Here is a 57,671-nt window from a genome sequence, read left to right as displayed (position 1 = left end):
CCGGTTGCGTGTCGCCACGCTGATAAAGCGCACAGGGATCGAGGCACTGTATCGCAAGCCAAACATCTCGAAACCGGCACCGGGGAACACGATCTACCCCTACCTGCTTAGGAACCTGCCTGTGACCCGGCCCAACCAGGTCCGGGCGATGGACATCACATAAATACCCAAGGCGCGGGGCGTTCGGCATGGCCTCGAACCGATGGCGGCGCATGCCTCACTCTATCTCGCCGCCGTTCTGGACTGGCTCACCCGCCGCGTGCTGTCCTGGCGGGTGTCGATCACGCTGGAGGCAGACTTCTGCATTGAGGCCGTAGAGGAAGCGCTGGCCCGATACGGCAAGCCCGAGATATTCAACATGGAGCATGGTCGCGCCATCAGTTCGAGCGGCCATGCGACGTCAGGGCAGCCAATTTACCTCAACCGAACTTATCAAAGCTCTGGCGAGCCGGGAGATCAGGATCAGCATGGATGGCAAAGGGGCGTGGCGCGACACCGTCTTCGTCGAGCGCCTGTGGCGGACCATCAAATACGAAGAGGTTTACCTGCATGCCTACGACAGCGTCCCGCAAGCCCGCGCCTCCATCGGGCGCTATCTTGGCTTTTACAACAGCAGACGACCTCACTCATCGCTTGACGGCAAAACGCCCGATCAGGCCTACTTCAATCAGCAACTGCCAGACGTGGTGGCGGCGGAACCAAGGCGGAAAACCACTTAAGAAACGCCCGGAACCTGTTTAGACAAACCGAACCACCTCTCTATAAGAAGCCTCTGGACTTACGAAAAAAATAGGCCAAATATCAAATTCGTTACCGCGCCCAGACATGAGAGCCTTTAACAGGTTTTTGTAAATAAATGAAAAAGGATTTTAACACTGCTAAATTCTTCATATGCAATCATAATTAATTAAGATGTAATTTTTTTATATTTATAAATAAATAATTCCACCTAAATTTCCAAAGGAATATTGTTATGCTTATAGCTTCTACTATAAAATTCACGGCACTCTCGGCAGTTGTCGGAACCGCAGCTAGTTTTGTTTCACACGTGTACGCCCAACCTGTCGGCATTCCTGCTGATAAATTCGATCTAAGTCAGTGGAACATTACAGTACCACTGGACATGGATGGGGATGAGAAAGTCGATACGATTTCTGTTGCCGATCTACAAACCTACTCCCACCCTGATTTCTTCTATCTAAACGATAATGGTGAGATGGTGTTCACCACCCCGAACAAGGCAATAACGACACCGAACTCTTCCAATTCGCGAAGCGAATTAAGACAGATGCCCCGCGGTACAAATACAGAGCTTGGCACACATTCCCCGGGAAATAATTTTGCCCTACAGGCCAATCCCGCGGGTGAGATTTTTGGCGGAAGACTTAACGCGACACTAAAAGTCAATCACGTTGCAAAACGCGCAGGTTATCCGGATAAGTTTCCCGCCTATTCCATGGTTGTCGGTCAAATCCACGCTGATAAGAACGATGACCAGATCGCGGAAGGCAGAGGGTTTGGTTATGGTAACGAGCCGCTGAAGATCTACTACAAGAAATGGCCAGGCCATGAAAAAGGTTCGGTATTCTGGAATTACGAACGCAATTTATCGAAAGATAATCCCGATCGCGAAGATGTCTCATACCTTGTGTGGGGCAACAGCTGGGACAATCCGGCAGAGCCAGGCGACAGTGGAATTTCTCTAGGTGAAGAGTTCAGCTACGAAGTCAATGTTCACGGTGATATCATGTCGCTGACGTTCGAGGCTGCAGGCAAGGAAACAATGTATTTCCAGATCAATTTGGCGGACAATATTGGTCCCGACGGAAATCCCGATCCTAAAGACAATCCGAACGGATACGCCGAGGATCTTATGTATTTTAAAGCAGGTGCTTACGACCAGTGCAGTACCCAGGACTCTGAGGGAATGTGGTATCCCGCCTGCCCTGGTACTGGAGATTGGAACATAGATAAGACAAACGGGGATTACGCCAGCGTGTCTTTTTCAAAATTAGTGCTTGGGGAGGCGGTTCAGAAGTGAATAATTCCATTTACTAGGATCTGTTGACAAAAGGGATTCACGGCGGGGAATTGATGTGTTTCAAGCGGCTATCTGCAAAGGAAACCAGCTTGGCACGAAATCTTGTGTTGGACGAGGAGTGGATGTTTTTTGAACATTGCATTCGCACTATCCGGGCTCCGAACGGATGCAAACCAACCAATCACCACTTTGTTCTTGATGGGGTTTTCTGGATTATCAGAACTGGCTCCCCATGGCGCGATCTACCGGAGGAATTTGGCAAGTGGTCCAGCGTTTACCGGCAGTTCCGGCGCTGGACAGCGGCAGGACTCCGGGAGCAGATCATGGATGCCTTGCAAATGGTTGATAGCATCGTGATCCGCGCGCACCATCAGGCATCGGGGGCTAAAGGGGGACTTCGTGCCAGAGTTTCGGGCGCTCAAGACCGTCCGGTGGGAAAACGATCCGAAGGATCGTTTTCTGGACCACCTCCCACTTTACGACCAAAATTCATCTTCGCGTCAATGGCGAGGGATTGATCCGCCAGTGGTTCAACGACAATCCCGAGCGGCCTGCCGATGAGAACCGAGATCACGCCAAGCCAGTCATCCGATTACAAAGGTTTCGATCCGGTCATGACAGACAATCTTCCCGTGCCAAGCGTGATGCTCGCGGACAGAGGTTATGATGCTGACAGCATTCGTAAAAAGATAGAGGCGCGGGATGGGCTGACCCAGATCTCCATGCGCAAATCCCGCAAAATGAGCGTCGGTATAGACCACGCGCTCTATGCTCTGCGCAACCTTGTCGAAAGATGATTCCACAAGCTGAAAAACGCCCGGCGTGTTGCCACCCTTTACGATAAGACCGCCGAGAGCTTTCTTGGCTTCGCAGACATCACATCCATCCGGCTCTGGATCCGCCATTTGTCAACATGACCTAGGCCTCAGCCCTATGGCAAACGAGCATTCTTGTGTCAGTAGGAACCGTGCAGACGTTTATAATACCATCCACAGGGTGTTTGGGCACATAACAAGGAAGTGCGCGAATGTATCAGGATATCATTTAACCTGCACCGCAAGCATGATAGAGCCGAACGGCTGTCATCCAATGGGTTCTAACCATGGCAAATCGACGAACGAAAAACTCGCTAAAAAGAACGAGAGCCGATTGTTGGATAAAGTTGTGTTGCATCAACGTATGACTGAAAAAATCCGTGCAACATTGCGCGTACTTCGATGTATCGTCGTTGCGGTTTGCACATTGCTTCCCGTTGCGGCAGTGGCTCATCCTCATGTCTTTGTCGATGTATCACTAACGCTTCGCTATGATACGCAGGGTCGACTGGCGACTGTTGATGAAGTCTGGACCTATGACGAGCTGTATTCGCTGTTGATATTTACCGAAATTGCAGACCACAAATCAGACAGCTTCGGACCGGCTGAATTGGCGGCACTACGGCGGATCGATACGAATTTCGACCCTCTGAACGGTGGACGTATGGCAATAGAGTCAGCAGGTGGCGAAATAACGACCGGTCAACCCGTTCATCTGTCGACCGAACTGCAAGGCGATAGGGTGGTGATCCGCCGTCGTCATATACTGAGCCGACCAGTTGCCGGTGACCGACAAACCTCGATCAGGGTCTATGACCCAAGCTTTTATGTAGATTTCAGCATGCCGTCCGAAGTGACAATTCAGGGTCGGGCAGGGTGTCGGGTGTCCTTGCAGTCCGGTAATTCCGCGGCTCAGGCCGACGCCTATGACACTGCTTTGCGTGATACGTTGGCAAAAGAGTTGGGGCGCACGGGTTCGCAGGATATCAAGGTCGACATCGGTCCCATAGGGACCGATTTTATTGCGGTCAAATGTCAGCCTTGAACGGCAGTTCAGGACCACTGTCGACCACGTAATTAATGCGGCTTGGGTCGGGGCGCAAGCGCAGCATTTCCAGATGCGCAGTCAGTTGCTCGACCGAACTGTCACGGGCAATAAGAACCACACGGCTGGTAAAGTCTCCGGCGGGCCATGTTTTCAATGGCACCGGTTGTTCCAGAATATGTTGAACACCATGCAGAACAAAGGGGCATTGGGCGTCTTCGATGTGGATGATCGCCTTTAACCGCAGGATGGTATTCCCCTGAATTCCGATCAGCATATCTAGCCAGAAATCGAAAACCGGCGCGGGAATGGGCGTATCTATGAAAATCGAGGCTGTACAAATGCTGCCGCCCTGCGCGTGATGTGGCGCGGTCGATGGAAAGCCCGGCAAAGCCGTCGCTTTTGAAGCGGTGCCGAAACCTGACAGGCCCGCCAGCGGATCGGGCGATGCCACCATTCCCAACCATTCGACAGCTGCAGCACTGTCGCCCGACCGGCCCTGATCCAGATCGAACAGGCAGCCAGAGGCAACACGCCCCATGCTTGCACGAATACGCAGGGCACGCGGATTGATCTGGTCCAATCGGCGCTGCAAGATATCAGCCTGCCCGTCGGAAGCCAGATCGGTTTTGGTCAGGACAATCCGGTCTGCCATCGCGACCTGCGCCTGCGCTTCGGCGTGACGGTCCAGCGTTACCGTCCCCAGAACCATGTCAACAACGGTTACAATGCCGTCCAGCCTGAAATTGCGTGACACCTCGGGTTCAAGCATCAGCGTGTGATGGACCGGACCGGGATCGGCCAGCCCTGTTGTTTCAATGACGACACGATCAAAGGCCAATTCGCCGCGCGACCGCCTGTCGTATAAATCACCGAGGGTGCGGGCCAGATCGCTGCGAATTGTGCAGCAGATGCAACCGGATGCCATCAGGATAACGTCTTCCGCCGTGGATTCGATCAGGTCGTGGTCAAGACCGGCTTCTCCGAACTCATTAACAATCACGGCGATACGCCCACCCAAGGGATCGCTTAACAAATTGTTAAGCAGTGTTGTTTTGCCAGCGCCAAGAAAGCCGGTCAATAAGGTCACAGCTGTGCGGTCGGACATGGTTGCAGGCCCTTTCGGAGCGTGTTTGATGAACAAAGGAGGTAACCGGAATGAATCTTGCGGCTCAGATGAAAGAAAGAGCAGCGACCCTTTGGCATTTCCAGCGCATCAGACGCTTGGTCCGCCAGCAAGAAGGCAGCGGATCGCAGGCGATGGTATCAGTGACGCAAATTTTTTGTCAGGACCCCGCCTGCCCCGGCCCCGCCACGCAGATTACTGTGATGGGGTTGGACCTGCTCCGTCGGGTGGTGGTTATCCACCGCCCCCTGGATCAGGTAGAGCTGGCGGATATCCGGACCGCATTCCCGAATTGATCAGTGGATGACTCCGCTGCCCCCTGCAACAGTGATATTGTAGGGCGTGCCATCAACAGGGATCGTTCCGGTCTCCGAAAAATCCTTGGTTGAAATGCGTCGTATCAGACCTGCATCCGGATCCGTCATGAAGATTTCATCGCCAGCCAAAGCAATACGCGGACGTGGATCATTCCAGTGGCCCTCCATCGAATATGGCGCAATCACTTTCACCGATGCATCGATTTTTGCCGTCAGCATATCAATCCGGTGCAGGCTTCCGTCTTCGGTCAGGACATAGGCCATACCAGGATTGACCGGATCCAGCGCAAAATCTATCCGCCGGAAGGGTAAGGCGATGCGCTTGAAATGCGGCTCTTCAGCAGGATCGATCACCACTACTCCGTCAGCGCCGTGGTTACCAAGAAACATCTGGATACCAGTCGAGCCGAGAATGGTTCCGGTTGTCGCATCCTTTGGCAGGTCATCAGGGTATTCCAGCATCCCAAATTCAGGCCCTGCGCCGCCATCGGTAACGGTCAGCACACCCTCTTCGCAACCGGCGACCAGAAAAACGCCCGAAAATGCTTCTCCGTGAATACCGGTGCAGGTCGCGATATCAGTGATGGCATTGCCCTTTGCGTCAAACCCTTGCAGACCTATCCGAGGAACCGAGACGTCGCCCGTCACCTCTTGGTCCGATGCTACGCTGGACAGCCAAGCATCCCCCATCGGGGCGACAAATCCGTGATGTGCGCGGGCCTGTTTGAAACGCCAAGGCGTAATCTGCCCATCTATCGTCGCGCCATTGTCCAGCACTTCGGCATAACCGCCTTTGTCATAGTTGATCACGGACTGACCACCGTGTTCCACAAGATGGAAAGGGCGTGGGCCGGTCAATGTAGTCGTGGTGGCAGCTGGTTCTTTGACCTCGATATCAGAATGATCGCCATGGTCTGTGGTCAAAATGCCGCTTGTGAAAAAATCGACGGCGTCACTGTCGGACTGCACCGCAGCCACCAATGCACCACCGGCCAACGAGTATAGCTTGGCCTGCCCCGTCGTCTTGAACACCCAATGATGGTCGGGGTCCGAGGTATCGATGACCGTCACCCGACCTGTGACATGATCGCCCACGAAAAGCCGGTAATGCGTATCACCGCCTTCAACGTCGGACTGCGCAAGCGCGCCGCCAGCAAGGGACATGGCCAAGACACCGGCACCTGTAAACATCTGAATCATTCTTGTCTTCCGTATTTATACCATACACCTAATATTGTAATGTTATGACATAACAATATTAGAAGACGCAACCGCAGGCTACCCAGTTTCCAAGAGTGACGGAAAAAATAACAGAAAGGTGGATCAGGAGCGATCTCTGCTTCCCCGATGCAAACCACGAACCTTTCGACGACTTCGTGTGGTATCTATTCACGCTGAGTATCAAAGATAAGCAGTTTTGCGGGCTCGCATTTCGTGCATCCGCGATCCCGAAGTACATATCGCGAATGCACATTGTCGCAAGCATTAGGGGTCCATCCGTGTGACGCGCCAGATCGTATTGGATACGTCATCTGCCACAATAATTGCCCCTTCCGGTTCGACCGTTACCCCGACCGGCCGACCACGGGTATTGTCGTTGTCGACCAGAAACCCTGTCACGAAATCAACCGGTTCGCCCGATGGTTTTCCGTTTTCGAAAGGCACAAAAACGACTTTATATCCGACCGGTTCACTGCGGTTCCAACTGCCGTGCATCCCGACAAAAGCGCCGTCCGAAAAACCGGCTCCAACTGCGTTATTCGAAAAATCAACGCCCAGTGCAGCGACATGTGCCCCCAGTGCATAGTCTGGCGTAATAGCCGCGGCGACTTTTTCCGGATCTTGCGGTTTGACGCGCGTGTCTACATTCTGCCCCCAGTAGCTGTACGGCCAGCCGTAGAATCCGCCGTCTTGCACGGTCGTAAGGTAGTCAGGCACAAGGTCCGGGCCGATCTCATCTCGCTCGTTTGCGACGGCCCAAAGCGCGTTGGTCTCGGGTTGGATTGTCAGGGCGGTCGGGTTACGGATGCCTGTCGCATAAGGTCGATGCGCACCGGTTTCCACGTCGATCTGCCAAACCACCGCGCGGTCTTCTTCGGCCTCGATACCGCGTTCGGTAATATTGCTGTTGGACCCGATCCCGACATAAAGGAACTGTCCATCTGCGCTGGCAGTCATGGCTTTCGTCCAATGATGGTTTATAGCCGAAGGCAGTCGGGTCAGCAATTCAGGTGGTCCCGAAGCCTCGGTCTGATCTTCGGTATAATCGAACCGTACAAGTGAATCCTGATTGGCGACATATATCGACCCGTCCACAAAAGCCAACCCGTAAGGAGAGTTCAGATTATCTGCAAAGACGGTTCGCAATTCGTATTCGCCATTTCCGTCAGCATCACGCAACAGCGTCAGCCGGTCGCCCCCAGGTTCCGGGCTTTTACCCCAGCTTTTTATCACACCGGCAATCAGATCCTTGGGGCGCAATGCCGGCGCGCCGCTGCCTTTCCCCTCGGCAACCAGAATATCACCATTTGGCAGCAATAAAGTCTGGCGCGGGATTTTCAATCCCGTCGCAATGGCCGAAATCTGGTATCCATCGGGCACCGAGGGCTTTTCACTGCCCCAAAGCGCAGGACGTGGAATTTTCATGTCCGGCAAAAAGCCGGATTGAGGCTCTGGTAGATCAGGGTTCTGGCCAACCGATTGTGCTTGCGCCAGCGCAGGAACCGTTAGTGCCAAAGCGCAAATATATATGATAGATCGCATTAGAAATACTCCTTTGCGTGAAATCCGGCATAGCCCAGCCATGATGCAACGGAGACGAGCGCGGTTGCGATGCTTGACCACCATAAAACCGCTGGCATGATCGCCCATGCATCTTGTGAATGGGCAAATGCATTGACCAGGCCGATGATCCACCCGACAAGTAGAAAGACAACATACGCTATGGGACGGTAATTCGGAGAATGGCGATTGATAGTCAAACTAATCAACGCTGCTAGAATAGCGAAACCACCGACAAATAATCCACCAGCGTTCATCCACTGTGCAAAGTTACTCCACTGGATCTCGGCGGTTCGCCAATAAGCAATATCGGCGACAAGCGTGCCAAGAAACAGGGGAAACAGGAATGCCAGTAATATAGCATGAACGGGATGAATTGGCCTGACAGGCCCATAATACATTGAGTTAGCCAATGCGCTTCCTTTCCTTAGGTCTGGTTCGTGGGCAAGCCGAGGACACAGTATAATTTTACCGGTTTATCCAAAAGTTGCGCAACTCACAGTGCTAACTCTTAAACAATCCGGAAATGGTCATAGTTCCAGAAACGGTGAGCTTGATATTATTCAATCTGCAAAGTGGCTATGATCACCCGAGATCAAAACGAAAAATGGCTAATTGATTAGATGTTTGCTCATAGACTTTGATGGTGAACTCTTTTCCTTCGAACGAATGACGCATTATGGGCAAAATTCGTCTCGGCAGCGCCGAGACGACTGATGCAATCCCTCGAGTAATAAAAAATAGTAAAGAAATCCCGTGCGCACTCCCGTGCTAGCTGGCTGATCCCGCCTGTCCTCACCGCCTTGAAAAATTAACGAAGGACCGTTCGTAGGACCGCGAAGCATTGGGAAGTGAGAGTGACATGATACCCGCAAGCAATGATGTGTCACGCGACTGACTGGACGAAATTCGTCTTCCTAGCCTGCAGAGGTCTCTGCTTGGCCAATTTACTAGAAAGGCATGAAGAACTGAGTTTGGTGATCCTTCAGATGTCAGAACTCGTTCGGATCGGTTTTGAGGCAACCGGCGAACAGGAATAGGCATTGTGGGCTGCGCTCGTCGAGGCGGGGGTCGAGGCAATTTCGTCCGGCTTGGATCAAGGCTTTTGCCATGTCGCAGGGTAAATGGGCCACGACCGGCCAGATCGTTGTAGAACTCATCGCCCGTTTTGAGATGTTCCGGCCCGAGGCTAGCCGGACTTTGCCGGGTGATAACCTGCGTGTTCTTAAGCCTTGACGACGCGACGCGCTCAGATCGCCGAAATGCGCAATAAAGCTGACGGCGCAGATCTCGGCCCGGAATAAACAAGGCATTTTCACAGAAATTGAGCATCTCGATGCCGAATTGAAAGCCATGCCGGATGCACAAAGCAGTGACTTCGAACAGTCCATCAACTGCGCCAGTTCAAGCGATGAAACATCCCGATCAGGCCATCCAATTACGTCTATGTCTACGAGCGATCGAGCAAATGAAGTACCGACTGCTACTGTTTTGTTATCCTCCGCGGGCGGCGGGGTTACCAAAAACATATGTTACGGTCGTCCCTGCGGCGGTTTATTCCATGAAACGCGCCTGAAACTCACGTATGCGAGCAGCGTTGACGCCCTTATCACCGCGACCTATCCGCGAAACGCTGCGCATGTCGACGCGGCTGCCGTTATCCTGCTGCGTCACCTCTATCACGATATCATCGGCAAAGTGAAACACGGGCGTATGTGTCGTTGCTTCGAACCGCAGACGCTCGGGCACGGTTGCGACTATTTCCCAATCCATATCAGCGGCAATCGTCAATGCGCGTTGGAACGCCTTATCGCTGTTCATATCTGTGTCCAGCGGTTGGATGTCGGGATATGCCCGCATTTGTGTAGCAGCCAGTTCCGGCCCACCATATTCTAGCGTATTAGCGGCCCCTTCACGGGCGTCATCCAGCGCCTCGAACATCGGCGGGTTCACAGTATCGGTCGAAATGTCATGGATCGGTGCAGCACGCTGTGGCGGGTTCAGTTTGCCCGCCACAAGCGGGATAAGACAGGCCAAACCAACCATCACACCAATCACTGCAGCGAAAGCCCCGCGTTTTTCATCCCTTGCCAGATGCACAACAAGCGCTAACAGGCCGATCACAGTCACGACCGCGCCCAAAGGGTTCATATAGTTGCGATAGAGTCCGAAGCCCACGATCGGCTGCCAAAGTCCAAGTTTTGCGCCGAACAGCATCAAGACAACCGCAACGATGCCTAGAAGTGCGGCCAGCACGGCGAACTTACCTGCATGTTTCATTCGTTCATTCTTTCTTATGGCGTTGCCAGTCGATCAGCTTTATTGGCTTTCATGTCTTGGATGCCGCCTGATATTCCTTGATTAACGACCTATGGGGATAAGTTGCTAGACACCATCGTTCCCTTGCATCAAAACGATCCGGCGACAGCAATGCAATTCCCCGCGATCTCTTACAGTTGCGAACGGTACAGCTTGCGTTGATCGACCACGCGACATAGGTAAATCAAGGCAATTACCCTCTCTATGTGAATAGAGCCCGCATGTAATTAGCGCGGTTCCATTTGCCCACGCTGTTACTACGGGCCGGCTCCTAATCTAACGGCAAAGTTGTCGTCGCGACCATGAACGCTAAGAAACCAGCAGAGCAATGATCAATACATTGCCAGAACGCGCGCGGGACCCCCTGTACCACCGCGATGCTTGGGTGCTCCGATAAAGATGGTGGCCCCCTTCGCGGGTAGGTTATGCAGATTTGCAAGCCCCTCAATTCCGAAGCGCCCCGAGGGTAGCCACGAATAATGCACCGCAAAATCAGGCGAATTTCCAGGGTCCAGTGAGAGCGTATCAACACCGATAGAGGCGGCCCCCGTCTGCGCCAGAAGGTCCGTTGCCGCCTTGCCAAAGCCCGGGAACGCAAGAGTTCCATCGGGCAGGTTGCGCCATGACGGATCCCCCATACGGGCTGCCCAACCGGAATTCATCGCGACACAAGCGCCATCCGGAATGTCCCCGTTGGCGGAAATCCACGCCTCGATGTCCTCCGTCTCGACCACCGCGTTAGGGTCCTCTTTCGCCTTGCCGGTGATATCCAGCACACACAGTGGCGCGATCAGGTTCTGGACTGGAAGCGCATCCACGGATTGTCCGTCGGGCGAAAAATGCAATGGCGCGTCGATATGCGTGCCGGTGTGTTCAAAGATCGTCAGCTTGTACAGGTGATAGCCGTCATCCTCGAACTTCTTGTCGCTTTCAAAGGTGATGCCCGGTTTTCCGTCAAATGTCGGGAAATCGCTGTCATAGGCATGGGTCAGATCAATCACCTGACCGTTAGCTTGCGCCAGTGCGGGTCGGGCCGATAGCGCACCCGCCGTAGCCCCCATCGCCGCAGTGGCCATCGCGCCCGTGAACAGGCGGCGGCGCGATAGCATGCTTCGTTTCACGTCCTCGATAAGGCAGGCATTGCACATGGTTAGGTCCCCCGTTGCACATATCCTATTTACCCGCCCGCCTTTCGAAGCTGTCAAGCACGCTGCCGCTGCAAAAGGGACTTGCAGCGGTTGCAAGTGCGATGCTTTGGGCAACTGCCCCACAATCGCGCTTGGACTTCACATCCAACGGAACGCGGGGCTAGGGTGTCCGCGATTTTGATGAACGCAAGACAGGACAAAACACATGGTCAATCTTAACGGGAAGGTGGTTCTGGTCACAGGCGCAAGCCGCGGTATCGGGGCCGCGACGGCGCGCTTGTTTGCACAAGTAGGCGCGCATGTCGGAGTGATGGCCCGCAGCACGGAGGCCGTTACAACATTGGCCACCGAAATCGGTGGCGTCGCAATTGCCGGTGATGTGGCGGACCCCGCAGCTATGGTCGATGCTGTAAAAACGCTACATGACCGGTTCGGTCGCCTTGACGTTCTGATCAACAATGCCGGGCTGATTGGCCCCATCGCTGGGATAGAGGCGTCGGACCCCGACGATTGGGGCAAAGCCATCGACGTCAACATCAAGGGTGTGTTCAACGGCATACGCGCCGTGCTACCCGTCATGCGTCAGGCGGGTGGCGGTACGATCCTGACTATCGGCTCAGGGGCAGCGCACGGCCCCCAATTAGGGTGGAGCGCATATTGCACCAGCAAGGCGGGCGCGCTGATGCTGACCAAGGCAGTTGATCTGGAAGCACGTGCCGAAGGTATTCGCGCCATCAGCCTGTCGCCGGGCACCGTCGCCACCAATATGCAAGCCGCCATCCGCGAAAGTGGCGTCAATCCCGTCAGTCAGTTGGATTGGTCAGTGCATATTCCGCCCGAATGGCCGGCCCGCGCCTTGCTGTGGATGTGCGGTCCCGAGGCGGACGATTATCTGGGGGCCGAAATCTCGCTTCGGGATGGAGGCATTCGCCGACGCGTTGGCTTGATCGACTAGAACAGTCGCCGCCCTGAATCAACGGGGCGGCGGATTTTCAAGGATCGAAAGGCACGCCCAAAGAGGCCACCCCATTCCTTTTCAAAAGCTTCTTGTTTGAAGAAATCAGTCCCAGCACCACGATCGTCACAATATAAGGCAAGCTGGCCAAAAGCTGGGAATTCAGGTTCACGCCATTCGCCTGTGCCGCAAGCTGGGCCAGCGACACTGCCCCGAACAAGATTGCGCCGAAAAAGAGCCGCCCCACCATCCACGTGCCGAAAACCACCAGCGCCAGCGCGATCCAGCCGCGACCCGCGATCATCCCGTCTGCCCAAAGCGGCGTATAGACTGTTGCGGCGTAAGCACCTGCCAGCCCCGCCATCAATCCGCCGAACATCACCGCACAATAGCGGACTGCAATCACCGGATACCCCAAAGCGCGCGCGGCCGTTGGGTTTTCACCTACGGCGCGGATAATCAGCCCCAGTTTGGTCATACGCAACACCGCCCAAATGGCCAGCGTTGCGGCAATCCCCAACCAGACAACGATATCCTGCGTGAACATCCCGCCGACGACAGGCAGATCGGCCAGAAGCGGCAGTTGCAGCTTGGGAAGCCCAGCAACGGTCATGCTTTCATAGCTTTTGCCGAATAAGGCCGAAAGCCCCTGCCCAAAAATCCCGATGGCAAGACCCGCCGCCACTTGATTGGCCCGCAACGACAGTGCAAGCCACGCGAAGAGCAATGATAAAGCCGCACCTGCCAGCCCTGCCCCCAAAAAACCCGTCGCATGGCCGAACCCGTGAAAAATTATGACAAAACCGGTCACGGCACCAAGCGCCATCATCCCCTCGATCCCGAGGTTCAGGACACCTGCGCGTTCAGCAACCAGTTCACCCAATGCGGCCAATAGAAAGGGCATTGCAGCGGCAAGCATACCTGAGAGGACAAAGGACAAGCCGATCATGCCCGTATCCCTTTCGGTTCGCGGATGACGCGATAGCGGACCAGAGTGATCGCCGCCAGATAGCAGACCAGAAGCGAGCCTTGAAACACACGCACAGCAGCGACGGGCAGCCCCGCCGACACCATTGCATTGTCGCCACCGATATAAAGGATCGCGATCAGCAACGATGAAAATACAATGCCCACCGGATGCAGCCCGCCCAGATAGGCAACGATGATTGCGGAATAGCCATAGCCCGATGCAATGGATCGTTGCAGCTGCCCGACCGGCCCCGCAACCTCGGAGGCACCGGCAAGCCCGGCTGCCAGACCGCCGATCAACAGCGACATCCAGACCGCGCGCGATTGCGAATACCCGGCATAGCCCGCGGCCTGCGGCGCAAGCCCACCGACCATCAGCTGGTACCCTTGAAAGCTGCGCTGCAGATAGACCCAGCAGGCGACCGACCAGATCAACGCAATGGCCAGCGCAACGTTGACCCGTGTGCCGGGAAGAATCAGCGGCAGGGTCGCGTCCAGCGGGAAAATTACCGATTGCGGAAAGTTAAAGCCCATCGGATCCTTCCACGGCCCGACTAGCAGGAAGTTCAGTAATTGCGCGGCGATCAGGCTCATCATCAGTGTGACGAGGATTTCAGAGGCGTTCAGCCGGACGCGCCAGATGGCCGGAACCACAGCCCACAGCATCCCGCCAATGCCCCCCAGAACGATCATCAGCGGCCAGACCCACAAGCCCGATATTTGCGGGAACCAGACAGGGACCGCCGATGCGAAAATCGCGCCCAGAATAAACTGACCCTCGGCGCCGATGTTAATGACCTTGGCACGGAATCCCGCCGCCAGCCCCTGCGCAATCAGCAACAGCGGCGTCATCTTCAGTAATACCTCGGAAAATGCCGGCCATGATATCACCGGCTCTATTAGCATGGCTTGGAACACCGCCACGGGGTTCTTGCCCATCGCCATATAGAGCGCGAAGTTCAGCGCGATGGACAGCAGCAGAGCCACGACCGGTGCCACGACTGCCAGCTTGCGGGACGCCTTGTCGCGCCGCGCAAGGCGATATCCGGCAAGGTTCATCATGCCGCGCCGCCTTCCGCCGCGCCGATCATGTGGCGGCCGACATCTTCGACCCGGATGTCGCGAACTTTCATGCTTGGCGACAGACGTCCCGCGTTCAGGACCTGAACGCGGTCGCAGATTTCAAACAATTCCTCGATCTCCTCGGATATGATCAACACGGCGGCGCCCGCGTCGCGCATTGCGACAAGGCGACGACGAATGGCGGTCGCGGCGCCGATATCGACGCCCCATGTCGGCTGGGACACGAACAACAGGCGCGGGGCCAGCATGATTTCGCGCCCGACGATGAATTTTTGCAGATTGCCACCCGACAGCGCCCCCGCCTCGGTCCGTGGGCCGGGAGTTCGCACATCAAAATCACGAATGCAGGTGGCGGTAAATTGGGCTTCGCGCGCGCGGTCGATCATGCCGCGGCGAACAAGCCCTGCACGATGCGCGGTCAGCAGAGTGTTGTCGGCCAGCGACATTTCCGGCACCGCGCCGCGACCCAGTCGTTCTTCAGGGACAAAGGCGAAGCCCAAGGCACGGCGGGCGGCCGCCCCCAGATCACCGGCGGCCTGCCCCAGCATCAGCACCTCGGCCGCACGGTGATCGGGCAGCGTCACTTCGCCAGAGATCAGGCGCGCCAGTTCCGCCTGCCCGTTGCCGGACACACCGGCGATGCCCAGCACCTCGCCCTGATGCAAACGCAGCGCAACCTTGGACAGCGGCTGGCCGAAAGGATCGTCAGGGGTATGGTCCAGCCCCGCCAGTTCCAGCGCGACCTTGCCCGGCTTATGCGCCGTGGCGGGTGGCAGCGCGGGCATGTCGCGCCCGATCATCATGGTAGCAAGGTCTGTCGCATCGTGGTCGCGCGGATCCACCGTGCCTGTCACTGCCCCGTCACGCAGAATCGTCGCATGGTCGCAAATGGCACGAATTTCTTCCAGCTTGTGCGAGATGAACAGGATCGACACACCCCGATCGCGCAACCGGCGCAGCGTATCGAACAGACGTGCGACCGATTGCTGCGGCAGGACCGAAGTAGGTTCATCCAGGATCAGCAGATCAGGGTCGGTCATCAGGCAGCGGATGATCTCAACCCGCTGGCGTTCGCCCACAGACAACGAATGGACGTGGGCGCGGGGATCGACCTCCAGCCCGTATTCGCGGCCCAGATCACGGATGCGCGTTACTAGTGCGGCTGTACGGCCCGGTACGATCAACGAAATATTTTCCACGACCGTCAAAGTCTCGAACAGCGAAAAGTGCTGGAACACCATGCCGATACCGAGCTTTCGGGCCTCGGCCGGGGATGTGGGGCGAACCGGTTTGCCCTGCCATGACACCTGACCCGCATCGGGCGACTCGACGCCATAGATTAGCTTCATCAGGGTGGATTTGCCTGCACCGTTTTCCCCAAGTATCGCATGGATGGACCCTTTCTCTACCGTCAGGTCGATCCCGCGATTGGCATGAACGGCCCCGTAGGATTTCGACAATCCGCGAATGGACAAAAGCGGCACAGGCATCGGATCAGCTTGGCAACGGCGTCGTCACACCCGCGACATGCCAATCCATCGAAACGATATCCTCATCGCCCAAGATTACGCCTTCCGCTGCGGCTTCGCCGCCGTCCTGTCGGGCGATAGGACCGGTGAAGACATGCATGCTGCCATCGGTCAGTTGCGCCTGAGTTTCGGTGATCCGCGTCATCACCTCGGACGGGATGTCAGCATTCCAGTCCATCGGCTGAATAACGCCTTCGGCCAGACCAAGATAGGCGGTATGGCCTTCGAAATCACCCTCCAGATGCGCTTTCACGGATTGAAGAAAGAAGGGTGCCCAATCGGTTGCGACGCACCCCAGATATTTCGTTGGCGCGTATTTCAGCATAGACGAATTGAGGTTGAAGACATAGGCCCCCGTTTCTTCGCAGATCGAGACCACCGACGGTGTGTCTTGACCGTTGGAATAGATCACGTCGCAGCCCTGGGCCAACAGCGCACGCGCGGCCTCTTGTTCCTTGGCAGGATCGAACCATGTGTTGACCCAGACAACCGCGACCTGAATATCAGGGTTTATGGCCTGGGCGCCTAAGGTAAATGCGTTAATAGAACTGACGAGCTCCGGAATTGCAAAGGCCGAGACGGAACCGAGCTTTCCCGTTTTCGACACGGCAGCTGCGGCCATCCCCATCAGATAGGTGCCTTGATAATTCCGCGCTGCGAAAGGTGTAAAATTCGGTGCGACCATAAAGCCCGATGCATGCAAAACACTGAGGTCAGGATTGCGCCGCGCCACTTGCATGGCACCGTTCTGATACCCGAACGATCCCGCGATCAGCATTTTGTTTCCATCTGCCACGACCTTGTTCATGATGCGATCGGCGTCCGGGCCTTCGGGAATATTTTCAAGCTTGGTGATTTTCACGCGGTCGCCATATTCGGCCACGACCTGATCCAGCCCCATCGCCAGTGCATGCGACCAGCCGACATCCCCGAAAGGCGAAGGAACGACCAGCGCGATGCCAAGCGGTTCGCCCTGCGCCCGCGCAAGGGCGGGCATCAGACCCGCGCCAAGCGCCGCTGCGGCAGTGGTTTGCAGAAAGCCGCGCCGGTTCAACGTGCTGGTCATGATGTTCTCCTTGCTGGATATGGTGGTCATATCGTTATCGTGGCCAATGCTGCCTCGGCCTCGGCGGCCATCTGTGTTTCGTCCAGACCGGGGAAGCCTTCGCCGTCCCAGACGATGCGACCGTTCACCATGGTCAGATCCGTCGCCGTTCCGATGCCCACGCGGGCGATCAGGCTTTCGGGGTCATGGCGGGTGCCAACGTAATCCATGCGGCGCGTGTCGATTGCGAACAGATCCGCCGCCATGCCGGGGGCCAGCGTGCCGATATCGGCGCGACCCAACAAGGACGCCCCGCCCGAGGTGCCATAGCGCAGGAAGTCTGCCGGTTCCGGCACCGGATGGCTGCGCATTGGTGCGACCAGACATTGCAGCATATAAGCTGAATGCAGGCAGTGCATCAGGTTGGAATTGTCGTTCGACGCGGCCCCGTCGCAGCCCAGACCAACACGAATGCCCAAGGCATGCATCGCCGGTATGGGGGTCACTTCGGCGCCCACCAGATATACGGGTTCGGGGCAATGCGACACGCCGGTGCCGGTTGCGGCCATCTGCGCCAGTTCGCCTTCCGTCAGTTCCCAGCAGTGGGCATAGAAAGTGTCCGGCCCGCAGAAACCCAGCTTTTCAAGATAATCCACCGTGCGAAGACCGTGGCGCTGACGGATCACCTCGGATTCCCCCTCACCCACGTGGGAATGCAGCATCAGCCCGTGCTGGCGGGCCAGCGCGATGGATTGGGTAAAGGTCTCGGCATAGCAGTTGACCGGCTGGCAAGGCGCCAGCGCCACCTGCCGCATCGAGAACTGCGCGCCGTCGTGATAAACCCCGATCAGCCTTTCGCAATCGGCCAGATATTCATCCGTCGTTTCCAGCATCTCGTCCGGAATGGTCGAGCCTTCGGATTTCGGCAGGGTGTTGGTCCCCCGCCCCGCATGAAAACGCAGACCGATTTTGTCCGCAGCCTCGAACTGGCGGTCGATGATGCGCTTGCCTGCCTTGCGCGGAAAGCAATACTGGTGGTCGAAGGCCGTGGTGCAGCCGTGTTTGGCCAGTTCCGCAAGCGCCGTGACTGAAGCATGATAAAAACAATCCTCGGTCAGGCGGGCGAAGATCGGATAGATCCGGTCCAGCCATTCAATGACGCTTAGTTTAGTCCAGTCCAGTCCCACGCGGTTGCGCACAAAGCACTGGAAGAAATGGTGATGAGTGTTCACCAGCCCCGGATACAGGAACCAACCCGTCGCATCGATCAACTCGGTCCCTTCAGGGGCAGTCAGGGCGGGACCTATAGCGCGGATGGCTGGCCCTTCGGTCAGCAGATCGGCATCGCGGATGACGCCAGTACCGGTGATAATAGCGGCGCAGTTGCGAAACAGATATGCGGGCATGTCAGGCGCTTTCCTTGCGAACCACGTCCGGCATGGGACCGGGTTCGGGCATTTGTTCGTGCAGGCGATGAATACCCGGCATTTCGATGAACCCCGGCAGGGCGCGGATCGCCCGCATCCACAACCGGATCGAGGGATAGCTATCCAACGATACCCCCCCATCGGGCGCAAGCGCCGCATAGGGAAAGCACGCGATATCCGCGATGGTCGGCCGGTCGGCGGCTAGAAATATCCCGCCACGCCTGCGTCTGGCATGGATCGCCGCCTCTAACTCGCGCAGCGCATCTGTTGCCTGTACCCGCAGCGCGTCGATATCGCCTGAAAAGCCAAGCATGTCATGCAACCGTGCAGCTCCCGCGCTGGCGGTCAACCGCTGCGAAAATGCTAGCCAGTTGGCAACCCGCGCCTGCATCTCTGGATCATCATGCCCCAGCCATTCGTGTGCATTGACCGCCGCTAGATAGGTAAGGATCGCGCCGGATTCCGTTAGCACCAGTTCAGCATCTTTCAGAACAGGGATCGTCCCTGCCGGGTTCAGTGCCCGAAATTCGGGGCTGTGATGTTCCGCACCGGGATGGAAATCGACCGGGCGCAGATCGATTCCCGCCACCAACAGCGATGCCAACAGCCGCACCTTGTAGCAGGATGGCGAAAGTACGTAGTCGTAAAGGATCATGCCGCCACCAATTGCGCGCCGAAGGTATAGCCGTGACGCTTCAGCCAGCGCCGATAGGCGATGGACAACATGTCGGCCCGTGTCGGAATTTCCTGCCCCGGGTCCAGCGGCAACAGCGCCGGCAACTGGTTTTCCAGAATCGAGCGGTCCTGAAGGAAGATCAACTGCTGGAAATGGATCATCTGGGTCATGGTGCTGTCGTCATCATACAGCGCCATCCACGGCCAGACCTCGCAGGTGGTTTCGGTCAGGGGCTGGACAAAGATCGTTATCACATCCCATTCGCCGGGTCTCGGCGGGCAGGTTTTGTACAGTACCGAACAGGTCGGGTTTGGCACGCGATACATATATTCGGTGGTGATGCCACCTTGGGCAGAGCGCGCAGCCTGCGGCTGGAAGAACTTGACCTTGGTGGCCCAGACTTCGTTGACGTCGTCTCGGATCTCGACCTCGTACCGTTCAACCTCGGTATGCGGTTCTGATCCCAGCACATCGGTATGGACGAATGGAAAATGGGCGATGTCCAGAAAATTCTCGACCGCACGCAAGGGAGAGCAACGGACTTTAACACTGCCGACCTCGACAAGGCGGCGCCCGGGTTGATGCGCCTCGGGGATGTCGAACACATCACCAGCGGGCGTACCAAGCGATGTCCAGACATGTCCGAACTTTACCAGAACTGGAAGCACACGCCCGTCACATGTAACAACGGGTGCGCCACTTGCTTCGGCCCTGACGTGGATCGGCTGGGCCAGCAATAACGTATCGCGACCAGATCGGGTCAGCTTGCTTGCAAGCGCGACGGGGTACCAATGATCTTGCATCGTAGCGATCATGTCGCGACCGCCTGTTCCAGACGACGACGCAGCACCTCGATCGCAAGTGACAAACCGTCTAGCTGTGCGGTGTCATAGCCTTCAGCCGCAAGAACATGCAAATTGCAGCCCCTGCCCTGCAGCGCCTGCACCAGCAACACCACGCTGCAACCTGCAAGCCTTTCTTCACCTTCCACCGCGCGCGCGATTAAATCAGCAGGCGCATTTACGGACAATGACCGGAAGCCCGTGAAACCGCGGTAATCCACAGGTTCCCCAGCTTGTCCCGTGGGAGCAACCCAAACGACGCTGGATTTCTCACGAACGTCAAAGCGTGGTACCTTGATTGCAGCTGGGGGAACGAGATCAGGGTGAGCAGGAATTTTGCTGCAGTGGCCATTTTCGCCATACCGCCAACCGTGATAGATACAGGAAAGAAAGTCCCCCCTCACGAAACCGTGCGACAATCGCATCCCACGGTGAGGACAGCGGTCGTGCCAGGCAGCTATCCGCCCCGATGCAGATCGCCAGACAACAAGGTCGTGACCTGGCAGATGAGCAGGAATTGCCATCCCGCTCAGAATGTCCTGCGACAACGCCACAGGTATCCAGATGCTGCTCACGTTGACATGGCTCCTACAGGTCCGGAAACTTGCATATGCGCCATCAAAAGATAAGGTAAATCGAATGTATGCAATTTACCCAATTGTTTGAAAATACTTCAATTTCACCTAAACTTAATGTCTTACTTTTAGGCACAGCGCCTAAATATTATACAAATGCTAATCGATTTAGAGTGCTTCTCGCTGGATATTTTCTATCCATGCATCAATTGGCCCCAATAAACAGCCCATCTCCATAGCATCCCGCATCTCGGAGGGGCCAACTACCCCCATCTCCAATACTGCTTGATCGAACGCTCCTATATCGACGCATACGCCAATACGACGCGCATGAGCGCGGATCCAAAGATCAAGTGTGTTCCCCAGCTGGCCAGAAATAATAAAGCGTTCACTAGCCATCGTAACCTGTTTTTCCCTAAGCTCAGCCCATATAGAGCCGACCAAATCTCAGATCGTCAATAGCCGACCTATTTGTTATGTTTTACCAGCAAAGGGCGCAAATGCGTTTTGCGAGCGCCCACTGCGGTCGGCGACGACACTCGCCGGTTCCAGCTTCATTAGGCAGATTTCGGCATCTTCTGCTACGTCTGCCGCCGCAAACCGCACGAACTTGCGCGTCGACGCATAGAGCGAATGTTTACTTGCGCTGTGCCGAGTCTGTAAGTCGTTCATGGGGATAACTCGGCTTAGTGCTCTGTCTCGTGACGCTTTTCGCAACCGACCAGCGTCATAGCCCCGGTTTGTCAGAAACCAGCCGAATTGCGCGGAGTCTGTGACAAATGCCGCCGCGCCATTCTGGGTGCTTAGACGTCTTGCCAGCGTAGAGAATTGTCTAAGCCCGTCATAAGCTAGGTAAACACCGGTTATACCTTCGATGCTTCCTGAATTTATAAAGCGTCTGCGCTAACACATATCTCGGCAGTGGAAAGAACCTATATAAGCCACTGTAACTAAATGAATAAAGCGATGACCTCCTAAAAATCTTCAACCGTTGGTCATTCTGGATCTCTGGAAAGAAGGTGGGACATCTAAGCTTTGATCGATCAGAAAAGGTGGCTCGATGACTAAATCTCGTTCCAAAGCCTGAAATACCCCAAAGAATTTAAACTAATAGGTCTGGGGCCTAAGGGCATTGGGGCATTGGGCAACATTCAAGCTCCTATTTACCGATCCCCTCCCCTTACCATTTTCAGGTATTAACCCAATTCGTCTGGTTCGCGACGCCGTGCCCCACTTTCAACAATGTCTCGTATATTTATCAATAGATCGTCAATCATATGAGACGTAACAGCTTGTCCTTCAAAACTGAGAATATATCTGTCACGATCCACTGCACATCTGATTGTCACCCCGTTTGCCGTTGTTAGCGTTTTGTCACCCAGAAAACTGCTGGCTTTCGATAGTGCTTTAGGACGACCACCCCTCTTTTTTTCTTTTGGAACTCGGTTCAATTGGTCAAGAACCGGTTCAATTGCGTGCCATTCCTCGTCTGCGTTTTGCGGGGTCACATTGGACAAAGCTATCCGCAAACTACTTTCCGCCCCCTGCCTTAAGGCTGCCGAAAGTTGAAGACCGCGGCGCTCGGTCAATCCTTCTGGAAAATCCAGCATGTCCCCAAGCTCTTCAAATATAAGAGAAAAAGATCTAATTTTTGATCTTTTTGCTTTTGAGCCGGTCGCAAAGAGCTTATTTACCGCTTCCTCGGTGCTGGCAAATGCCCCCTGTTGGGCGGCTATTACAGCTACCCTACCCCGTTCAAAATGGCTTAGCTCTTCGCGGACTTCATTCTCCTCAACCATAGAAACGAATGCATTGGCGCTGCTTTCCCGTGGTCGTATCAGGGTACGTATAGTTTTGTATTTTTCTGCCTGAGTTAGTTCATACAAGCCTCGCATTGCTAGTAGACGGCGATACCCTGAAAGCAGACCGTACCGCTGCCCATTATCGCTAGGTGTTTCTAGTTCGAAAACTTCGATTGGAAGTCGCAAGCCGTGAACAGATATTGATTGCCGTAATTCCTGTATCCCATCCTCATCCATAACCATGCGGTCACGGATCATCGCTGCCTCGTCGATCAACTCAACTGGCAGTTCGACCATGAGAAGACCATCTGCTTGAACTTGTGCAAGGCGACTAGAGTCCGCCTCGAGGCGTGCCCGTTGTTCCCGCGCGTCAGGACTGTCCGTCTGGGACAACGACGCGCTATCAGCCGCCATTTGCGCAATCGGCGCAACCCCGCGTCCCGAGCTATATCTATCTGAGGTTTCGCTGCGAAACTGCTCTTCGATCCGTGAAAGATCATCTGTGCTAGGAGTTTCCAGCCGCCTGCGCTTAGCCATTATCTTCAGCCTCCGCTTTTACTGCATTACCGTGTTCCATTTGAACATCTCGCCACCATGAACCTAGTACAAGTTCCTTTACTTCAGCCCACGTCCTATCAAAGGTCTCTCGGCCGCGAACGTATGTGTCACGATTGAAATCCCGGTAGTCCGCTTCGTAGATACCATTAACTTGCTCACCCGCCTGCCCGACCATCGCCGTCAACTCTTGCCGGTAAGTTGTCATAAAATCTCCGAAATAGGCTTGGATTACATTCGCCAGATCGGTCTGTTGCGCCGCGTCGAACCGCGTAATGATGGCCCGAACAGCGTCCCACTCAAAGCGCATTTCGGGCAAGCCATCTCGCCGTCGTGCCGCGTTCTCTCCGTCTTCCACGCTGGCAAAGGTTGAATACAACATATCGAAAAAGCGGCCGGTCGAGTCAAATTCCAGAAACGTCGCGCCAAGTGGAACCAGTAAAATATCGGCAGCTGCCAGTGCATTAATCGTTAGGTACCCAAGTGCAGGAGGCGTATCGATGATGACCAGATCGTAATCATCTAAGATCCTGTCGCTGTTTAAAGCATTACCCAAGGCATCCCATAGGGGCCAACCCCGCAAACCCATACGCCAGACTGGTACTTGGAATTCTGCCCAATACAGGTTCAGCTGGGCGCCTAAAAGATCAATGTTTGGCCAATGCGTTGATTGGATAACGTCTCGGGCGCCAAGCTTCAGTGCCTCAGTCAGGGTTTCATCGAAGGGTAGGGGGGGCTGCCCGGCGGCCGCTCTAATGCGATTTTCGACCTGAAGCGCCATAGCGTAATCTTTTGCCAGAAGCGGAAAAGCCGTAGACCATTCATCAGGGACATCGCCGCCCATGATCGACGTCATACTTCCCTGACTATCCAAGTCAATAACCAGTACCTTATAGCCGTCCAACGCTGCCGACATCGCAAGATGCGCTGCGGTGGAGGTTTTCCCCACACCACCTTTGAAATTCGCGACTGCAATGATCTTTGCAGGCTGACCATTCGGACGCCAAGGGCGGTACTCTCGATCAGCTGCACCTTCGGTCGCAAAATGATCACGTAAGCGAAGGACATCTTCAAGTGAAAACCACTTGGAATTACCCTCCCCAGTCCCCTGTGGCAAATCAGGATGCTTACTCAAAACACGTCTAAAATGTGCCGGTGCGACGGGGATTAAATAGCGACATACCTCCCATGTAGAAAAGCGTCTAAGCCGCTTCTTTCCATCAGGTGCGTAACCTCTCTCCGCTAGATCTTGCCTGCCTCTGGCGGCAAAGGCAGCGGCCCGCGCGAATCGAGCGGTATCAATTGGGGCGGATAGTCGTTTGGCAGCAGCTTCAGGATCAATGTTGAAGTAAGGGGGAGTAGCTTCTTTCGAGGACATCACGATCCCTTTGCTATGTAATGTGTTCTTCGCCGTTCTAGCAAATCTATAGCATGTCGAGAAGCCAAACTTCTAGGATTAGTAAGGTTTCGCGGCGAAACTAAAAGAAATCGATACAAAACACCTCACATATAGTTTGTAAGAACTTTAAGATCTTTAAAAGCTTTGCGGCTATAATTTATATATCTATCATATACTTATTCATATTAAAGCACCTGCATACAGGCTGAGGGGGACCTGTATGCAGGATGATAAGCACCCGCTTACAGGGCCATTAGCACCAATTCGCAGGACAATAGGTAATAATTCGCAGGATGACCCTAAACGACAGCGAGTTTGTCGTTTATTAGCTTCGCCTGCGCATGGCCTAGACCGTAAATAGGTGCCTTTAGCCTCCGCCTTGGTTTTAAGGTGCCCACATACAGGACAGCAAAACTACGGATTTAGGTGCCTATATCCGAGTTGCCCTTGGGTGCCCTGTTTGCCATACTGCCCATAAAATAGAGACAAGGCGGCGCATGGACGATATTCCTAAAGAAAGGCTAGTCGGTGCTTTGCGACGCGGAGCTGTAAAGAAAAACGTCGCCGCTATCCATGTGTCCGGAAAGCTGACGTTACTTCAACGAAAACTTTCCAACGTTTTATTGCTAAATGCGTACGACACACTGAATACAAGACGAAGCCACAGCGTCGATGCACGAACTCTTTGTCTTATGATCGGTTATAACTCCAATGATATGGAGACGCTTAAGCATTCCTTGCGTGGCCTCGTCGAAACTGTTGCCGAATGGGACATGCTGGATGAAAAAGGGCAGCAAGAATGGGGGGTGTCTAGCTTGCTAAGTTATGCCAAACTGAAAGGAGGGGTCTGCGAATACGCCTATTCTCCCGCTTTGGCTGAAAAGCTGCACGACCCAAAAGTGTTTGCCCTGATAAATCTGAACATTCAGCGCCGCTTTACATCTGGTCATGCATTGGCGCTTTATGAAAATTGTTATAGGTTTGTGAGAACCGGATCGACCGGCTGGTGGCCTCTGGATCTATTCCGCCGCCTGATGGGGGTCGATAATTCAGCCTATTACGAAATGTTCAAGCATCTCAATGCAAAGATCATTAAGCCTGCTGTGTCCGAGGTCAACCGGACGAGCAATATTATTCTAACGCCGGAAACCCGACGGCGGGGCAGGGTGGTTACTGAAATACGTTTTAAGATTAGTGAAAACCCACAGCTTGCCATTCTTAATATAGATGATGGGGCAGGGGCCCGCCATAGTCAGGTTTATGTTCGCTTGCTCGCACTCGGAGTCAGTGATCGTCTTGCCAAACAGTGGTTGACAGCGCATGGCGAGGATCAGGTCGCGGCCAAACTGGCTTATGTCGATCAGCGTCCTAACGTCAAAAGTAAGGTTGGTTATCTAAGTGCAGCGCTTGACGGCGACTTCAGCGCAGCAGCACCTATCACCGCAGTTGTTCCAACAAGTCCGCGAGCTGAACAATTGCGGCGTATTATGGATCGTGTCAAAGAACGTAGTCCTACGCAGCGTGATGCCGATCGACGATTGTTCATGAGCCAGCTTTCTAGTGCACCGCTACGCGAGGATTTTGATAAGCATGGCTGGTTGTCACCTCTCAATGCGGCTCGAATAATCGCTTTCTGGGACGAAATGTCTCCGGGTCTGTTTGAGGATTTCTAACACTGCGCGGGTCAAGGTTCGTGACGCCATCATTGTCGCCTTCCTAAACACGGCGGCGTCGACCCCATGCTCCACTCTCTGGATTTCTGTACCTAGAAGAACCGCTACGAGATGGCTGCTGATCTGCGTCGGATTTACAATGCCCCGACCACCGATTATGCGGGCATCGCGTTGGATACTTTCGCGGAAAACTGGGCTAGTAATACGCTTTCGTTCCCTCCGCCTGGCGCAAGGCTTGGCAGGGGTTGATTTCGCTCTCTGCCTTTGACCCGGTGATCCGCAAGATCATCTATATCAAATCATTGATTCCAACGGCTCAATTCCAATGGCGAGGGAACGCTACCGAAAGCTTGAACCTCACCATCGCGCTTGCAATCAAGACAGGCAATTCGGACGCAGCCGCCCGGGCAACGACGGACCACGTTTTGGTACAAGGTGAACGATTACGCGATTTAGTCGCGTTGTTGGATAGCTTTCAAGAACGTCAGATAGAATAATACTATAGGCGGTTTGATCGTGTCGTGTGCCTGACGGTCATTTTAATGTCAGCGTTATAAGGCCAGTTACTACTATGCCGCGGGTCTGAAGTGGCTCTGTTAAACGAAATTGAATCGCCACGGGTCAGTGAATCGCTTCGATTTTGTCGGAGACCATCAACTTAAGTAAGGATGATGGTTATGACGAAAAGCAGAATGGCAAATCGCTACTCGGCCGAGGTCCGCGCACGTGCTGTCCGGATGGTGTTCGAGCATCAAGGCTCATACGAAACGCAGGCAGGCGCGATCGCGGCCATTGCACCCAAGATTGGCTGTATTCCCAAGACCTTGAACGGATGGGTCAAGCAGGCCGAGAAAGACAGTGGCATGCGAGATGGTGTGACCACTAAGGAACGGGATCGGATCAAGGCACTGGAACGTGAAGTTCGCGAGCTGCGCCAGGCGAATGAAAGTCTCCGCAAGGCGTCAGCTTGTTTTGCGCAAGTGGAACTCGACCGCCCACTGAAGTGATGATCGCCTTCATTGAGGATCAGCGCATTGTTTACGGTGTCGAGTCGATCTGCAGGGTGCTGCCGATTGCACCGTCAACATATTACCACCGCTTGGTTTGCCTTGCTGATCCATCCAAAGCTTCGGCCCGGCATCAGCGCGACACGGAGCTACGCCCCGAGATCAAGCGGGTCTGGGACGAGAATTACCATGTCTACGGGGTCCGCAAGGCATGGCATCAGCTCAAACGCGAGGGCTTGATCTGGCGCGCTGCACGGCGGAGCGGCTGATGAAACAGAACGGCATGCGTGGGGCTGTGCGCGGCAAGGAGGTCAAAACAACCGTCCCTGACACATCAGCGCCTTGTCCCCGTGACAAGGTGAACCGCGTGTTCCGAGCACCAGCCCCGAACCTTCTCTGGGTCAGTGATTTTACGTATGTGTCCACATGGCAGGGCTTTATCTACGTGGCTTTTGTCATCGACACGTTCGCCGATCGCATCGTCGGGTGGCGGGTCTCGCGGTCCGCCAAAACGGACTTTGTGCTCGATGCTTTGGAGCAGGCCCTGCATGATCGACGCCCCGTCCAGAAAAGTAGACTGGTTCACCATTCGGACCGCGGCGGGCAATATTTATCCATTCGATACACGGAGCGCTTGGCCGAGGCTGGCATCGAACCGTCGGTCGGCAGTGTCGGTGACTCGTATGACAACGCCCTCGCCGAGACGATAAACGGTCTTTACAAAACCGAACTGGTCCATGGCGCAACATGCAGGATCTGGAAATGGCCACCCTTGGCTGGGTCGATTGGTTCAACAACCGGCGCCTGCTTGGGCCCATCGGAAACATCCCGCAAGCAGAGGCTGAAGAGAACTTCTATGCACAGCGCGACGTGCTCGATATGGTCGCGTGAAATGAAGCTATAGGTCTCCGGTGAAACCAGCGCGATTCAAAAAGCTTTGCTATACTATCGTCAAAGCTACGCGGCGTGGAATGCATAGACTGCTAGGAAGTCCGACCGTATCCATGTACCGGACATTCCGCACGATCCGACATGCATCGTTGTCATGCCAGCCCGATTTTTCAAAATCGATAAACTGTTGAACGCGTCTAAGTTGCTATTTGTTAGAGGAACGTCATGCCCTGCTGCGTGGTTATCCACTTGCAGCCAGAGGAGGTTCACGTTGGATGGTTCCGCGCCCATGACCCGTTCCGCAACAAGCTTGACATCGCTGAACCATATTGCAGTTGCAGTGCCCGTCCGAAACGAGGCCACGCGGCTTCCCAAGCTGTTATCCGCGCTGGACGTCGGTGCCAGTATTGTCCCCGTACCGGTGACAGTCACCTTACTGATCAACAACACGACCGACGCAAGCGCGAAGATTGCCCGCAGGCTAAATTATCCTGCCCTGAGTCTCCAGGTACTAGAAACCGAATTTTCCCAGAACCAAGCTAGCGCCGGCCACGCCAGAGGCATGGCCATGCGTGTCGCAGCATCGCAAGGCGGGCTGCTGATGACTACCGATGCAGACGCAATCCCCGACCCGATGTGGATGATATCCGCGCTGATGGCCATGGCCGGTGGCGCGGATCTGGTCTGCGGGCGGATCACGGCGCGAGTGCCCCGTGTAATGGCGACCCCCTCAGGGGGACGGATCACGCGGGCTGAATTTTCCTATGCCACTATGATGCATGAAGTCAGGCATTATCTTGACCAGATGGCAGGACGGCAAGCCATTGGATCGGTCCGCCCGCATTATATGGAATCGGGTGCCTGTATGGCGATGCGCGTCCAAGCTTTCTTGGCCGTCGGGGGCCTGCCCGACCGACCCTGCAGCGAGGATCGCGCTATGGTGTATCGTGCTGAAACTGCCGGATTGGTCGTGAACTATTGCGACGGGATGCGGGCAAGGGTCTCGGGCCGGTTGCGCGGGCGGGCGGCGGGTGGAATGGCCGAGTGCCTGCGCCAGCGCATGCAGGACGAAGATCCCTACGCTGATCAAGCAATGCTGTCGCCAAAATTGCTGGCGCAACTCTGGTCCGATGCCATGTATGGCAGTCCGCAACCCTATCCTGACCGCAGCACTTCACCGGGACCCCGCATGCGGGCATCCGATCTTGAGACGGCCTTACCTCTTCTAGCGCAATTGACGACCGACATCATCCGCCCGCAATTCGCCGAGTGGCTTTCGCGCAAACGCGTGGTGGCGGCATGACGGGTGCGAAACTGGCCGCTCAATTGCTGCTGGATCTGCCTGACGACGGGCCGGACGGACCTTCAGGACCCAGTATCGCACGGGCTCTACGTGTCAGCGGTGTGCTGGAGGAAGCCGTCGACCTCGCGCATCATCCCCGTGAGCCGCTAGCCCTGATGAATGCTTTGGCACAGCTCGGACAATCGAGCCTATCTGCCGGGAGAATTTTTGAGGGTCATGTGAACGCGGTCAAGCTGTTAAATCTGCATGGTGGGCCGATCAGGCCGGCCAAGGGCGGCGAATTGTACGGTATATGGGGGGCGGACGGACCCGACCCCGTACATATCCACAATGGCGTCCTGCAAGGTCAAAAATTATTCGCTAGCGGCGCGGACGTGCTGGATCAGATCATCGTAACAGCTCGATCCGACCGTGGCCTGAATTTAATACTGTTCCCGCGAAAAGTCCTCCATGGTCGCCTGTTCCCGCACGAATGGCAGGTATCAGGCATGACGTCGACTGCCTCGGGGCGCTGTGACCTGAACGGGGTCGCCCTTTCCGACGGGGTCATATTAGGCGAACCAGACAGCTATCTAACGGAACCGCATTTCCACGGCGGCGTCTGGCGTTATGCCGCTGTGCAGATGGGGGCAATGCGGAGGCTGACGATGATCACCGCTGATCAATTGCGCCGCCGCGATCAAGTAAAGGCACCTTTGCAAGCGATGCGGCTGCACGGAATGATCACAGCATGCGAAACCGCGCGCCTGTGGCTTGCCCAAGCCGCCACCACGGTCGAGCGTTCCGGCGCCACCCCAAGCGATGCCCAGGCCGCGATCCTTGCACGCCTGCGCACTGCGCAGGAGGCCGTAGCTTTGCTGGGGCTGATGGATCAGGCACTTGGCGCTGCATCTTTTGCCACGGGACATCCTGCTGACAGGATCAGACGTGATCTGGGTCTGTATCTGCGACAAGCGAATCCGGACGGCATGGCCCTGGCGTCTACGGCCAGTATCGCGGCAGACACGAACCTTTCGACACGGTGGATCGGATGAGCCGTTTTCTGGACCATATCGCGGATGCCCCCACCATTCAGGTGGCTGATCTACTGCAGAACCGTCCCTTAACCATTCTTGCCCCCCATCCGGATGACGAAACCCTTGGCTGCGGCGCGCTGCTGTTCGATGCCGCACAGATGGGGACCGCATGTCAGGTGATATGCGCAACCGACGGTGCAGCCTCGCACCCCGCATCGCGTTCATGGTTCCCTGCCCGTATCGCCCGGGAACGCGAATGCGAACTGCGGGCAGCCTGCGAAGTCCTTGCCCCGAATGCTGCTGTCGAATGGTTGGGACATCCTGATTGCCACGCCCCGCGAGATGCCGCATCCGCCGAGCAGGTCGCCGCGATGATACCACCCAATGCCTTATTGCTAGCCAGCTGGTGTAAAGATCCGCATATCGACCATGAAAGCTGTGCAGAACTAGCGCTTTTAATTGCCGGGATGCGTCCAGATGTTGAATTGCAGTTCTACCCAATCTGGGGCCGTTTTTGCGATGGTCAAGCCACAGGCATCCAGCTTGCTGCGTCAGTCCGTGCTATTTCAGCAAAAGCCCGCGCCCTTGCCTGTCACCGCACACAAATGACCAGCATGATTTTCGATGATCCCGATGGTTTTGTCATGACACAAGAACACCAACAGCATTTCCTGTCACACCCCGAGGTGATCCTTGCCCCATCATGATGTTCTTGCGCACCTTACACGCCTTTATGCTGCCAGCGACGACCCGTGGCAGCACCGTACCAGCGCGTATGAGGCCGCGAAATACGCGGCTACGCTAGACGCGATCGGTTCAGGTCCTTTCAGTAACGCGCTTGAGGTAGGGTGTGGCAATGGCACATTCGCAATATTGCTAGCGCAACGTTGCGAATATCTTACATTGATGGAATGCATTCCAGCAGCCATGGCGTCGGCCCGCAGCGCGCTGGCGGCAAATACAAACGTGAACTTCATCCAGGGGGCCGCCCCCGATGCCCTGCCGGACATGTATCCTGACCTAATCCTGTTGTCCGAGGTGCTCTATTTTCTGACGCCCGACGACATTGGCCAGCTTGGCGATTGGCTGACAACACATGCCACCGGTCCGGTCATCGCCGTCAATTGGATAGGGCCCACGGACGAACCGCTGGATGGGAATGCCGCGATCACCCTACTGACTCGATCACTTGGCGACCCAGCTACCAAGCAACACAAGCAATTTCGCATCGATACCTTTGGCTAACTTGCCAGGCTCCAGACACGTTGAGTATTGGAGCCAGAACAAGACGGTCGCTGCAAGTATGATTGCGGAAAAAGTACGTTTCGGGGCATCGTCCATATCAGGTTACGACACGTCGCCAACCCTTGAAACGGCCGAACGTGATCTTGATCCGGTTGCGCTGTCTATAGCGCCGTATATTATATTTGATGGCGTTCTTGTGAGAATTCCGCTCGGGCATACAGACCTTTATCCCCCAGTGACCTGAACCCCTAGAACTTTTCCAAACTTTCGTAGTGTCCGCCCAACAAAGGGACGGACAAATGAAGGCACGATTCACTGACGAACAGATCATAGCGATGATCAAAGAGCAGGACGCTTGTAAGAGGGCTGCTGATGGGAAGCGGCTGCGGGCGCTTGAAGACGAGTACGGCAAGCTCAAAAACTTCTGGCCGAACAAATGTTGGACAACCTTATGTTATGAGACATCAACTCAAGAAAGTGGTGACGCCTGCCGTGAGGCGGGAAGCGGTGGTTTATCTGTGCGAAGCGCACGGTGTGAGCCCGCGGCGGGCGTGTGATGTGCTGCATATTGGTCGATCATTGGTGCGGTATCTGTCGCGTGGTGGCGATGACAATGATCTACGCGATACGATCAAGCGGGTGTCCACCGAACGGCGTCGGTTTGGTTGCCGCCGCATCCACGTGATGATTGTGCGTGAGGGTTTCGAGGTGAACCACAGACAGTGAGGCGCATCTACGCTTCAGGTGCGCCGCAGAGGCGGCAGGAAGCGTGCGTTGGGCACAAAAAAGCCGGTGCGATGGCGCTGCGTGATGGCCCAAACCAGCGCTGGTCATTGGATTTCGTGTCTGACGCCCCGACGGATGGTCGCCGTTTTCGCATTCTGACGGTCGTTGACGACTTCAGTCGCGAGAACTTGGTACTGGTCGCAGATACATCTCTGTCGGGGCAAGGGGTTGCCCGAGAACTGGATCGCGTGATCGCCGAACGCGTCATGCCAAAGACGATTGTCTCGGACAACGGCACAGGGTTCACCAGCACGGCGATCCTCAAACGGGTTCAGGAAACTGGTGTTGATTGGCACTATATCGCGCCAGACAAGCCCCGGCAGAACGGATTCATCGAAAGCTTCAACGGCAAGTTGCGGGATAAATGCCTCGATAAAAGGCTGTTTGGCACATTGCGCGATGCCCGCAAAACGTTTGAGGAATGGCAGGAGCATTACAACTTGCACAGACCACATTCAGCATTAGGCAACCTCACCCTAATGGAATTTTTGCAGAGAAACGAAATGGACAAGATGGCGGCCTCACGCCAAATATTTAACCCTAAGGACTACGCGCAAAACTGGAGCAGACTTAGGGCACAGGTCGTGACCTCGAAGGGATTATGTTGACGCGCGGTGTTCGTGTCGATCATGCGGCGCTGAATCGCTGGGTGGTAAGGTTTGCTCCGCTCATCGCGGCAAAGGCCCAACTCACTGGATTGGCCCCGGTTACGCACGACAACCGAACCTTTTGCGGAAAACGGGTTATCGCCGGTGGCCGTCTTGCCCTACGGCCCGTGACGTTCCTAGCAGCTTTGGTCGCGGCACATCACAACCCGAGCCTGAAATCCTTCTCAGACCGACACCGCAAGCCCAAAAAACCGCACAAGGCCATCATCACCGCCGTCGCCAGAAAGCTCGTCACCATCGCGAACGCCCTGTGCAAGAGCCGTCAGAAATGGACCGCCGCAACGGCGTGAGAAATACAGTTGCTAGCTCAGTCCAACTGCATGGCGCAAAGCCTCGTTCATTCGGGTCTGCCATCCCGGGCCTCCGGCCTTGAACTTAGAAACGACCTCTGGATCAATTCGCAATGAAACTGCAACTTTCGGGTTCTCGGTCTTCGGCCGTCCACCAGCATTCTTGCGCATTTGTTCAGAGCGCGCTGGAAATACTTCGGTAAATGGTCGTGCTTGTACCAACTGTGCGTCGGTGGCTTCCGGCGCGTCAAGATCAATGGAAATCATCGGCTGAACTCGAGCCTCGCTAATTGTTTTATTAGTCATAGCAACCTTCTTTCTTTCCAGCTTGCGGGACGCATTGATATTACCGAAACGCCTTCGGTTCCAAGGACGGCGAACACAACTGCGATCGTTCCGTCTTCAAGACGCCCTATTGCCATATGACGGTCTTGCTTTGCTGGAACGACCAGCGAAGTCAGAAAGAAGGTGTCGTTCAGGTCTGCAAAATCCAGCCCGTGTTTGGCTGGAATGACCAGCCTTTTAGGTTCGTCCCAAACGATCTTCATCGTTTCATCCTATACCGTCATATAGTTTTGCGTATCTACAAAAACAATATGGCGCCACCAGAAAACGGTGTTCTGATCTTACGCGACTTTCGAAACGGGCCCTTCAAGCTTCCGCCATCCAATTTCCAATTTTCGAAGTTATAATCAATCGGTCGTTTGAAAATGGAAGCAAGCACGCGCACAGCGGCGTTGTGAGCTGGAAACTGCTGTTTCCGTGGATCGATCACCGCAAACAAGAGTGCATCGGAGCTGGTACGGGATGTCTTTGGACAGATGGTAAACACGCTTATAGAAAACCCGAAGTGATAGGCATATTAACTATATTTTGCATATATTAGTTACGATATAGTTGTTATGTCTCAAATATAGATGCACCCCGTTCGATATCCGAACAGGTGGAAGAGGCATCTCGAGCCGGCCGTCAGGGATCCACAGTCAATCCCCGCCCAAGTATGGCGTTCGATCCGTGAAGCTTCGCGAAGCCCGGACAGAATGCTCTCGGATGAACCCGGCTTTTACTGCGGGAAGATCACTATCAGTGAGGAGAAGGGATCGTCATGTCTGGCGTGCTTTATGCCCTGAGCGTCGCTAGGATGGCCCTGCGTTTTGCCTCGCTTTGATCAGCAGCCCATGCGCAGAGCATCAGCTTTGCCGGTGCGGTGAGGCTAATGATGGATAAGGGTGCGCCAGGATCAACGTGGCATGGCTTGGCCCGCAGCTTGCCGGCGCGCGGGGAGAGATGCCAATCGAGGTCGCAAAGCAGATTTCCCATAGTTGCTTGCCAGCCTTCGAACTGCAGCCGCGTTGCAAAGACCAGATCAGCCGCCCTTGCTGCCCGCAGGGTCTGGATGGACCATGCCAGCGCGTCTTCGGGCGGCCGTCCGGCAAGCCGGAGCATCACCAGCTGGCAAAACTCCCTATCCGGCAACCGGCGCGGCAAAGTAGGCGTCAAACAGGAAGCCCGACCCGGGGGTTGCAGATGCTTCGCCATGGTTTCCACGTTGCGCAATTGCGGATGCGTGAGGTCATAGCGCTCCGCTAGATCCTGCAAAGGGGTCGATCTGTCGCGTGCCTGCAGCAAGCGCAGGGTCAGCTCGGGGGTGATTTTGTCCGTCACGCCTAGAACGGAGCCTTTCGCGGAAGGCGGTGACTGCGTTTTCAGATGCCGGATGGTCATGCTTTGCAGAATGATTTTTCTGCTCTTTTCCAGATTTGCGGGATGGTGCGGTTTTTTACCTGCCATTGTGCGCCGGTTTAACCCAAGCCAACGGGCGGCGCGCTCTGCAGGTAGGCTTTCGGGGTTGGCGCGCAGGATGACCCCGAGCGCCAGATCCGCAAGGTGGATATAGGACCGGAGGGTCGTTTCGGGGCGGGCGTGACCGGCAATGCGCGCCAGTTGGGTCAACCCGCGACGGGCATCCGGACGTGCCCCCAAGAGGCCGGTCAGAATTTGCTTTTGTTGTGCAGCAGGCCAGCCCGTCAGGCGGGAGAGGAGACTGCCGGGGGCAGAGCGGGTCATCAACAGCAGGCCCAGATTGCTGATCGCGGCATGACGCAGATCATGCGGGGTCAAGCCGGTCACCTGTCGTAAATTGGCAAAGAAGCCCTCGCGATCGAACCGTGGGCTTCCAAACAAGCCGCGTGGCAGGGAGAGCAGTTGGTCTTTGCGGCTGGCGGCCTCCCGAATGCGCCTGACGAAGAAGCTTTCGATCAGGCGGGCTTCGTCACCCGTGGCCAGCATCTGGACCGGGACCTTGCGCCGTCCGGCCGAGGATTTGATATCTGCCCAAAGGGTGGAATGCACGAGGACGGCGCCATCCGCCCCTGCAATGACATCACCGACCGTCAGGGCTTCGAGTTCGCTCAGCCGTAACCCACCCCGTGCCGCAAGTAGAAAACCCACCCGTTCGACATCACGCAGATCACCGGAGCCTGTGGTGGGCCATCGGCGAAGAGCTTCCGAGATCTGGCTGGCAGAGATCAAAGCTGTCCTGACCCGTGGGTGCCGTTCTGCCCCGTATCCTGGGGCAATCGCGGGATCGATCTCCGGCCAGCGCAGTGCTGCGTTTTGGGCGGCAAAACCGCAAAACTGCATCAGACGCGCAATCACAAAGGCGGTCGCGATGCCGGCATCCGAGGAGAGCGCAAGGGCCACCATCTCTTCCAGCCTGCCAACCTCCCACGTCGCAGGGTCCTGATCCTGACACAGGGCCAGAAGCGGTCGGGCAATGTCCGCGTGATAGCGCTGCAGCGTCGACACGGCGCGGCGTGCTTGCAGCAAGGACAGATACCAGACACGCAGGGCGTGACCTGCCGGGGTCAGGTCCTCACGGGAAAGGGCGTTCAATGCAGCTTCGACGGGACCGCGGGTCTGCTTCTGCGCGCCTTCGGGACGCATTGTCAAAGCCTGCTGCAAGGCAGCCCATGTCGATGACGGGGTGGCGGTTGTCGAGGAGGAGGCCATTCCCGCGCCTTTGCGCCGGCGCGTCGATGCCACCATAGTCCGATCTGCGGGACCTGCGCCATGAAGGGACCACCAGCTCTCGTCCGAGGCACTAAAGCCGGTCACCGCGCCGCTGGCCACAGCCGCCAGCAGATAGGGCAGGGGCAGATCCATCTGATCTTCCAACGGGGCCATCGCCGCAGCGGCAAAGCGGTCAGCATCTGGACACTCCTGAAGATCGCCCTCGAAGAGCGCATGGATCATCAGGCCAAGCGCAGCTCGGGGAGAGTTCACAGGCTCTGTCAGCTTGCAGTCGCGACGTTGCCAGTGCCGCAATAGTCCCAAAGTAACGACATCGGGAAAGAACCGCAGCCGTGCAGTATTCGGGCTGTGATTGGTCGCGGCCTTCGGTACCAAAGGCAGATCAAGATCGATCCATGGCAGATCCGGTAGAGCAGAAGTTGTGTGAAGTGTCAGATCTCTTTGCCCGAGAGCCGTCAGCAGGGCCGGCCATGCCGCCGGACGCAGCAGACCGCCCCGCAGGATCGCCGAGGCCAGAAGAACACCGGCCAGATCCTCGTCGCGCAGATCACGACAGCGACGGTCCAGATGGGCATGCAGGTGATCCCAACAGGCAAAGGCAAACTGCGCATCCTGCTGCCATCCCGAACGGCGTAGTGGGGCCGAAGGACGGGGCGGCCGGACCAGACGACGTCGCGGGAACGGCAATCGCGATGTGGCGGCCGCAGCATCCAGCTCCTTGCTGACACTGCGGATAGTGACCTGCTGCAACCGCGGGTCGCTGGTCTGCCGCACCAACCTGTCCAGAAGGGACTGGCAGAATGCATTTGGGACCTCTGCGGTGATGGCATCATCCGGCCGGCCGGCGCGCAAGCCGGCGATTGCCTCGCTGACCTGACGACCAATCTGCGCGATAAAGGCCCGATCCTCCGCAGTGCTCATGAAGCCGTTCCCGCATCCGGCAAGGAACCCAGAGCAGAGGTCATGATCCTGTCGAGGGCTGCCCTCAGGTCCGCCTGATCCAGCAGACTGTCCATGCTGGTCGGCAGCAGCGGATCGCTCCATCCGCCCCCATGGCCCATGAAGGCATCGATCCGCTGGCCTGCAAGGCCGTCATCGGCGAGGTGACGGCGCATGTAATGACGCGCCCAGTTGCGGGGCTTGCGACCCGGAAGATCAAGCCGGTCCCAGAACTCTGCCGCCGTCAGGTCATAGGGATCTTCGAACTGGCCGGGCCAGACAAAGAAGGGCAATGCATCGCCTGAAAGCACCCCGTCGATCCTGTCCCTGAGAAGGGCCGGTCCCGAAACGCCGCAATCGGCAAAGAGCATCTCCAGATGCTGGCGATAAAGCCCGATAATGGTCATGGCGACCGGCGGCAGGGGCAGCCATCGGGCATTATCATGCGTCCGGTTGCCCTTATCGGAGATCAGCACCTGCGGTCGCTTGCGCCCCACGATCTGTGACAGCGGAGGAAAAGCCGCACCATGTGGTCGCCTGGCTGTGGCCAGAGACAGGGCGGCCAGACAGTAATTGGTGGCGGCAGCATGCAGATCAGGGCCGTGGACCATCTTCTGGTGACGGGCCAGCAGGGATAGCTCGCGCCATTTGCGTGCCAAATCATCAAAGAAAGACAGGACTGCATCATCCGAGGGTGCGTAACGCGAGCCGACCCGTTTGCGCGTTCCTGTAGGGACCAGCACACCGCATTCGGCCGCAGTCAGACCCAGACGTTCCTGCTGGTGAAGGACCCATGCCGCGTTCAGGCGATCTATGGGAAAGCTGGCATAATATAATTGGGTCATCGTTCTGACGCTTGTGCCGGTCAGAAGGCCGATCACCGCCTGATCCTCGCCTCGCGCCGCTAAACCATCGGGTAGCGCACGGGCGAGACTGCCAAGCCGGACGGAACGGGGCAGATCAAGGCCGGCCAGCCAGTCAGCGGCGGCACGCTCCAGCCCCGCCTCCGGATGGACGCGCCCCAAGACCTCGTCAAAGGCGCGCTGCCATGCTGCGGCAGGCCGCATGATCAGGCCATTGGTCGATTTACGCCCCGATCCTGTCACATCAGACGCAAAGCCCACTCCGTCTCCGGACCACCAGGAGGTTCCGGGGTGATGCGGCGTGCCGTGGAGATCGGCGAGGGCAGCTATCTTGCGCCCGTAGAGCATGCTGGCCGCGCAAAGAACCGCACCAACGGCGGGTGTGCCACCTTGGGTTATGGCCCGCCCTGCGGCACGGATGATCGTTGCGCAATCGCTGTCCGACAGGCTGCCATGATCGGCCAGCCAGGCGGCAGACCGGTCCTCGAAGCCCAGATCGACCTCTTCTGTCAGGGCGATATCCGCGGCCTCTTCCGCATTGCGGGGATGATCTGCCTCTGCAATCCCGTCAGGCGGCGCACGAAACAAAAGCCTCGGCGCGACCGTCCCGGCGGTGCCCTCCAGTTCACGGATTGCCCAGGCATAGGCGGGCATCCGGACGCGGATCGTCTCACGCGCGCCGACAGGCCGCAGGTCGCGTGTGCCCTGAAAGCGCTGGAGATGTTGCAGCAACCGGCGGATCTCGTCGATCCGCCGCGCAAAACGGTCATGGCGCTGGCTCAGATGATGATGCCAGTCCAGAATTGCGGCAAAGGTCGCATCGATGCTCAGTGGAATATCGGGCAGCTCAAGACGCAGCAGGTCCAGGCTTGGATAGCTGACCAGCCGGCGGATGGCGCGCAGGCCTGCCTGAACGGTGGCATAGGCATCATCGGTGGCTTTGCGTTCATGCCGACGGGTCTGGGCGAAAAAATTCAGGGCCGCAGCAAGGCCGAAGGCCCGCAACCGGTCCATATCTGCAGAGCGCAGATGACCCTCTACGGGCCTTGCCTGCAAAAAGCTGGCCAGAGGATAATTTCCCTTGCTCAAGGACCCCAGCGGCTCCGTCATCACCGGATGCGATGGATCTCCTTGCGACACCTCAGGCACCTGTAGGAAACGGGCCTGCGCGTCCTCGACAGCCTCTGTCCAGCGATCTGCGGCCAGCAGCCCCACCAGGCGGGTGGCCTCGTCATGTAATTGCAGCGCGAGACCGGATTGCACCCCCTCCAGCATATTCTCGCGCGGAGTATAATGTGGCGCTGGCGGGGAGATCTCTGCCATCAGGATTTGCGCAGATGTTTGATCAGACCGGTCCGGCCGATGCCCAATTGACGCGCGGCGGTGCTGTAATTAAGGCCGCGTGGTCCGAAGTAAGCTTTGGCAATATCGGGCGGCAGACGTGTGGACAGGATTTTGTACCAATCTGCCGCCCCGGCCGGTTTTAACCGGCGCTCCGGCCGGCAGACCTCCGACCATGCAAGCTTCGCGATCAGGCTGTCGGGCAGGGCTGCTGCCCTCCAGATAAACACATCTGCCGATCTGCCTGTCGCAACCGCTTCGGTCATCAGGGCAAAGCCGGAGAACCACAGCAAACGTCCGTCGCGATCCTGCAGGGCGTCAATAAAGCCCGTCGGGTTCAAAGGCCCGAGCCCGCCGATATCGCGATACGCGCGAAGAGCATTGAAGGCATCGCTGTGTAGAGCAAGCCGGGACACCGGCATCAGCCGCGAACGGCCGTTCCCATGCCGGTCGGGACGCGCAAAAACAGCAAATGCAGGCGTAGTGGGCATGAGAACAACTGTATCAAAAATACAGAAAAACGAGAGAAGAATTCAGCGTAGTATGCGACATACTGAGCATATCAAAACAATATCAATTACTTATACGTAAAATTGGCATTTATAAAACGTCTTTTTGTTCATTTCTGCCTGACAATCAAGGTTCTGTTCAAGCTGCCGCTCAGGCAAACGACTGCGATGGTGGCCAGCTTGTTGAAGGTGGCGGACCTGGACTGGGCTGTCCCGGATTACACGACCCTTTACCGACGGCAAAAGACACTGGTCGTTCAGATCCCCTTCCGGCGCGCCGATGGCCCTTTGAACCTGCTGGTTGACAGCACTGGCATCAAGTTCCTGGGTGATGGTGAGTGGCAGGCACGCAAGCACGGCGTTCAGGGCCGTCGCCAGTGGCGTAAGGTCCATCTGGCCATGGACACGGCCACCTCAGACATACGCGCAGTAGAGTTTACCCCCTGCAGCGACGGTGACAGCCCTATTCTGCCGCAGTTGCTGGGCCAGATTCCTGAAGGTGAGGAGATCGGCACCGTGACCGCCGATGGCGCCTACGACACCGGCCGCTGCCATACCGCCATCATCGACCGTCAGGCCACGCCGATCATCCCCATTCGAAAGAATGGACGGCCGTGGAAAGAGGACTGCCCGGCCGCGATTGCCAGAAACGAAACCCTGCGTGCCACACGGCACTACGGCCGGGCGTTCTGGAAGCGCTGGACAGGATATCACGCCCGGAGCCGGATCGAGGCAAAGATGCGGTGCCTCAAGGCATTCGGCGAACGCATTGCCGCAAGACATCCCGACAGCCAAACAGCCGAGATCGAGATCCGCGTCGCCCTTATGAACCGTTTCTCAGCCCTCGGCACCGCCGAGATCGTTCGCGTGGCCTAAAGCTGAAGGGAAAGGGGGTCTCATGCCTCAAGCATGAATTGCGCAACAACGCCGGCCGGAGCCGCGTCGAGACGAAGATGCATTGCATGAAACTGCTGGGCCAACGGCTAATGGCGCGCGACTTTGACACCCAAGTCGCTGAGGTACAGGTGCGCGTTGCGATCCTGAACGGCTACACCGCCCTTGGCATCCCTGTCACGAAAGCTGTGGAATAAATCCGTCTGGGGAAAGGGGAGATCCGTTCGTCAGCTGGTTTATGCAACAGAGTCGCTGATCTCCATTAAAAATGGGGGGATTACACAGCTGCAGCCAAGGCCCGCATGTTTTCTCACCCCAAGGTGACAAAAGCCTCCACGACATAACCGCCGTATATCGCCTGCTGCAGCACATCGAATAATGTTACGAGGGTCATTTGAACTTAGCTACTATGTCCATAGTCCCCGAGATCGTCTTGAGCTGGTATTCATGTTCGGGCTGAAAATGCGTCAATGCCTGCTTGGGCACAAGCTTGGTCTTGCGCAGGGGTTCCTGAACTAATCCCGATACCGCCAACTACGTCCCCATTGACGATAACCGGCAAGCCTCCTCCGACTACCATCAATCGACCCCCAATTGCAGATGCAATGCCATAAGCGGGACTACCGGGCTGACTGGAAAGGCCGTATTCATGGGTAGCTTTTTTTGCCGCGGATGCTGTAAAGCTTTTATCGATGGCGATTATAGATGATGTTACTTTGCCACCGTCCATGCGCTCGAACGCGATCAGGTTTCCGCTCTCATCCGTAATTGCGATGCACATGGGTACCCCAATTTCAATGGCATGTGCTCGCGCGCCTGCGATCAGATTGTAGGCGTCGTTAATATCAAGGCGTTTAATTGTCAGCATGTCGTTTTCCTGGAAGTGTATATGACAGTGTCGATGAGTGTTTTACAAACACGAATGGATAGAAATTTAGGCAGATCGAAAGCGTGAACCGCTTAATGCGGAAACATCTAATTGGGGTTGTTGCCCACGCACCATATCACTCACGATTTGACCGGTAATTCCGCCTAACGTCAGACCGATATGCTGGTGGCCAAAGGCATGGATAATCCGGCCTGATACATGGGACGGTCCGATTACGGGCAATGCGTCCGGCATGGTTGGGCGATAACCGAGCCATTCATCGCTTGGGCCATCCAGATAGCCAAACATCTGGGTTGCCCGACGGCGTAGATAGGCCAGCCGGTCGGGGTTTGGTGGCGCATTCAAATTATCCAGTTCGACCGTGCCTGCGATGCGCAGACCAAGCTCCATCGGGGTGGCATAGAAACCGGCCTCTGCCCAACCCACAGGGCGGGTCAGCTTTGCACGATGGTTTGCATAGGTCACATTATAGCCACGTTCGACACCAAGGGGCAGCACCTCGACGCCGGCACCTTTGATCGATTTGCTATGTGCACCTGCGGCGACAACAAAATGCCCCGCAGTTAGGGTTGACCCGTCACCCAGTTTGACCGTCACGCCTGTTGATCCGGGATCCACCGATTGCACAGCGGCGGTGATCGTTGCGCCACCGTTTTTGACAAACTGGCGTTGCATCCGTTCGACCAGCTTTTGAGGATGCAAAACAAAGCGCGTTCCCTGAAAGCGCAGACCGCGATAAATTGGCATCTGCAAAGCGGGTTCAAGCGCGCGCACCTCGGCTGGGCCAACTTCTTGCATGGCAACGCCTTGGCGGCGGCGCAAATCATTGCCCTGCGCTGCGCCTTCAAAGCCTTTTTGGGTGGACCAGACATAAAGACAGTCTTCGTTGACCATCAAATCCTCGGCCTCGATATCCGCGATCAACGGGTCAAGACCGGCATTGGCATGGCCGAGCAGTGCCCCCAGACCCGAACCGATGGCGTCAACGCGGCTGGACCGGCAGTTCGCAAGGAAAGACAACATCCAGCGGCTGTTTTTGATTGCATGCCAATAATTCAGGATCAGCGGGCTGTCTTTTGAAAACAACAGACTAGGCAGCGACGTTATGACCGAAGGGCTGTTGATTGGCACACAAGCATAGGTCGCAATCGTGCAGGCAGGTCCAAAGGTTGTTCCCGATCCTGCAGGATTAGGATCACATATCACAACCCTCAGCCCGCGACGCTGTGCCCACAAAGCGGTGGACATCCCGACAATCCCTGAACCGGCAATCGCGACATCGTATTGATTGGCCAATTTCGATCTTCCTTTATTGCCGGCGTTTATTGTCCACCGGTCGCTTTTTGCGGGCAAATGGAACGGTGAAGTCCTTTGCCCTGTTTAATTATGTCAGGCGTTTTCAGCATGCTGTCGGAGGTTTCAGTTCAGTCCCAAAATCAGGTTGGGAAGCCACATGGATAGCGCCGGAACAAACGTCGTCAAAAGCACGACGGGCAGATAGGCGAACAGCACAAATACCAATGCGGGCTTTAACATTCCGGACAGGCTGGTTTTTCCGATCAGTGCCGCGAAATACAACAGTGGCGCCGTGGGTGGTGTAATCAGGCCCATCCCCAGATTGGTCGCGATAATTGCCGCAAAATGGATGGGATCCACACCTGCCTGCGTCATCACGGGCAGCAGCAGGGGCGCGGCCAGCAAAATACCGGACACATCCTCCATAAACATGCCAATAATCATCAGGAACAGATTGGCCAGAAGCAACAGTACGATGGGATTGTCACTGACTTGCAGGAACGATTCCAGAATATCCTGCGGAACGTTTTCCAGCGTCCAGATACGGCCCAGCATGGAGGCAAAGAAGATCATGATCATCAGAACACCGCTGGTCTGAGCGGCGCGCCAAAAGACCTGACCCATGTCTTTCCAGTTCATTTCGCGATAAACATAGATGGCAATCGGGATTGCATAGACGACAGCAACCGCAGCCGCTTCGGTCGGAGTTGTGATGCCGCCATAGATAAAGCCAAGGATAATCAATGGCATCATCAAGCCCGCTGCGGCTTTTTTGGTGCGGAAAATCACTTCGGTACCGACTTGGCGCAATGGTGCGGGTTCGGGCTGTCTGATTGGCATTTTGCGCGTCATGATCATGTTCCACCCTGCCAGCAGCGAGACAAGGATCAGGCCTGGAACGATGGGGGCCAAAAAGCAGGCCAGAATGGAGGTGCCCGTGACCCAGCCATACAAGATCATGGATGCACTGGGCGGTATCAGCAGCGCCAGAACCGATGATGCGGCCACCAGCGTTGCCGCATATCCGCGATCATAGCCTCGTTCCACCATGCGCGGGATCATCACCGTCCCGATTGCCGCAACAGCCGAGCTGGCCATTCCCGAAATCGCACCAAACACCGCAGCCGTTACGATCAGCACCAAGCCAAGTCCGCCACGCAGGCGTCCGATCATGGAATCGGCGAGGTCAATCAGCCGCGTTGCAATGCCGCCCGACCCCATAATACCACCAGCAAGAATATAGAGCGGGATGGCAATCAGCACGATCGAGTTCAGTTTATTGAAGCCCGCCCCGATCAGAAAGCTGGTCGAACCGAAATCACCAAACAGCATCAGTAGTAAAACCGCACCTGCAAAGCAGAACGGGACCGGCACGCCGATAACCAAAAGCAGCGACAAAAGCCCTGCATCCATAAGAATAAGAGGGTTCATGCCAAGGCCCTTCCGGAAATCACGGCTTGGACGCGCATGACGGCTTCGATGAGGAAATACAGGGTTGTCAGTGCCAGACAAAGCGGGATGACTGCGACAATCCATGACATCGGGATGCCCGTCTCAAGCGACATGGTTCCGCGCTTTATCACAAATGTCAGATAGTCCCACGACCAGACCGTCATCCAGCCAGACAGGATAACGGTGATGATAGACGCAAGCGCCTCGACAGCCAGTTGTGGCCGGCCTGCGGGCAGGACAAGTTCAACCAGACTGGCGGAAATATGTCCGCGTTCCCACGCGCCATGTGACATGCCAAAGAAATACAAAAACACTGCTGTAAAGGTTGCCAGTTCCTCAATGCCGAACAGGGATATGCTAAAGAAATAGCGGGTGATCACTTGGGTGAAAACCAACGCCGTCAATGTCACACCGCTGACCAGCATGATAAACCGCTGCAATTTGATTTTGGCATTCCAGATCGCCAGCATCCGGCCCGTTAAAAAACGCGGTGTATTCACCCCGTCAAGATGCATGCCTGAAGGGATGGTCACCTCTTCGGCGATCAGAGTAGTTGCGTCTTGCTTTTGCATATAGGCTTGTCCTTGGCCGCAGGATGACAAACCGGCCAGTCAAGGGACCGGCCGGTAATCTGCTTAGTCGGCGTTTACTGCGCTGCGAAGTGCTTGATAGGTTTCGTCACCCAGCTCGTCCTTGATGTCCGGCCAAACCTGATCGCGAACCCGATCACCCAGTGCCTGCAATTGAGCATTGTCAAAGGTCACAACCGTCACGCCCTGATCGCGCATGGTCTGCAAAGATGCCTCGTCAGCGGCTTGGACTGCGGTAAATTGTTCGTCAGCAACCTGTTCAGCAGCCTGACGCACGGCATCCTGAAATTCGGGGCTGAGATCGGCAAAGCGGTCAGAGTTCATAAAGATGAAGTCGGACTCGAAATGGTCGTTATACTGGATCCATGTCTTGGTAACGTCGGCAAAGTTTTCCAGCGTGATTGTCGCCGTTACGCCGATCTGGCCATCAACAACACCGGTCTGCATGGCTGTATAAAGTTCGGCGAACGGAACAGAGGCGGTGTTATAGCCAAGGTTTTCTAGCAGAACCTTATGCGTAGTACCGCCCGGCCACACGCGGACTTTCAAATCATGCTTGGCATCAAAGTCGGTGGGGTCTGTGACCTCGGTCGGAAAGCCTGCGCCGCCCATGCCTGCACCGTAAACCGCAAGCGGGGTCAGGTTCTGTTCGCCGATGACTTCCTTGACGATTTCGAAAACACTGCCACCGGGGCTGAGTGCGGTTTTTGCGGAATCGTAATCGGTAAAGGCATAGGGGAACCATGTGATGGCAAGCCGTTTGTCCGATGATGTCGCCAGCGGCTGCATGGCAATGTCGACAGCGCCTTCGATGACCTGTTCGTAAACCTCGGTCCAGTCGCCAAGCTGGCTGCCCGGATAGACTTTGACAGTCAACTCGCCATTGGTTTTCTCAGAGACGAGATCAGCAAAATGCTGCGCCGCTGCCGCGCCGTCAGATCCGGGTTGTTTCAACGTGGACAAACGAAGGGTTTCTGCGGAGGCAAAAGAAACGAGACCTACGGACAATGCAGCAGCGCTGCAAAATGCGCGGAGAACCAGTTTTCGGGTCATTATCAACCTCTCCTGTTGGGGTTTTTTATTATCAATTGCGTCTAGCCCTAGATTTTTGACATTTTGTTCGTCAAACAATTTGATGCAATTTGTTCATTTGTATGCCACACAATTAAAGGCATGGCTTGATCGATACACGGATACTCTGAAGGAATAGTACCTTCGGCATCTCACAAGATTGTGGAATTAATCCAATGATTATTAACAATAAAATATTTAAGAATATAGACCTTCGATCTGGCGATGGACCTGTTTACCAGCAACTTTGCGATGCCATAATTTTGCTCATCGAGTCTAAAGAGTTAGCAGAAGGCGATCGACTGCCCCCACACAGGGACCTCGCACAATTTATGGGGGTGAATGTCTCTACCGTCACACGGGCCATAAAATTGCTGCAACAGCGCGGCCATGTCGAAAGCCGCGTCGGCAGTGGCAGTTATATCTGTCCGCTTCGGCCAGGGTCGCAAAGATCGGGCGTGCTAGAGGCTGAGGGCGTCTGTGACTTGTCTATCAACAGGCCGGCGACCGACGCCTATCTGCATGCACTGGAGCGGTTGTTGCCAAACCTGCCGTTTCACAGTCATTTCAGCATGATACAGGACTATCATATTCCACAGGGCGATGATCGGGTCCGCAGGGCATTTGCCGGCTGGCTGTCGCCAACATTGGGGCATGCCGATCCTGACCGGCTGGTGGTGGTCAACGGTTGTCAGCATGGGATGTCGTGTATTGTTGATACGATTGCCCAATCGGGTGATGTCATCCTGACGGATCAGGTGACATTTCACGGCTTTATTTCGCTCTGCGCCTCGAAAGCGATCCGCCTGAAAAGTGTTGAAACAGATCAGGCGGGCATGGTGCCCGATGCGTTTCGCGAGGCGTGCATCCAGCACCGTCCCAAAGCGGTCTTCCTGATGCCCAATAACCATAATCCAACAACCGTCACGCTGAGCGCGCGCCGCCGTCAGGCACTGGGTGATATCGCAAAAGAACAAGGTGTGTATATCATCGAGGACGACGTCTGCGGCCCCCTGATGGACCACCCTTTGCCGACAATCGCGTCGAGCCATCCCGACATCACCTTTTACGTCACCAGCCTGTCGAAATGTATCGCGGCGGGAACCCGACTTGGCGTGGTGTCTGCTCCGCCATCCATGGTGACAAACCTTGCAAATACGCTGCGACTGAATTGTTGGAGCACGAATTCCCTAATGAATTTCATCGCTGCAACAATGATCGAGCAAGGAGAGCTGGATCGTATCGTCGCCACAGAAAAAGCCGAGCTGCGGGCCAGAAACCTGATCTTGCGTGAAACATTGCCGGTCTGGCAGGCGCCGCGTGAAATGACCTCACCCTTTGCGTGGTTCGAGATGCCTGAACCATGGCGATGCGCCACATTTGTCAAAAGCGCGCAGCAGGCGGGTATATGTGTCCTGACTGGTGAGGCATTCAGCTTTTCCCAAAACCCTCTTCATGCCGTGCGGATCAACATCAATGCCGCCCGATCACGTGATGAATTGCGAAAGGCTTTGGCGACGTTGCAACATCTTGCCAGTACCGGCCACCGGCATGCATTGATGGGCTTGTAAATAGGGGTCAAACCTTGGACCGTGTGGCGGACGGGCGTTCATGAAACAAGATACGGTAATCTTGTGCGAAGCGCCCGAAATGCCAAAACCCTGATCGGGTGGCCGCCTCTGTCACCGAGGCACCTTGCAGGATGCATGTGCGGGCAGCGTTCAGGCGCAGGGCTCGCATATATTCAACAGGGCTCATCCCCAACTCTTTTTGAAGCGCGTATTGCAATGTGCGCCGACTGACCCCCAAAGCGGCGCAGATTTGTGGTATGCTAGGTGGCTGATCCCATGTCTCATCCGTCGCGATATCACGCAATTGCGCGACCAGATTGCGGTGCAGCGTTGGCGGGGCGACGGGGTTGTTCGTCAGGAATGCATCGGCCAGCAAGGACATAACATCCGTGATCGAGCCGCGATTTCCCATGATATCCAGCATGCCACGCGCCAGATTTTGAAATAATTCCGGCGAGATATCCATCAGATGCGCCTGTCTCAGGCGTAAGGTGACGAATTCTGCATCTTCATCATCAAGATGCCGGAACAGGGTTGCGCGGGGGATAACCAGACCAACGATATCCAGTCCGGATGGTGTGTGAAATTCGAATCCCTCCCCGCCGGAAAAGACATGCAGCTGATGGTCTGTGCATGCGGATCCACAAAACTTCGCCGGTCCGGTGATGGCCAATGGCAGGCCGACTGCAAGAACCTCTGCACCGACAATGCCGCTTTGAAGCAGGCTGCGGTTGGTTTTTTCGCGAAACAGATAGGCATCGGGCAGTGTCGACTGACATAACATGCCCGAAAATGCCCCGCGGGACAGCTGGCAATAATGCTGGTTCCATCCTGCCAATAAGGCAGATTGCTCCTCAACCGTTGAGGCGTGTCGCATCAATGTCGGGGCTTGATCCAAAGGCGTCATATCAGTTTGTTGTTCCGGATGGTTCCTGATGAAACTAAGATGGATAGACAAGGGTAGTCTTGAAACTGTTGCCACCGCCCATCAGGTTTGCCGAAATGTTAGGCATGTAGACCAGAAAAAATGTGATCGTTGCCGGGTGCAAGCGGAATTGCCGAAATCGGATAGTGCCGCGTTAAAAATCCGGTTTTGCCATATGATGAAGCGGCCATCAGCTGGCAGATAATTATGAGATTTCACGACAGGAAGGGCAAGTAACATGCCAAGCTATGCACATACGATCGGGGGCCAGCGCTGGCATTTCGGATCGCTGGCCGAGCTGATGGCCAAGGCAACGCCCGAACGGTCCGGTGATCATCTGGCCGGTGTTGCTGCGGGCGATGCCGAAGAACGCGCAGCCGCACAAATGGCGCTGGCCGATCTGCCGTTGGCCGCGTTTTTGCATGATGCCGTGGTGCCCTATGAGACAGATGAGGTTACGCGCCTGATCATTGATGGCCATGATGCGCGCGCCTTTGCGCCGGTTGCACATATGACTGTGGGTGGTTTTCGGAACTGGCTTTTATCGGACGCCGCCAATACCGATGCACTCGCAGCACTGGCATCCGGTTTGATACCGGAAATGGTCGCCGCGACCAGCAAGATATGCCGCAATCAGGACCTGATCCTGATTGCCAGCAAAGTAAAGGTCACAACCAAATTCCGAAACACGCTTGGTCTTGCGGGTCGCCTGTCGACACGTTTGCAGCCCAATCATCCGACAGATGATCCTGCCGGTATTGCGGCGTCAATTGTTGACGGCCTTATCTTTGGCAACGGCGACGCGGTGATTGGCATCAATCCGGCCTCTGACTCGCTGCCTGCGGCAACCAGCCTGCTGCACATGCTGGACGATGTGATTGCCCGATACAATATCCCGACCCAATCTTGTGTGCTGACCCATGTGACCAACGCAATAGAGCTGATCCGCCGCGATGTGCCGGTTGATATTATCTTTCAATCCGTCGCAGGCACACAGGCCGCCAATAGCAGCTTTGGCATCGACCTTGCATTGCTGGCCGAAGGTCGCGCGGCTGCTTTGTCGCAAGGGCGCGGTACGATGGGCGATAACGTGATGTATCTGGAAACGGGCCAAGGCTCGGCCCTGTCGGCGGGCGCACATCACGGCGTTGACCAGCAGACAATCGAGGCTCGTGCCTATGCCGTCGCGCGTGTTTGCAAGCCGCTGTTGGTGAACACGGTCGTCGGATTTATAGGGCCCGAATACCTGTATGATGGCCGTCAGATCACCCGTGCCGGACTAGAGGATCACTTTTGTGGCAAACTGCTTGGTCTGCCGATGGGGTGCGATATTTGCTATACCAACCACTCCGAAGCCGACCAGAACGATATGGATACGCTGCTGACGCTGCTGGGGGTCGCAGGGACCACGTTCATCATGGGGATTCCGGGGTCGGATGACATTATGCTGAACTATCAGACAACCTCGTTTCACGACGCTTTGTATGCCCGCAAGGTTCTGGGCCTGCGTCCTGCCCCCGAATTCGAAGCGTGGCTGCAAAACAACGGCATCTTTGACACGCAGGGACGTATGTCGAACCAAATTCCCGCCCTGTTTCAAACTGCAATTCAAGGTGTCGCATGACCGATAATAATGTCACCCCAACCCCGTGGACCCAATTGCGCAACCTGACGTCGGCCCGAATTGCATTGGGCCGTGCGGGCAGCAGCCTGCCAACGGCGCCGCATCTTGAATTTCAAATGTCGCATGCCCGTGCACGCAAAGCCGTTCATCTGGAATTGGATGTTGCGGCACTTGGGGAACAACTGGCCCCGCTGGGTCTGCCTGTTCTTAACCTGTCCAGTGCCGCAGACAATCGTGCCATATATCTGCAACGACCCGATCTAGGCCGACGCTTGGCACCCGCCTCTCGGGCGCAACTAACGCCATCCGTCGGGGGTGTTGATCTGGCGATTGTCATCGGGGATGGCTTGTCAGCTTTGGCGATCCAGACGAATGCGGTGCCATTTCTGACGCTGGTTATGCCAATGTTGGCATCACAGGGCCTTTCACTGGGTTCTATCAGTATCGTGACCCAAGCCCGCGTCGCAGTGGGAGATGAAATCGGCACAGCACTCGGGGCGCGTATGGTGTTGGTGTTGATCGGTGAGCGTCCGGGGCTTAGCTCTCCTGACAGTATGGGATTATATCTGACGCACGGCCCTTATGAAAAGCTGACAGACGAGGCGCGCAATTGCATCTCTAATGTGCGCGCGATGGGATTGTCATATCCGGAAGCCGCACAAAAGCTGATTTTCTTGCTTCATCAGGCACGAAAACTGGGTATGACGGGGGTTAATGTAAAAGACGAAGCCGAGGCATTGGCAACGACCGAAAAGCGCCCTAATTTTCTTATTTCTGGTTAATTTTGGGATGTTCAGGTATCAGAGGTGGTTGCGAGATTTCTGACCAGTTGCTGAACTGTAGCGACTGAGGAAGGGGCGACCCATATGACAAAACGGAAACGCTATTCGGCGGCGTTCAAGGCCTAGGTTGCGCTTGAAGCCATTCGCGAGGATCTGACGACGGCCGAGCTGGCCAAGAAGTACGACGTTCATCCGACTAAGCTGCCGCCCGAAATTCGGACACTGACATAAGCTACGATTTGCAGTCTACTGATCTTTGACGATAAGGGGTTGTGTCGCAAAGTTTTCTGCGGGTCATGTATGGGCAGTTTCCGATGATATCAGACTGCTAATGCGGCGAATTGCTGTATTGGTCTGAGGCTGTCATCTCCAAACTGGCCCTTGCGGATCATACGGGCTGTTTCGATACCGGCAAGTGTCGCGTGTGCTGAGTGAAACGCCTTGAAGCCTTGCATCGGCCCTGTGATCCGCTTGATGAAGCGATGATCCTGCTGAATGATGTTGTTGAGGTATTTCACCTGCAGAACCTTAATGCGGGTGCATGTGCGGATAAACTTCAGGATAGCATTAATGCTGTTCAGGCCTGCCAGGTTCGCGCCGCTTTTGTCGATTACAACCCTATCCGGCACACCATGAATGGCGATGGCACGCTTGAAGAACCGACGCGCCGCAGCCGTGTTTCTTTGTTCGGAGAGCATAAAATCAAGTGTTTGACCGTCGCGATCAACGGCACGGTAGAGGTAGGTCTATCGGCCACGAACCTTGATATAGGTCTCGTCCATACGCCACGATTTAGCTGTAGGCCTTTTCTGGCTTGGGCCTTTGCTACAATGAGCGGAGCGAACTTTACCACCCAGCGGTTCAGCGTCGCATGATCGACCTTGATACCACGCTCCAGAATAATCTCTTCGAGATCGCGATAGGAAACAGCATAGTGGCCATAGAAGAAGACCGCGTGTAAGATAACGGCTTTGGATCCTGCTAGATCTTGGCGAAGGAATGCTGAATTCGCGGCAAAAAAGAAAGACTAAACACCTTGCGACACAACCTGATCAGACCATTGGTCGATTTGCGGCCCGATCCTGTCACATCAGGGGCAAAGCCCAATCCGTCTCTGGACCACCAGAAGGTTCCGGGAAGATGTGGCGTGCCGTGGAGATCGGCGAGTGCCGCTATCTTGCGCCCTCAGAGCAGGCTGGCCGCGCAAAGGGGCGCCCCAACGGCGGGCGAGCCGCCTCGGGTCATGGCACGCCCCGTGGCACGGATGATCGTTGCGCAATCGGTGGCCGACAGGTTGCCATGATCGGCCAGCCAAGCGGCAGAACGGTCCTGCAGTTCCAGAAGCTCCGGCTGTGTTGCAAAGCTGCGGGTCACAGCATCTGCAGTCCGGTCCTCGAAACCCAGATCGACCTCTTCGGTCAGGGCGATATCTGCGGCCTCCTCCGCGTTGCGGTTAAGGCCGCGCGGTCCGAAGTAAGCTTTGGCAATATCGGGCGGCAGACGTGTGGACAGGATCTTGTACCACTCTGCCGCCTCGGCCGGTTTTAACCGGCGCTCCGGCCGGCAGACCTCCGACCATGCAAGCTTCGCGATCAGGCGCTCGGGCAGGGCTGCCGCCCTCCAGATAAACACATCCGCCAATCTGCCTGTCGCGACGGAGACGGTTATCAGGGCAAAGGCGGAGAACCACAGCAAACGTCCGTCGCGATCCTGCATGACGTTAATAAAGCCCGTCGGGTTCAAAGCCCCGAGCCCGCCGATATCGCGATACGCGCGAAGAGCATTGAATGCATCGCTGTGTAGAGCAAGCCGGGACACCGGCATCACCCGCGAACGGCCGTTCCCATGCCGGTCGGGACGCGCAAAAACAGGAAATGCGGGCGCAATGGACATGAGAAAAACTGTATCAAAAATACAGAAAAAAGAAAAAAGAATTCGAGATTAGATATGATGCTCTGAGCAGATTAAATGCCTATCAACGACGTATATAACAAATTGCCGCTTATAAATTACCATGTTGAGCATTTCGATAGCTTCGGCTTTGGCATCGCAAGTGAGGATGGCACGATCTATGCCGTGCAGACATTCTCGGGTTCCGGGGAAAGCGGGGGTGCGGGTAATGCCTTTGACGCCAAGGAAATCCCCCAAACTGCGCTGAAGCATATCAAGGATTACCGCGCCAAGGCAGGGCTGAAGCCGCTGCTGCAGGATAGCGGTCTGGAGAAGACGGCGAAACGCGTTCTGGAACAGGACGCCGAAACCCTGCCCGACAATATCTTCGATTTCCTACCTTGGGGTTCGATCGGTTGTACCAGCTTCCGGGTTCAGTCCGCCTCCTTGTGTGGATCAGGGACCAATGTCACTGCGGAGAACCTTTCCACGGTCATCTCGGATTGGAAATATTCCGACGGTCAAGGCGATGCGATGGGTGGCGCGACCGCTACCCACCTTGGCCTTGCTGCAAAGGCCACGGGGCAAGGGCCGACTGTCGACCGTCGCTCTGTTCAGCAGGAAATAGCCGCTATTCAGCTGCACTTGCCTCGCAATCCGAGCCCCGTTCCTTGACCAGCCGTGGCAGCACGCCGGCGGCAGTGATCGCCGACAGTGCCGCCGCGACCATGAACATCGCATCCGGTGAAACCGCACTGGACACGAAACCTGCGACCGCGGGGCCAATGACACTGCCAGATGCGACGGCCAGCAAGGTCGCGGTGAAGCTAAGCGAGGGTAGTTCTGGGAACAGACGCTCGGACCAAAAAGCCAGCACCGCGCTCATCATCATGACGAACAATCCTTGCAGTCCCGAAGCCACCAGCACCCCCGCCCAACTGTTCGGCGTGAATGCGATCAGCCCAAGCGAGGTCGCGGATATGACCAGCAGCAGCCGGATAAGGTTGGCCAGGCCGATGTGTTCCTTGATGACCGAAGTGGTCAGCCCGCTTAGCCCGACGATGCCATAGGTGATGAACATGACGGCAGGCGATGCGCGATCGGGCAGACCCGAAAGGCCACCGGCCTGCGCCACACGGTCCGTTGCAAACGAGATGAAAATTGTCGTTGTGATGCCGAACGACAGCGCCACGGCATAAAGTGGCCACGCACTTTTGTCCCACAGCGTTTTCCAGCCGGACCGGTTGCGTCCCCCGGGATTACCGGCCACGTTCTCCATGGCGAACCAATTGCCCGCAAATGTAATAACCCCTGCCCCCGCAAAGATCGCCCATGCGATACGCCACGACACGCCCGCATAGATCAGGGCCAAGGCGACCACCCCGGCAATCGCCACTCCCAGGCTGGTGCCGGTGCTAACGATGGACAGCGACCGGGGGCGCATCTCGTCGCGGACCTCTTGGTGGACGGCGTTGTTATAGGGCGACCAGGCGAAACCGGCGCTGGACATCGCCAGGATAACTCCGACGGCCATCACCGGCACATTCGGCGCCATCGCCACGATGCCCATGCCTGCGCTTGCCGCAAATAGGCCGATCAGAACCGGCAGCCGCGGACCGCGCTTTGCCGTGGCGGCATAGGCGATCATCAGACCGATGAAGAAACCGGCAAACCCCAACCCCGAGATGATCCCTGCCGTCGTCGTTGAAAGCGAGAAAGCCGATCTGAATTCGTTCAGAAACAGGCCAAAGCCCATGCGCGCTGGACCGTAGGCAATGCCCGTTGCCGCGAACCCCGCGACCGAAAGTTTGAAGAATGGTGACATGTTCCCGGCCCCGATATGTTCAATTGCCACCAAACACGTTCTTAGGCGGTGTGTTCCATAAGACTTGGATAACAAATGCTATCCCATGGCGGGTCGTCGGAACAAGTCAGGCGCAGCTATGAAAATTCGCATGCCGAGCCATATATTAAAATTTGAATACCAGCTAAATAGACTGATCTAAGTTTATCCCCGGAACATCATTCAAGCGCGAAAGTTTATGGACCGTGGCGGCAGAATAATGCCGGATCTCATTACTATAATAGGAAATGACCCATGTTCCATCATTCAAGCAAGCTTCAGTATCAGGTTCGCGTTGACCGCCCGGACCCGCAGTTCGCCAAATTCCTTCAGCAGGCCATTGGTGGGGTCGAAGGTGAAATTCGCGTTGCCATGCAATATTTCTTTCAGGCAATGGGTGCACGCGGTGATAGCAAATACCGCGACATGCTGATGATGACCGCGACCGAGGAATTGTCACATATCGAATTTCTGGGCCATGCCGTCGCCCTGAACCTCGAGGGCGCGCCGCTGTCGGTTCAGGAAGAGGCCGCCAAGGACCCCGTCGTCAATGCGATCATGGGCGGTGCGAACCCGCGTCATATCCTGTCGTCCGGTCTGTCTGCCATGCCGGTCAATGCCAATGGTGTCCCCTTTGACATGAGCCACGTCTACGCCACCGGAAATCTGGCTGCGGATATGATGGCCAATGCCACCGCAGAAAGCGGCGGGCGCGTTCTGGCCTCGCGTCTCTACAACATGACCGATGATGCCGGCATGAAGGACATGCTGTCGTTCCTAATCGCGCGCGACACGATGCACCAGCAACAATGGCTGGCGGTGATTGAGGAACTGGGCGGTTGGGAAAAGGCGCTGCCGGTACCGAACTCGACGCCGCAGGAACATGAAGCGACCGAGCATTCATATTACTTCCTGAACACCTCGCTGGACGAAGCCACCCCCGAGGGTCGCTGGACGTCGGGCCCGTCGCTGGACGGTCATGGTGAATTCTCGGTGCGTGAAAAGCCCGAACCGCTTGGACAGAAGCCCGATCTTGGCAAGGCCCGCCCCAATAGTGGCACCCAGATCGAACAACAGTAACACGATCTACAGGAGGGAAGCATGCCGCCGGAAAAACCGAAATCCTTCCACAAGGATAGCGCCACCGACAAGTCCGCGGGCGAAGGCGGGCTTCCCGCGGATACCGATTATCTCCGGACGCGGGGCAAAGAGCAGGGCCAGTTGATCGGTAGCGTTCTTGTCTTGCCGGTCCTCGCGATCCTGGTGGTCGCGGGCGCTGCGCTCTGGTTCATTTGGGGCTGAATGCTCCGCAATATCAATTCGAAAAGGACCATCACATGGCCACCACAGTTGGAACCGAAGGCGACTTCAAGGATCTTGTGACGAACCTGATCTATCTGGAACACGATGCAATCGCGGCCTATGACAGCACAATCGAGAAGCTCTCTGATCCGTCTCTGTCACAGCAGATTGCACAATTCCGCGACGATCATCACCAACATCTGAGCGTTCTGAAAGACATCGCCATGCAATCCGGCGCCGATGCCCCGGCGGGCGGCGATATGAAGCAGATGCTGACGACCGGCAAGATCGCGTTGGCCAATATGATGGGCGAGGGGGCCATCCTGAAGGCGATGAAAACAAACGAGGATGATACCGTCGCCGCCTATGAGCGGGCCCGCGACCATCACGACGCCATTCCGGCATCGCGCGAGTTTTTTGCAAAAGCACTTGCAGACGAACAGCGCCATCGCGAATGGATGCAAAGGACGTCAGAGCAGTTGTAATAACACAGGGCATCCACAGCATGTGTGGATGCCCTTTTCATTCACGCTGCTGTCAAAATCATAGTGGCGCGTTATTTATTCAAGCGGCCGGCAGTCATATATTATTTGTTGGGTCGAATGTCGTACATATTTTATTTACGACGCTCTTTCATTATCTACAGATATGGCTGCTGATTAGCGGATCACCCGGCATTGTTATGCACTGAGGCTCTGTTGTACAAATCAAATGACAAGCGGACTTCTCCCATCCTCGGACGGGCTCATGCCACGGCTTCGGTGACCGGTATGCCAAGTGCGGTGTAGCGGTTCATAACGGCGATGCGAATCCGGACCTCCGCGACCTGTCGGTCAAAGTCCCGTGCCATGAGGCGCTGCCCCGGAAGTTTAACACAGTGCATCTCTGTCTCGATGCGGCTTCGGCGATGGTACTCGCTCCAGTTTCGCCAAATCGCGCGACAGAGGTATTTAGAGGCTTGAAGGGCCTCGTTTCTGGCGACGGCACCCGCAGTGACGATCATCCACGGCTTAGCCTTTTTGCGGGGTGGGATGACGGCATGTGCCCTGCGGTTAGCGATCGCATCATGGCACTTGCGGGTATCATAGGGGCCGTCAGCGGTGACGCTGTCGATCTCCTCGCTTGCCGGGATCTGGCTGAGCAGATCGGGCAGGACCGGTGCATCACCGATATGGTTCCCGGTGACCTCGAAAGCGCGGATCTCCAGTGTTTTCTCATCAATTCCGAGGTGGGTCTTGCGCCGTGAGCCATGATCGCGCGCGTGCCACTCGTCTTCGCCCTCGACCTTGATGCCAGTGCGACTCTGTTGCGCAAATCGGGTGACGGCCGAGCTTCCCCTATTCCCGGACAGACTTATCCTACGGCCTCTGTAACAGGTATGCCGAGGGCGGTGTAGCCGTTCAGCACAGCCATCCGGACCTGGATCTCGGCAACTTGGCGGTCGAAGTCTCGCGCCATGAGGCGCTGACCCAGAAGTTTCACGCAATGCATTTTGCTCTCGACGCGGCTTCGGCGGTGATAGCCACTCC

At 56.0% G+C, this 57,671-nt stretch carries 48 protein-coding genes, 11 pseudogenes and 1 other annotated feature (1 of these 60 running past the window's edge); of the genes and pseudogenes, 24 read left to right on the top strand and 35 right to left on the bottom strand.

All coding sequences use genetic code 11. From position 1 onward, the window contains the following. The 4 genes and pseudogenes from DWB67_RS13915 to DWB67_RS13900 all read left to right on the top strand — a co-directional run. Positions 1 to 719, top strand: a pseudogene (locus DWB67_RS13915) (IS3 family transposase) (it extends 548 nt beyond the left edge of the window). A gap of 254 nt (positions 720 to 973) precedes the next feature. Beyond that, complete coding sequence (locus DWB67_RS13910; RefSeq protein WP_119808153.1) at positions 974 to 2,041, top strand: polysaccharide lyase family 7 protein; 1,068 nt, start codon at positions 974 to 976, stop codon at positions 2,039 to 2,041. A gap of 53 nt (positions 2,042 to 2,094) precedes the next feature. Continuing rightward, a pseudogene (locus tag DWB67_RS13905) lies at positions 2,095 to 2,958 on the top strand (IS5 family transposase). Between the two features lie 145 nt (positions 2,959 to 3,103). Next, entirely contained in the window at positions 3,104 to 3,901 is a 798-nt protein-coding gene (locus DWB67_RS13900) for a DUF1007 family protein (RefSeq protein WP_182911590.1), read from the top strand. On the opposite strand, the gene DWB67_RS13895 is transcribed toward DWB67_RS13900, so the two are convergent. Next, positions 3,885 to 5,009, bottom strand: a complete 1,125-nt coding sequence (locus tag DWB67_RS13895) for a GTP-binding protein (protein WP_119808151.1) — start codon at positions 5,007 to 5,009, stop codon at positions 3,885 to 3,887. The two genes, DWB67_RS13900 and DWB67_RS13895, sit on opposite strands and share 17 nt — an antisense overlap. A 50-nt stretch (positions 5,010 to 5,059) precedes the next feature. Between DWB67_RS13895 and DWB67_RS13890 the strand changes: the two genes are divergently transcribed. Continuing rightward, a complete protein-coding gene (locus tag DWB67_RS13890) occupies positions 5,060 to 5,323 on the top strand; it encodes a hypothetical protein (RefSeq protein WP_119808150.1) in 264 nt (87 codons plus the stop codon). Here DWB67_RS13890 and DWB67_RS13885 read toward each other — a convergent pair whose 3' ends face one another. From DWB67_RS13885 to DWB67_RS13865, 6 genes are all read right to left on the bottom strand, one after another. Continuing rightward, positions 5,324 to 6,544: a metallochaperone AztD gene (locus tag DWB67_RS13885; protein WP_119808149.1), complete on the bottom strand. Its 1,221-nt coding sequence runs from the start codon at positions 6,542 to 6,544 to the stop codon at positions 5,324 to 5,326. It abuts the gene before it with no gap. Between the two features lie 285 nt (positions 6,545 to 6,829). Beyond that, positions 6,830 to 8,107: a sorbosone dehydrogenase family protein gene (locus tag DWB67_RS13880; protein ID WP_119808148.1), complete on the bottom strand. Its 1,278-nt coding sequence runs from the start codon at positions 8,105 to 8,107 to the stop codon at positions 6,830 to 6,832. Further along, the gene (locus tag DWB67_RS13875; RefSeq protein ID WP_220475139.1) at positions 8,107 to 8,538 is read right to left on the bottom strand and encodes a DUF2231 domain-containing protein; all 432 of its coding nucleotides are present in this window, start codon (positions 8,536 to 8,538) and stop codon (positions 8,107 to 8,109) included. Before DWB67_RS13875 ends, DWB67_RS13880 begins: the two co-directional genes overlap by 1 nt. A 579-nt stretch (positions 8,539 to 9,117) precedes the next feature. Beyond that, entirely contained in the window at positions 9,118 to 9,654 is a 537-nt protein-coding gene (locus DWB67_RS17870; RefSeq protein ID WP_147385936.1) for a hypothetical protein, read from the bottom strand. Positions 9,655 to 9,679: 25 nt separating this feature from the next. Then, on the bottom strand, positions 9,680 to 10,405 hold the full coding sequence (locus tag DWB67_RS13870; RefSeq protein WP_119808146.1) for a DUF1499 domain-containing protein: 726 nt from the start codon (positions 10,403 to 10,405) through the stop codon (positions 9,680 to 9,682). A 371-nt stretch (positions 10,406 to 10,776) separates the two neighbouring features. Next, the gene (locus DWB67_RS13865; RefSeq protein ID WP_119808145.1) at positions 10,777 to 11,592 is read right to left on the bottom strand and encodes a cyclase family protein; all 816 of its coding nucleotides are present in this window, start codon (positions 11,590 to 11,592) and stop codon (positions 10,777 to 10,779) included. Positions 11,593 to 11,797: 205 nt separating this feature from the next. Between DWB67_RS13865 and DWB67_RS13860 the strand changes: the two genes are divergently transcribed. Then, on the top strand, positions 11,798 to 12,547 hold the full coding sequence (locus DWB67_RS13860; RefSeq protein ID WP_119808144.1) for an SDR family oxidoreductase: 750 nt from the start codon (positions 11,798 to 11,800) through the stop codon (positions 12,545 to 12,547). Positions 12,548 to 12,584: 37 nt separating this feature from the next. Here DWB67_RS13860 and DWB67_RS13855 read toward each other — a convergent pair whose 3' ends face one another. The 11 genes from DWB67_RS13855 to DWB67_RS13800 form a co-directional block, all read right to left on the bottom strand. After that, a complete protein-coding gene (locus DWB67_RS13855) occupies positions 12,585 to 13,496 on the bottom strand; it encodes an ABC transporter permease (RefSeq protein ID WP_119808143.1) in 912 nt (303 codons plus the stop codon). Beyond that, entirely contained in the window at positions 13,493 to 14,578 is a 1,086-nt protein-coding gene (locus DWB67_RS13850) for an ABC transporter permease (RefSeq protein WP_255418683.1), read from the bottom strand. Before DWB67_RS13850 ends, DWB67_RS13855 begins: the two co-directional genes overlap by 4 nt. Continuing rightward, positions 14,575 to 16,089: an ABC transporter ATP-binding protein gene (locus DWB67_RS13845; protein ID WP_119808142.1), complete on the bottom strand. Its 1,515-nt coding sequence runs from the start codon at positions 16,087 to 16,089 to the stop codon at positions 14,575 to 14,577. Before DWB67_RS13845 ends, DWB67_RS13850 begins: the two co-directional genes overlap by 4 nt. Positions 16,090 to 16,093: 4 nt before the next feature. Further along, positions 16,094 to 17,194, bottom strand: a complete 1,101-nt coding sequence (locus tag DWB67_RS13840; protein WP_119808141.1) for a BMP family ABC transporter substrate-binding protein — start codon at positions 17,192 to 17,194, stop codon at positions 16,094 to 16,096. 26 nt (positions 17,195 to 17,220) lie between these two features. Continuing rightward, complete coding sequence (locus DWB67_RS13835) at positions 17,221 to 18,579, bottom strand: amidohydrolase (RefSeq protein ID WP_119808140.1); 1,359 nt, start codon at positions 18,577 to 18,579, stop codon at positions 17,221 to 17,223. A 1-nt stretch (position 18,580) separates the two neighbouring features. Then, positions 18,581 to 19,255, bottom strand: coding sequence for a glutathione S-transferase family protein (locus DWB67_RS13830; RefSeq protein WP_119808139.1), 675 nt, complete (start codon positions 19,253 to 19,255; stop codon positions 18,581 to 18,583). Continuing rightward, entirely contained in the window at positions 19,252 to 20,091 is an 840-nt protein-coding gene (locus DWB67_RS13825; protein WP_119808138.1) for an aromatic ring-hydroxylating dioxygenase subunit alpha, read from the bottom strand. The genes DWB67_RS13830 and DWB67_RS13825 overlap by 4 nt, the downstream gene beginning before the upstream one ends. Next, positions 20,088 to 20,693, bottom strand: a complete 606-nt coding sequence (locus DWB67_RS13820; RefSeq protein WP_119808137.1) for a Rieske (2Fe-2S) protein — start codon at positions 20,691 to 20,693, stop codon at positions 20,088 to 20,090. The genes DWB67_RS13825 and DWB67_RS13820 overlap by 4 nt, the downstream gene beginning before the upstream one ends. Before the next feature lie 168 nt (positions 20,694 to 20,861). Then, positions 20,862 to 21,092, bottom strand: coding sequence for an acylphosphatase (locus DWB67_RS13815; protein WP_119808136.1), 231 nt, complete (start codon positions 21,090 to 21,092; stop codon positions 20,862 to 20,864). Between the two features lie 797 nt (positions 21,093 to 21,889). Next, positions 21,890 to 23,032 carry a ParB N-terminal domain-containing protein gene (locus DWB67_RS13805; RefSeq protein ID WP_119808134.1) on the bottom strand — a complete coding sequence of 381 codons (1,143 nt, stop codon included), beginning with the start codon at positions 23,030 to 23,032 and terminating at the stop codon, positions 21,890 to 21,892. Then, on the bottom strand, positions 23,025 to 24,428 hold the full coding sequence (locus DWB67_RS13800; protein WP_119808133.1) for an AAA family ATPase: 1,404 nt from the start codon (positions 24,426 to 24,428) through the stop codon (positions 23,025 to 23,027). Before DWB67_RS13800 ends, DWB67_RS13805 begins: the two co-directional genes overlap by 8 nt. Positions 24,429 to 24,946: 518 nt before the next feature. Between DWB67_RS13800 and DWB67_RS13795 the strand changes: the two genes are divergently transcribed. The 7 genes and pseudogenes from DWB67_RS13795 (at position 24,947) to DWB67_RS13765 (ending at position 31,584) form a co-directional block, all read left to right on the top strand. After that, positions 24,947 to 26,122, top strand: a complete 1,176-nt coding sequence (locus DWB67_RS13795) for a replication initiation protein (protein WP_119808132.1) — start codon at positions 24,947 to 24,949, stop codon at positions 26,120 to 26,122. Between the two features lie 272 nt (positions 26,123 to 26,394). Beyond that, the gene (locus DWB67_RS13790; protein WP_182911588.1) at positions 26,395 to 26,619 is read left to right on the top strand and encodes a hypothetical protein; all 225 of its coding nucleotides are present in this window, start codon (positions 26,395 to 26,397) and stop codon (positions 26,617 to 26,619) included. 180 nt (positions 26,620 to 26,799) lie between these two features. Further along, positions 26,800 to 28,020, top strand: a pseudogene (locus tag DWB67_RS13785) (IS3 family transposase). Then, positions 27,087 to 27,203, top strand: a sequence feature (AL1L pseudoknot). Its footprint overlaps the pseudogene before it by 117 nt. Positions 28,021 to 28,174: 154 nt before the next feature. Continuing rightward, positions 28,175 to 29,323, top strand: a complete 1,149-nt coding sequence (locus DWB67_RS13780) for a glycosyltransferase family 2 protein (RefSeq protein ID WP_119808130.1) — start codon at positions 28,175 to 28,177, stop codon at positions 29,321 to 29,323. Continuing rightward, positions 29,290 to 30,357: an acyl-CoA dehydrogenase family protein gene (locus tag DWB67_RS13775; protein WP_182911586.1), complete on the top strand. Its 1,068-nt coding sequence runs from the start codon at positions 29,290 to 29,292 to the stop codon at positions 30,355 to 30,357. Before DWB67_RS13780 ends, DWB67_RS13775 begins: the two co-directional genes overlap by 34 nt. Continuing rightward, entirely contained in the window at positions 30,354 to 31,046 is a 693-nt protein-coding gene (locus DWB67_RS13770) for a PIG-L deacetylase family protein (RefSeq protein WP_119808128.1), read from the top strand. The genes DWB67_RS13775 and DWB67_RS13770 overlap by 4 nt, the downstream gene beginning before the upstream one ends. After that, on the top strand, positions 31,033 to 31,584 hold the full coding sequence (locus DWB67_RS13765; protein WP_119808127.1) for an SAM-dependent methyltransferase: 552 nt from the start codon (positions 31,033 to 31,035) through the stop codon (positions 31,582 to 31,584). Before DWB67_RS13770 ends, DWB67_RS13765 begins: the two co-directional genes overlap by 14 nt. Before the next feature lie 30 nt (positions 31,585 to 31,614). Here DWB67_RS13765 and DWB67_RS18380 read toward each other — a convergent pair. Continuing rightward, a pseudogene (locus tag DWB67_RS18380) lies at positions 31,615 to 31,816 on the bottom strand (transposase); the annotation flags it as partial. Positions 31,817 to 31,883: 67 nt separating this feature from the next. Here DWB67_RS18380 and DWB67_RS18585 point away from each other — a divergent pair. Both DWB67_RS18585 and DWB67_RS13755 read left to right on the top strand, forming a co-directional pair. Continuing rightward, positions 31,884 to 32,882 (top strand): annotated as a pseudogene (locus DWB67_RS18585) (IS3 family transposase); the annotation flags it as partial. Positions 32,883 to 32,953: 71 nt separating this feature from the next. Next, positions 32,954 to 33,058 (top strand): annotated as a pseudogene (locus DWB67_RS13755) (IS6 family transposase); the annotation flags it as partial. A 282-nt stretch (positions 33,059 to 33,340) separates the two neighbouring features. Here DWB67_RS13755 and DWB67_RS13750 read toward each other — a convergent pair. From DWB67_RS13750 to DWB67_RS13730, 5 genes are all read right to left on the bottom strand, one after another. Next, a complete protein-coding gene (locus DWB67_RS13750; protein ID WP_119808126.1) occupies positions 33,341 to 33,634 on the bottom strand; it encodes a BrnA antitoxin family protein in 294 nt (97 codons plus the stop codon). Continuing rightward, entirely contained in the window at positions 33,631 to 33,876 is a 246-nt protein-coding gene (locus DWB67_RS13745) for a BrnT family toxin (protein ID WP_119808125.1), read from the bottom strand. Before DWB67_RS13745 ends, DWB67_RS13750 begins: the two co-directional genes overlap by 4 nt. A 571-nt stretch (positions 33,877 to 34,447) precedes the next feature. Further along, the gene (locus DWB67_RS13740) at positions 34,448 to 37,282 is read right to left on the bottom strand and encodes a site-specific integrase (RefSeq protein ID WP_119808124.1); all 2,835 of its coding nucleotides are present in this window, start codon (positions 37,280 to 37,282) and stop codon (positions 34,448 to 34,450) included. Further along, positions 37,279 to 39,486 carry a hypothetical protein gene (locus DWB67_RS13735; protein WP_147385935.1) on the bottom strand — a complete coding sequence of 736 codons (2,208 nt, stop codon included), beginning with the start codon at positions 39,484 to 39,486 and terminating at the stop codon, positions 37,279 to 37,281. The genes DWB67_RS13740 and DWB67_RS13735 overlap by 4 nt, the downstream gene beginning before the upstream one ends. Then, positions 39,486 to 39,926 (bottom strand): hypothetical protein, encoded by a 441-nt coding sequence (locus tag DWB67_RS13730; protein WP_147385934.1) that lies wholly within the window; start codon positions 39,924 to 39,926, stop codon positions 39,486 to 39,488. The genes DWB67_RS13735 and DWB67_RS13730 overlap by 1 nt, the downstream gene beginning before the upstream one ends. Positions 39,927 to 40,121: 195 nt before the next feature. Between DWB67_RS13730 and DWB67_RS13725 the strand changes: the two are divergent. Beyond that, a pseudogene (locus tag DWB67_RS13725) lies at positions 40,122 to 40,889 on the top strand (IS5 family transposase); the annotation flags it as partial. A gap of 56 nt (positions 40,890 to 40,945) precedes the next feature. Then, positions 40,946 to 41,104, top strand: a pseudogene (locus DWB67_RS13720) (IS5/IS1182 family transposase); the annotation flags it as partial. 248 nt (positions 41,105 to 41,352) lie between these two features. Here the strand turns inward: DWB67_RS13720 and DWB67_RS13715 are convergent. The 5 genes from DWB67_RS13715 to dctP form a co-directional block, all read right to left on the bottom strand. Beyond that, the gene (locus DWB67_RS13715; protein WP_119808121.1) at positions 41,353 to 41,775 is read right to left on the bottom strand and encodes a heme-binding protein; all 423 of its coding nucleotides are present in this window, start codon (positions 41,773 to 41,775) and stop codon (positions 41,353 to 41,355) included. A 66-nt stretch (positions 41,776 to 41,841) separates the two neighbouring features. Further along, positions 41,842 to 43,092, bottom strand: coding sequence for an FAD-binding oxidoreductase (locus DWB67_RS13710; RefSeq protein ID WP_255418680.1), 1,251 nt, complete (start codon positions 43,090 to 43,092; stop codon positions 41,842 to 41,844). A 123-nt stretch (positions 43,093 to 43,215) separates the two neighbouring features. Beyond that, positions 43,216 to 44,523 (bottom strand): TRAP transporter large permease, encoded by a 1,308-nt coding sequence (locus tag DWB67_RS13705; RefSeq protein WP_119808120.1) that lies wholly within the window; start codon positions 44,521 to 44,523, stop codon positions 43,216 to 43,218. Further along, positions 44,520 to 45,116 carry a TRAP transporter small permease gene (locus DWB67_RS13700; RefSeq protein WP_119808119.1) on the bottom strand — a complete coding sequence of 199 codons (597 nt, stop codon included), beginning with the start codon at positions 45,114 to 45,116 and terminating at the stop codon, positions 44,520 to 44,522. The genes DWB67_RS13705 and DWB67_RS13700 overlap by 4 nt, the downstream gene beginning before the upstream one ends. Positions 45,117 to 45,179: 63 nt before the next feature. Next, positions 45,180 to 46,187: a TRAP transporter substrate-binding protein DctP gene (gene dctP / locus DWB67_RS13695; RefSeq protein WP_119808118.1), complete on the bottom strand. Its 1,008-nt coding sequence runs from the start codon at positions 46,185 to 46,187 to the stop codon at positions 45,180 to 45,182. A 194-nt stretch (positions 46,188 to 46,381) separates the two neighbouring features. Between dctP and DWB67_RS13690 the strand changes: the two genes are divergently transcribed. Further along, a complete protein-coding gene (locus DWB67_RS13690) occupies positions 46,382 to 47,776 on the top strand; it encodes a PLP-dependent aminotransferase family protein (protein ID WP_119808117.1) in 1,395 nt (464 codons plus the stop codon). Positions 47,777 to 47,783: 7 nt separating this feature from the next. Here DWB67_RS13690 and DWB67_RS13685 read toward each other — a convergent pair whose 3' ends face one another. Next, complete coding sequence (locus DWB67_RS13685; RefSeq protein WP_119808116.1) at positions 47,784 to 48,683, bottom strand: helix-turn-helix domain-containing protein; 900 nt, start codon at positions 48,681 to 48,683, stop codon at positions 47,784 to 47,786. Between the two features lie 256 nt (positions 48,684 to 48,939). Between DWB67_RS13685 and DWB67_RS13680 the strand changes: the two genes are divergently transcribed. Beyond that, positions 48,940 to 50,325 (top strand): ethanolamine ammonia-lyase subunit EutB, encoded by a 1,386-nt coding sequence (locus DWB67_RS13680; protein ID WP_119808115.1) that lies wholly within the window; start codon positions 48,940 to 48,942, stop codon positions 50,323 to 50,325. Beyond that, positions 50,322 to 51,107 (top strand): ethanolamine ammonia-lyase subunit EutC, encoded by a 786-nt coding sequence (gene eutC, locus DWB67_RS13675; RefSeq protein ID WP_119808114.1) that lies wholly within the window; start codon positions 50,322 to 50,324, stop codon positions 51,105 to 51,107. The genes DWB67_RS13680 and eutC overlap by 4 nt, the downstream gene beginning before the upstream one ends. A gap of 320 nt (positions 51,108 to 51,427) precedes the next feature. Here the strand turns inward: eutC and DWB67_RS13670 are convergent. Both DWB67_RS13670 and DWB67_RS13665 read right to left on the bottom strand, forming a co-directional pair. After that, positions 51,428 to 52,071: pseudogene (locus DWB67_RS13670) on the bottom strand (IS6 family transposase). A 221-nt stretch (positions 52,072 to 52,292) separates the two neighbouring features. Beyond that, the gene (locus tag DWB67_RS13665) at positions 52,293 to 53,000 is read right to left on the bottom strand and encodes a hypothetical protein (protein WP_119808113.1); all 708 of its coding nucleotides are present in this window, start codon (positions 52,998 to 53,000) and stop codon (positions 52,293 to 52,295) included. 75 nt (positions 53,001 to 53,075) lie between these two features. Between DWB67_RS13665 and DWB67_RS13660 the strand changes: the two genes are divergently transcribed. Beyond that, a complete protein-coding gene (locus DWB67_RS13660; protein WP_119808112.1) occupies positions 53,076 to 53,672 on the top strand; it encodes a hypothetical protein in 597 nt (198 codons plus the stop codon). On the opposite strand, the gene DWB67_RS13655 is transcribed toward DWB67_RS13660, so the two are convergent. Next, the gene (locus tag DWB67_RS13655) at positions 53,629 to 54,822 is read right to left on the bottom strand and encodes an MFS transporter (RefSeq protein ID WP_119808159.1); all 1,194 of its coding nucleotides are present in this window, start codon (positions 54,820 to 54,822) and stop codon (positions 53,629 to 53,631) included. The two genes, DWB67_RS13660 and DWB67_RS13655, sit on opposite strands and share 44 nt — an antisense overlap. 273 nt (positions 54,823 to 55,095) lie before the next feature. Here DWB67_RS13655 and DWB67_RS13650 point away from each other — a divergent pair, with 273 nt between their 5' ends. Genes DWB67_RS13650 through DWB67_RS13640 form a run of 3 tightly spaced genes read left to right on the top strand, consistent with a single transcriptional unit; the run spans position 55,096 to position 56,627 of the window. Beyond that, positions 55,096 to 55,920: a manganese catalase family protein gene (locus DWB67_RS13650; protein ID WP_119808111.1), complete on the top strand. Its 825-nt coding sequence runs from the start codon at positions 55,096 to 55,098 to the stop codon at positions 55,918 to 55,920. Positions 55,921 to 55,941: 21 nt separating this feature from the next. After that, entirely contained in the window at positions 55,942 to 56,142 is a 201-nt protein-coding gene (locus tag DWB67_RS13645) for a hypothetical protein (protein ID WP_119808110.1), read from the top strand. Positions 56,143 to 56,177: 35 nt separating this feature from the next. Further along, on the top strand, positions 56,178 to 56,627 hold the full coding sequence (locus DWB67_RS13640) for a ferritin-like domain-containing protein (protein WP_119808109.1): 450 nt from the start codon (positions 56,178 to 56,180) through the stop codon (positions 56,625 to 56,627). Positions 56,628 to 56,887: 260 nt separating this feature from the next. On the opposite strand, the pseudogene DWB67_RS13635 reads toward DWB67_RS13640, so the two are convergent. Together DWB67_RS13635 and DWB67_RS13630 are read right to left on the bottom strand one after the other, a co-directional pair. Next, positions 56,888 to 57,439, bottom strand: a pseudogene (locus DWB67_RS13635) (IS5 family transposase); the annotation flags it as partial. Between the two features lie 56 nt (positions 57,440 to 57,495). Further along, positions 57,496 to 57,671: pseudogene (locus DWB67_RS13630) on the bottom strand (IS5/IS1182 family transposase); the annotation flags it as partial.

This window comes from Paracoccus sp. JM45, from assembly GCF_003590715.1.
Classification (GTDB): domain Bacteria; phylum Pseudomonadota; class Alphaproteobacteria; order Rhodobacterales; family Rhodobacteraceae; genus Paracoccus.
This window is presented reverse-complemented; position numbering and strand designations above follow the sequence as displayed.

Excerpts from the sequence above, each read along its gene's own strand:
- DWB67_RS13910 (WP_119808153.1), top strand. The coding sequence starts at position 974 with ATGCTTATAGCTTCTACTATAAAATTCACGGCACTCTCGGCAGTTGTC.
- DWB67_RS13900 (WP_182911590.1), top strand. The coding sequence starts at position 3,104 with ATGATAGAGCCGAACGGCTGTCATCCAATGGGTTCTAACCATGGCAAA.
- DWB67_RS13895 (WP_119808151.1), bottom strand. The coding sequence starts at position 5,009 with ATGTCCGACCGCACAGCTGTGACCTTATTGACCGGCTTTCTTGGCGCT.
- DWB67_RS13890 (WP_119808150.1), top strand. The coding sequence starts at position 5,060 with ATGAATCTTGCGGCTCAGATGAAAGAAAGAGCAGCGACCCTTTGGCAT.
- DWB67_RS13885 (WP_119808149.1), bottom strand. The coding sequence starts at position 6,544 with ATGATTCAGATGTTTACAGGTGCCGGTGTCTTGGCCATGTCCCTTGCT.
- DWB67_RS13880 (WP_119808148.1), bottom strand. The coding sequence starts at position 8,107 with ATGCGATCTATCATATATATTTGCGCTTTGGCACTAACGGTTCCTGCG.
- DWB67_RS17870 (WP_147385936.1), bottom strand. The coding sequence starts at position 9,654 with ATGTTTTTGGTAACCCCGCCGCCCGCGGAGGATAACAAAACAGTAGCA.
- DWB67_RS13870 (WP_119808146.1), bottom strand. The coding sequence starts at position 10,405 with ATGAAACATGCAGGTAAGTTCGCCGTGCTGGCCGCACTTCTAGGCATC.
- DWB67_RS13865 (WP_119808145.1), bottom strand. The coding sequence starts at position 11,592 with ATGTGCAATGCCTGCCTTATCGAGGACGTGAAACGAAGCATGCTATCG.
- DWB67_RS13860 (WP_119808144.1), top strand. The coding sequence starts at position 11,798 with ATGGTCAATCTTAACGGGAAGGTGGTTCTGGTCACAGGCGCAAGCCGC.
- DWB67_RS13855 (WP_119808143.1), bottom strand. The coding sequence starts at position 13,496 with ATGATCGGCTTGTCCTTTGTCCTCTCAGGTATGCTTGCCGCTGCAATG.
- DWB67_RS13850 (WP_255418683.1), bottom strand. The coding sequence starts at position 14,578 with ATGATGAACCTTGCCGGATATCGCCTTGCGCGGCGCGACAAGGCGTCC.
- DWB67_RS13845 (WP_119808142.1), bottom strand. The coding sequence starts at position 16,089 with ATGCCTGTGCCGCTTTTGTCCATTCGCGGATTGTCGAAATCCTACGGG.
- DWB67_RS13840 (WP_119808141.1), bottom strand. The coding sequence starts at position 17,194 with ATGACCAGCACGTTGAACCGGCGCGGCTTTCTGCAAACCACTGCCGCA.
- DWB67_RS13835 (WP_119808140.1), bottom strand. The coding sequence starts at position 18,579 with ATGCCCGCATATCTGTTTCGCAACTGCGCCGCTATTATCACCGGTACT.
- DWB67_RS13830 (WP_119808139.1), bottom strand. The coding sequence starts at position 19,255 with ATGATCCTTTACGACTACGTACTTTCGCCATCCTGCTACAAGGTGCGG.
- DWB67_RS13825 (WP_119808138.1), bottom strand. The coding sequence starts at position 20,091 with ATGATCGCTACGATGCAAGATCATTGGTACCCCGTCGCGCTTGCAAGC.
- DWB67_RS13815 (WP_119808136.1), bottom strand. The coding sequence starts at position 21,092 with ATGGCTAGTGAACGCTTTATTATTTCTGGCCAGCTGGGGAACACACTT.
- DWB67_RS13805 (WP_119808134.1), bottom strand. The coding sequence starts at position 23,032 with ATGGCTAAGCGCAGGCGGCTGGAAACTCCTAGCACAGATGATCTTTCA.
- DWB67_RS13800 (WP_119808133.1), bottom strand. The coding sequence starts at position 24,428 with ATGTCCTCGAAAGAAGCTACTCCCCCTTACTTCAACATTGATCCTGAA.
- DWB67_RS13795 (WP_119808132.1), top strand. The coding sequence starts at position 24,947 with ATGGACGATATTCCTAAAGAAAGGCTAGTCGGTGCTTTGCGACGCGGA.
- DWB67_RS13780 (WP_119808130.1), top strand. The coding sequence starts at position 28,175 with ATGCCAGCCCGATTTTTCAAAATCGATAAACTGTTGAACGCGTCTAAG.
- DWB67_RS13770 (WP_119808128.1), top strand. The coding sequence starts at position 30,354 with ATGAGCCGTTTTCTGGACCATATCGCGGATGCCCCCACCATTCAGGTG.
- DWB67_RS13750 (WP_119808126.1), bottom strand. The coding sequence starts at position 33,634 with ATGACTAATAAAACAATTAGCGAGGCTCGAGTTCAGCCGATGATTTCC.
- DWB67_RS13745 (WP_119808125.1), bottom strand. The coding sequence starts at position 33,876 with ATGAAGATCGTTTGGGACGAACCTAAAAGGCTGGTCATTCCAGCCAAA.
- DWB67_RS13740 (WP_119808124.1), bottom strand. The coding sequence starts at position 37,282 with ATGAGCACTGCGGAGGATCGGGCCTTTATCGCGCAGATTGGTCGTCAG.
- DWB67_RS13735 (WP_147385935.1), bottom strand. The coding sequence starts at position 39,486 with ATGGCAGAGATCTCCCCGCCAGCGCCACATTATACTCCGCGCGAGAAT.
- DWB67_RS13730 (WP_147385934.1), bottom strand. The coding sequence starts at position 39,926 with ATGCCGGTGTCCCGGCTTGCTCTACACAGCGATGCCTTCAATGCTCTT.
- DWB67_RS13715 (WP_119808121.1), bottom strand. The coding sequence starts at position 41,775 with ATGCTGACAATTAAACGCCTTGATATTAACGACGCCTACAATCTGATC.
- DWB67_RS13705 (WP_119808120.1), bottom strand. The coding sequence starts at position 44,523 with ATGAACCCTCTTATTCTTATGGATGCAGGGCTTTTGTCGCTGCTTTTG.
- DWB67_RS13700 (WP_119808119.1), bottom strand. The coding sequence starts at position 45,116 with ATGCAAAAGCAAGACGCAACTACTCTGATCGCCGAAGAGGTGACCATC.
- dctP (WP_119808118.1), bottom strand. The coding sequence starts at position 46,187 with ATGACCCGAAAACTGGTTCTCCGCGCATTTTGCAGCGCTGCTGCATTG.
- DWB67_RS13690 (WP_119808117.1), top strand. The coding sequence starts at position 46,382 with ATGATTATTAACAATAAAATATTTAAGAATATAGACCTTCGATCTGGC.
- DWB67_RS13685 (WP_119808116.1), bottom strand. The coding sequence starts at position 48,683 with ATGACGCCTTTGGATCAAGCCCCGACATTGATGCGACACGCCTCAACG.
- DWB67_RS13680 (WP_119808115.1), top strand. The coding sequence starts at position 48,940 with ATGCCAAGCTATGCACATACGATCGGGGGCCAGCGCTGGCATTTCGGA.
- eutC (WP_119808114.1), top strand. The coding sequence starts at position 50,322 with ATGACCGATAATAATGTCACCCCAACCCCGTGGACCCAATTGCGCAAC.
- DWB67_RS13665 (WP_119808113.1), bottom strand. The coding sequence starts at position 53,000 with ATGTCCATTGCGCCCGCATTTCCTGTTTTTGCGCGTCCCGACCGGCAT.
- DWB67_RS13660 (WP_119808112.1), top strand. The coding sequence starts at position 53,076 with ATGCCTATCAACGACGTATATAACAAATTGCCGCTTATAAATTACCAT.
- DWB67_RS13655 (WP_119808159.1), bottom strand. The coding sequence starts at position 54,822 with ATGTCACCATTCTTCAAACTTTCGGTCGCGGGGTTCGCGGCAACGGGC.
- DWB67_RS13650 (WP_119808111.1), top strand. The coding sequence starts at position 55,096 with ATGTTCCATCATTCAAGCAAGCTTCAGTATCAGGTTCGCGTTGACCGC.
- DWB67_RS13645 (WP_119808110.1), top strand. The coding sequence starts at position 55,942 with ATGCCGCCGGAAAAACCGAAATCCTTCCACAAGGATAGCGCCACCGAC.
- DWB67_RS13640 (WP_119808109.1), top strand. The coding sequence starts at position 56,178 with ATGGCCACCACAGTTGGAACCGAAGGCGACTTCAAGGATCTTGTGACG.